This window comes from Aeromonas sp. CU5 (assembly GCF_002586745.1).
GTDB lineage: Bacteria > Pseudomonadota > Gammaproteobacteria > Enterobacterales > Aeromonadaceae > Aeromonas > Aeromonas sobria.
Genome location: NZ_CP023817.1, coordinates 115,343 through 173,013, shown reverse-complemented (window position 1 = coordinate 173,013; position 57,671 = coordinate 115,343). Strand labels below are relative to the sequence as shown.

Below are 57,671 nucleotides of genomic sequence, written 5' to 3'. Positions count from 1 at the left end.
GCACCATAACTTGACCATTCAGGCCGGTCACCGAATACACCTTGGCTGGGTTGGCACTCGAGCTATCCACTACAGTGTCGTTTGCCAGCAGACTGGTCGAACCGATCGTCTGGGCATTCAGCCCCACGGCCACACTGCCACTATCGTTGGCCGCAATCGGGTTAGTATCCAGGATATTGATGGTATACGTCACCGTCGAACCGTCGGCCTTGGTATAGGTAAACGAGTCAGTGTCAGCAACAGAGTCGGCATGATTCCGTACCGGCGCCTGGTAAACATACTTGCCATTCACCAGCGACACAGCCCCCCCAAGGCTGTCGTACCTGTAAAGGCAACACCATCGGCAACGTTCAGAACATTACCTGCAGTCCCCTCAATCACATCTTGCAGAGCAACTACAGAGTCATTGTCAATAATTATGGTGCCCGTACTGCTGTTGGCCCCCACTGTCGCATCGGCGCCACTGACACCGCTAATGGTCACAGTGAAGCTTTCAGCCCCCTCATAGATACCGTCGTCAATGGTGCCGATATTCAGCGGTACGCTGATGCTCCCCGCCGGGATTGTTACCGTAGCGACGCCACTAAAGTCACTGCCGTCTTTGGCAACCCCGCTGTAGGTGAAGGTCACCACCACCGGCTCGTCTGCTTTCTGATCAAGGCTGACTGTGAAGCCGGCCACCTCACCTTCAGTGACGCTCTCCTGGTTGGCAACAATACCAACCACCGGTGCCGCCTGGGCATCGATGATGGCTGTGTCTGCACTGCTGTTGGCCCCCACTGTCGCATCGGCGCCACTGACACCGCTAATGGTCACAGTGAAGCTTTCAGCCCCCTCATAGATACCGTCGTCAATGGTGTCGATATTCAGCGGTACGCTGATGCTCCCCGCCGGGATTGTTACCGTAGCGACGCCACTAAAGTCACTGCCGTCTTTGGCAACCCCGCTGTAGGTAAAGGTCACCACCACCGGCTCGTCTGCTTTCTGATCAAGGCTGACTGTGAAGCCGGCCACCTCACCTTCAGTGACGCTCTCCTGGTTGGCAACAATACCAACCACCGGTGCCGCCTGGGCATCGATGATGGCTGTGTCTGCACTGCTGTTGGCCCCCACTGTCGCATCGGCGCCACTGACACCGCTAATGGTCACAGTGAAGCTTTCAGCCCCCTCATAGATACCGTCGTCAATGGTGTCGATATTCAGCGGTACGCTGATGCTCCCCGCCGGGATTGTTACCGTAGCGACGCCACTAAAGTCACTGCCGTCTTTGGCAACCCCGCTGTAGGTGAAGGTCACCACCACCGGCTCGTCTGCTTTCTGATCAAGGCTGACTGTGAAGCCGGCCACCTCACCTTCAGTGACGCTCTCCTGGTTGGCAACAATACCAACCACCGGTGCCGCCTGGGCATCGATGATGGCTGTGTCTGCACTGCTGTTGGCCCCCACTGTCGCATCGGCGCCACTGACACCGCTAATGGTCACAGTGAAGCTTTCAGCCCCCTCATAGATACCGTCGTCAATGGTGCCGATATTCAGCGGTACGCTGATGCTCCCCGCCGGGATTGTTACCGTAGCGACGCCACTAAAGTCACTGCCGTCTTTGGCAACCCCGCTGTAGGTGAAGGTCACCACCACCGGCTCGTCTGCTTTCTGATCAAGGCTGACTGTGAAGCCGGCCACCTCACCTTCAGTGACGCTCTCCTGGTTGGCAACAATACCAACCACCGGTGCCGCCTGGGCATCGATGATGGCTGTGTCTGCACTGCTGTTGGCCCCCACTGTCGCATCGGCGCCACTGACACCGCTAATGGTCACAGTGAAGCTTTCAGCCCCCTCATAGATACCGTCGTCAATGGTGTCGATATTCAGCGGTACGCTGATGCTCCCCGCCGGGATTGTTACCGTAGCGACGCCACTAAAGTCACTGCCGTCTTTGGCAACCCCGCTGTAGGTGAAGGTCACCACCACCGGCTCGTCTGCTTTCTGATCAAGGCTGACTGTGAAGCCGGCCACCTCACCTTCAGTGACGCTCTCCTGGTTGGCAACAATACCAACCACCGGTGCCGCCTGGGCATCGATGATGGCTGTGTCTGCACTGCTGTTGGCCCCCACTGTCGCATCGGCGCCACTGACACCGCTAATGGTCACAGTGAAGCTTTCAGCCCCCTCATAGATACCGTCGTCAATGGTGTCGATATTCAGCGGTACGCTGATGCTCCCCGCCGGGATTGTTACCGTAGCGACGCCACTAAAGTCACTGCCGTCTTTGGCAACCCCGCTGTAGGTAAAGGTCACCACCACCGGCTCGTCTGCTTTCTGATCAAGGCTGACTGTGAAGCCGGCCACCTCACCTTCAGTGACGCTCTCCTGGTTGGCAACAATACCAACCACCGGTGCCGCCTGGGCATCGATGATGGCTGTGTCTGCACTGCTGTTGGCCCCCACTGTCGCATCGGCGCCACTGACACCGCTAATGGTCACAGTGAAGCTTTCAGCCCCCTCATAGATACCGTCGTCAATGGTGTCGATATTCAGCGGTACGCTGATGCTCCCCGCCGGGATTGTTACCGTAGCGACGCCACTAAAGTCACTGCCGTCTTTGGCAACCCCGCTGTAGGTAAAGGTCACCACCACCGGCTCGTCTGCTTTCTGATCAAGGCTGACTGTGAAGCCGGCCACCTCACCTTCAGTGACGCTCTCCTGGTTGGCAACAATACCAACCACCGGTGCCGCCTGGGCATCGATGATGGCTGTGTCTGCACTGCTGTTGGCCCCCACTGTCGCATCGGCGCCACTGACACCGCTAATGGTCACAGTGAAGCTTTCAGCCCCCTCATAGATACCGTCGTCAATGGTGTCGATATTCAGCGGTACGCTGATGCTCCCCGCCGGGATTGTTACCGTAGCGACGCCACTAAAGTCACTGCCGTCTTTGGCAACCCCGCTGTAGGTGAAGGTCACCACCACCGGCTCGTCTGCTTTCTGATCAAGGCTGACTGTGAAGCCGGCCACCTCACCTTCAGTGACGCTCTCCTGGTTGGCAACAATACCAACCACCGGTGCCGCCTGGGCATCGATGATGGCTGTGTCTGCACTGCTGTTGGCCCCCACTGTCGCATCGGCGCCACTGACACCGCTAATGGTCACAGTGAAGCTTTCAGCCCCCTCATAGATACCGTCGTCAATGGTGCCGATATTCAGCGGTACGCTGATGCTCCCCGCCGGGATTGTTACCGTAGCGACGCCACTAAAGTCACTGCCGTCTTTGGCAACCCCGCTGTAGGTGAAGGTCACCACCACCGGCTCGTCTGCTTTCTGATCAAGGCTGACTGTGAAGCCGGCCACCTCACCTTCAGTGACGCTCTCCTGGTTGGCAACAATACCAACCACCGGTGCCGCCTGGGCATCGATGATGGCTGTGTCTGCACTGCTGTTGGCCCCCACTGTCGCATCGGCGCCACTGACACCGCTAATGGTCACAGTGAAGCTTTCAGCCCCCTCATAGATACCGTCGTCAATGGTGCCGATATTCAGCGGTACGCTGATGCTCCCCGCCGGGATTGTTACCGTAGCGACGCCACTAAAGTCACTGCCGTCTTTGGCAACCCCGCTGTAGGTAAAGGTCACCACCACCGGCTCGTCTGCTTTCTGATCAAGGCTGACTGTGAAGCCGGCCACCTCACCTTCAGTGACGCTCTCCTGGTTGGCAACAATACCAACCACCGGTGCCGCCTGGGCATCGATGATGGCTGTGTCTGCACTGCTGTTGGCCCCCACTGTCGCATCGGCGCCACTGACACCGCTAATGGTCACAGTGAAGCTTTCAGCCCCCTCATAGATACCGTCGTCAATGGTGTCGATATTCAGCGGTACGCTGATGCTCCCCGCCGGGATTGTTACCGTAGCGACGCCACTAAAGTCACTGCCGTCTTTGGCAACCCCGCTGTAGGTGAAGGTCACCACCACCGGCTCGTCTGCTTTCTGATCAAGGCTGACTGTGAAGCCGGCCACCTCACCTTCAGTGACGCTCTCCTGGTTGGCAACAATACCAACCACCGGTGCCGCCTGGGCATCGATGATGGCTGTGTCTGCACTGCTGTTGGCCCCCACTGTCGCATCGGCGCCACTGACACCGCTAATGGTCACAGTGAAGCTTTCAGCCCCCTCATAGATACCGTCGTCAATGGTGCCGATATTCAGCGGTACGCTGATGCTCCCCGCCGGGATTGTTACCGTAGCGACGCCACTAAAGTCACTGCCGTCTTTGGCAACCCCGCTGTAGGTGAAGGTCACCACCACCGGCTCGTCTGCTTTCTGATCAAGGCTGACTGTGAAGCCGGCCACCTCACCTTCAGTGACGCTCTCCTGGTTGGCAACAATACCAACCACCGGTGCCGCCTGGGCATCGATGATGGCTGTGTCTGCACTGCTGTTGGCCCCCACTGTCGCATCGGCGCCACTGACACCGCTAATGGTCACAGTGAAGCTTTCAGCCCCCTCATAGATACCGTCGTCAATGGTGTCGATATTCAGCGGTACGCTGATGCTCCCCGCCGGGATTGTTACCGTAGCGACGCCACTAAAGTCACTGCCGTCTTTGGCAACCCCGCTGTAGGTGAAGGTCACCACCACCGGCTCGTCTGCTTTCTGATCAAGGCTGACTGTGAAGCCGGCCACCTCACCTTCAGTGACGCTCTCCTGGTTGGCAACAATACCAACCACCGGTGCCGCCTGGGCATCGATGATGGCTGTGTCTGCACTGCTGTTGGCCCCCACTGTCGCATCGGCGCCACTGACACCGCTAATGGTCACAGTGAAGCTTTCAGCCCCCTCATAGATACCGTCGTCAATGGTGCCGATATTCAGCGGTACGCTGATGCTCCCCGCCGGGATTGTTACCGTAGCGACGCCACTAAAGTCACTGCCGTCTTTGGCAACCCCGCTGTAGGTGAAGGTCACCACCACCGGCTCGTCTGCTTTCTGATCAAGGCTGACTGTGAAGCCGGCCACCTCACCTTCAGTGACGCTCTCCTGGTTGGCAACAATACCAACCACCGGTGCCGCCTGGGCATCGATGATGGCTGTGTCTGCACTGCTGTTGGCCCCCACTGTCGCATCGGCGCCACTGACACCGCTAATGGTCACAGTGAAGCTTTCAGCCCCCTCATAGATACCGTCGTCAATGGTGTCGATATTCAGCGGTACGCTGATGCTCCCCGCCGGGATTGTTACCGTAGCGACGCCACTAAAGTCACTGCCGTCTTTGGCAACCCCGCTGTAGGTAAAGGTCACCACCACCGGCTCGTCTGCTTTCTGATCAAGGCTGACTGTGAAGCCGGCCACCTCACCTTCAGTGACGCTCTCCTGGTTGGCAACAATACCAACCACCGGTGCCGCCTGGGCATCGATGATGGCTGTGTCTGCACTGCTGTTGGCCCCCACTGTCGCATCGGCGCCACTGACACCGCTAATGGTCACAGTGAAGCTTTCAGCCCCCTCATAGATACCGTCGTCAATGGTGTCGATATTCAGCGGTACGCTGATGCTCCCCGCCGGGATTGTTACCGTAGCGACGCCACTAAAGTCACTGCCGTCTTTGGCAACCCCGCTGTAGGTAAAGGTCACCACCACCGGCTCGTCTGCTTTCTGATCAAGGCTGACTGTGAAGCCGGCCACCTCACCTTCAGTGACGCTCTCCTGGTTGGCAACAATACCAACCACCGGTGCCGCCTGGGCATCGATGATGGCTGTGTCTGCACTGCTGTTGGCCCCCACTGTCGCATCGGCGCCACTGACACCGCTAATGGTCACAGTGAAGCTTTCAGCCCCCTCATAGATACCGTCGTCAATGGTGTCGATATTCAGCGGTACGCTGATGCTCCCCGCCGGGATTGTTACCGTAGCGACGCCACTAAAGTCACTGCCGTCTTTGGCAACCCCGCTGTAGGTGAAGGTCACCACCACCGGCTCGTCTGCTTTCTGATCAAGGCTGACTGTGAAGCCGGCCACCTCACCTTCAGTGACGCTCTCCTGGTTGGCAACAATACCAACCACCGGTGCCGCCTGGGCATCGATGATGGCTGTGTCTGCACTGCTGTTGGCCCCCACTGTCGCATCGGCGCCACTGACACCGCTAATGGTCACAGTGAAGCTTTCAGCCCCCTCATAGATACCGTCGTCAATGGTGCCGATATTCAGCGGTACGCTGATGCTCCCCGCCGGGATTGTTACCGTAGCGACGCCACTAAAGTCACTGCCGTCTTTGGCAACCCCGCTGTAGGTGAAGGTCACCACCACCGGCTCGTCTGCTTTCTGATCAAGGCTGACTGTGAAGCCGGCCACCTCACCTTCAGTGACGCTCTCCTGGTTGGCAACAATACCAACCACCGGTGCCGCCTGGGCATCGATGATGGCTGTGTCTGCACTGCTGTTGGCCCCCACTGTCGCATCGGCGCCACTGACACCGCTAATGGTCACAGTGAAGCTTTCAGCCCCCTCATAGATACCGTCGTCAATGGTGCCGATATTCAGCGGTACGCTGATGCTCCCCGCCGGGATTGTTACCGTAGCGACGCCACTAAAGTCACTGCCGTCTTTGGCAACCCCGCTGTAGGTGAAGGTCACCACCACCGGCTCGTCTGCTTTCTGATCAAGGCTGACTGTGAAGCCGGCCACCTCACCTTCAGTGACGCTCTCCTGGTTGGCAACAATACCAACCACCGGTGCCGCCTGGGCATCGATGATGGCTGTGTCTGCACTGCTGTTGGCCCCCACTGTCGCATCGGCGCCACTGACACCGCTAATGGTCACAGTGAAGCTTTCAGCCCCCTCATAGATACCGTCGTCAATGGTGCCGATATTCAGCGGTACGCTGATGCTCCCCGCCGGGATTGTTACCGTAGCGACGCCACTAAAGTCACTGCCGTCTTTGGCAACCCCGCTGTAGGTGAAGGTCACCACCACCGGCTCGTCTGCTTTCTGATCAAGGCTGACTGTGAAGCCGGCCACCTCACCTTCAGTGACGCTCTCCTGGTTGGCAACAATACCAACCACCGGTGCCGCCTGGGCATCGATGATGGCTGTGTCTGCACTGCTGTTGGCCCCCACTGTCGCATCGGCGCCACTGACACCGCTAATGGTCACAGTGAAGCTTTCAGCCCCCTCATAGATACCGTCGTCAATGGTGCCGATATTCAGCGGTACGCTGATGCTCCCCGCCGGGATTGTTACCGTAGCGACGCCACTAAAGTCACTGCCGTCTTTGGCAACCCCGCTGTAGGTGAAGGTCACCACCACCGGCTCGTCTGCTTTCTGATCAAGGCTGACTGTGAAGCCGGCCACCTCACCTTCAGTGACGCTCTCCTGGTTGGCAACAATACCAACCACCGGTGCCGCCTGGGCATCGATGATGGCTGTGTCTGCACTGCTGTTGGCCCCCACTGTCGCATCGGCGCCACTGACACCGCTAATGGTCACAGTGAAGCTTTCAGCCCCCTCATAGATACCGTCGTCAATGGTGTCGATATTCAGCGGTACGCTGATGCTCCCCGCCGGGATTGTTACCGTAGCGACGCCACTAAAGTCACTGCCGTCTTTGGCAACCCCGCTGTAGGTGAAGGTCACCACCACCGGCTCGTCTGCTTTCTGATCAAGGCTGACTGTGAAGCCGGCCACCTCACCTTCAGTGACGCTCTCCTGGTTGGCAACAATACCAACCACCGGTGCCGCCTGGGCATCGATGATGGCTGTGTCTGCACTGCTGTTGGCCCCCACTGTCGCATCGGCGCCACTGACACCGCTAATGGTCACAGTGAAGCTTTCAGCCCCCTCATAGATACCGTCGTCAATGGTGCCGATATTCAGCGGTACGCTGATGCTCCCCGCCGGGATTGTTACCGTAGCGACGCCACTAAAGTCACTGCCGTCTTTGGCAACCCCGCTGTAGGTGAAGGTCACCACCACCGGCTCGTCTGCTTTCTGATCAAGGCTGACTGTGAAGCCGGCCACCTCACCTTCAGTGACGCTCTCCTGGTTGGCAACAATACCAACCACCGGTGCCGCCTGGGCATCGATGATGGCTGTGTCTGCACTGCTGTTGGCCCCCACTGTCGCATCGGCGCCACTGACACCGCTAATGGTCACAGTGAAGCTTTCAGCCCCCTCATAGATACCGTCGTCAATGGTGTCGATATTCAGCGGTACGCTGATGCTCCCCGCCGGGATTGTTACCGTAGCGACGCCACTAAAGTCACTGCCGTCTTTGGCAACCCCGCTGTAGGTGAAGGTCACCACCACCGGCTCGTCTGCTTTCTGATCAAGGCTGACTGTGAAGCCGGCCACCTCACCTTCAGTGACGCTCTCCTGGTTGGCAACAATACCAACCACCGGTGCCGCCTGGGCATCGATGATGGCTGTGTCTGCACTGCTGTTGGCCCCCACTGTCGCATCGGCGCCACTGACACCGCTAATGGTCACAGTGAAGCTTTCAGCCCCCTCATAGATACCGTCGTCAATGGTGTCGATATTCAGCGGTACGCTGATGCTCCCCGCCGGGATTGTTACCGTAGCGACGCCACTAAAGTCACTGCCGTCTTTGGCAACCCCGCTGTAGGTGAAGGTCACCACCACCGGCTCGTCTGCTTTCTGATCAAGGCTGACTGTGAAGCCGGCCACCTCACCTTCAGTGACGCTCTCCTGGTTGGCAACAATACCAACCACCGGTGCCGCCTGGGCATCGATGATGGCTGTGTCTGCACTGCTGTTGGCCCCCACTGTCGCATCGGCGCCACTGACACCGCTAATGGTCACAGTGAAGCTTTCAGCCCCCTCATAGATACCGTCGTCAATGGTGTCGATATTCAGCGGTACGCTGATGCTCCCCGCCGGGATTGTTACCGTAGCGACGCCACTAAAGTCACTGCCGTCTTTGGCAACCCCGCTGTAGGTGAAGGTCACCACCACCGGCTCGTCTGCTTTCTGATCAAGGCTGACTGTGAAGCCGGCCACCTCACCTTCAGTGACGCTCTCCTGGTTGGCAACAATACCAACCACCGGTGCCGCCTGGGCATCGATGATGGCTGTGTCTGCACTGCTGTTGGCCCCCACTGTCGCATCGGCGCCACTGACACCGCTAATGGTCACAGTGAAGCTTTCAGCCCCCTCATAGATACCGTCGTCAATGGTGTCGATATTCAGCGGTACGCTGATGCTCCCCGCCGGGATTGTTACCGTAGCGACGCCACTAAAGTCACTGCCGTCTTTGGCAACCCCGCTGTAGGTGAAGGTCACCACCACCGGCTCGTCTGCTTTCTGATCAAGGCTGACTGTGAAGCCGGCCACCTCACCTTCAGTGACGCTCTCCTGGTTGGCAACAATACCAACCACCGGTGCCGCCTGGGCATCGATGATGGCTGTGTCTGCACTGCTGTTGGCCCCCACTGTCGCATCGGCGCCACTGACACCGCTAATGGTCACAGTGAAGCTTTCAGCCCCCTCATAGATACCGTCGTCAATGGTGTCGATATTCAGCGGTACGCTGATGCTCCCCGCCGGGATTGTTACCGTAGCGACGCCACTAAAGTCACTGCCGTCTTTGGCAACCCCGCTGTAGGTAAAGGTCACCACCACCGGCTCGTCTGCTTTCTGATCAAGGCTGACTGTGAAGCCGGCCACCTCACCTTCAGTGACGCTCTCCTGGTTGGCAACAATACCAACCACCGGTGCCGCCTGGGCATCGATGATGGCTGTGTCTGCACTGCTGTTGGCCCCCACTGTCGCATCGGCGCCACTGACACCGCTAATGGTCACAGTGAAGCTTTCAGCCCCCTCATAGATACCGTCGTCAATGGTGTCGATATTCAGCGGTACGCTGATGCTCCCCGCCGGGATTGTTACCGTAGCGACGCCACTAAAGTCACTGCCGTCTTTGGCAACCCCGCTGTAGGTAAAGGTCACCACCACCGGCTCGTCTGCTTTCTGATCAAGGCTGACTGTGAAGCCGGCCACCTCACCTTCAGTGACGCTCTCCTGGTTGGCAACAATACCAACCACCGGTGCCGCCTGGGCATCGATGATGGCTGTGTCTGCACTGCTGTTGGCCCCCACTGTCGCATCGGCGCCACTGACACCGCTAATGGTCACAGTGAAGCTTTCAGCCCCCTCATAGATACCGTCGTCAATGGTGTCGATATTCAGCGGTACGCTGATGCTCCCCGCCGGGATTGTTACCGTAGCGACGCCACTAAAGTCACTGCCGTCTTTGGCAACCCCGCTGTAGGTAAAGGTCACCACCACCGGCTCGTCTGCTTTCTGATCAAGGCTGACTGTGAAGCCGGCCACCTCACCTTCAGTGACGCTCTCCTGGTTGGCAACAATACCAACCACCGGTGCCGCCTGGGCATCGATGATGGCTGTGTCTGCACTGCTGTTGGCCCCCACTGTCGCATCGGCGCCACTGACACCGCTAATGGTCACAGTGAAGCTTTCAGCCCCCTCATAGATACCGTCGTCAATGGTGTCGATATTCAGCGGTACGCTGATGCTCCCCGCCGGGATTGTTACCGTAGCGACGCCACTAAAGTCACTGCCGTCTTTGGCAACCCCGCTGTAGGTAAAGGTCACCACCACCGGCTCGTCTGCTTTCTGATCAAGGCTGACTGTGAAGCCGGCCACCTCACCTTCAGTGACGCTCTCCTGGTTGGCAACAATACCAACCACCGGTGCCGCCTGGGCATCGATGATGGCTGTGTCTGCACTGCTGTTGGCCCCCACTGTCGCATCGGCGCCACTGACACCGCTAATGGTCACAGTGAAGCTTTCAGCCCCCTCATAGATACCGTCGTCAATGGTGTCGATATTCAGCGGTACGCTGATGCTCCCCGCCGGGATTGTTACCGTAGCGACGCCACTAAAGTCACTGCCGTCTTTGGCAACCCCGCTGTAGGTGAAGGTCACCACCACCGGCTCGTCTGCTTTCTGATCAAGGCTGACTGTGAAGCCGGCCACCTCACCTTCAGTGACGCTCTCCTGGTTGGCAACAATACCAACCACCGGTGCCGCCTGGGCATCGATGATGGCTGTGTCTGCACTGCTGTTGGCCCCCACTGTCGCATCGGCGCCACTGACACCGCTAATGGTCACAGTGAAGCTTTCAGCCCCCTCATAGATACCGTCGTCAATGGTGTCGATATTCAGCGGTACGCTGATGCTCCCCGCCGGGATTGTTACCGTAGCGACGCCACTAAAGTCACTGCCGTCTTTGGCAACCCCGCTGTAGGTGAAGGTCACCACCACCGGCTCGTCTGCTTTCTGATCAAGGCTGACTGTGAAGCCGGCCACCTCACCTTCAGTGACGCTCTCCTGGTTGGCAACAATACCAACCACCGGTGCCGCCTGGGCATCGATGATGGCTGTGTCTGCACTGCTGTTGGCCCCCACTGTCGCATCGGCGCCACTGACACCGCTAATGGTCACAGTGAAGCTTTCAGCCCCCTCATAGATACCGTCGTCAATGGTGTCGATATTCAGCGGTACGCTGATGCTCCCCGCCGGGATTGTTACCGTAGCGACGCCACTAAAGTCACTGCCGTCTTTGGCAACCCCGCTGTAGGTAAAGGTCACCACCACCGGCTCGTCTGCTTTCTGATCAAGGCTGACTGTGAAGCCGGCCACCTCACCTTCAGTGACGCTCTCCTGGTTGGCAACAATACCAACCACCGGTGCCGCCTGGGCATCGATGATGGCTGTGTCTGCAGTCGCGCTAGATAGATCTAATAATTCAAATACGTCAAAGCCTGTAAGTGTTTGTATTTTGCTTACCGATACACTGAAGTTTTCATCCCCTTCGTAAATACCATCATTAATCGTATCTATGGTGAAGGTTGCAGTCTTGCCATCAGCACCAATCACCGCCTGGATAGTCTCGGTGATGTCCTTGCCACTGGCGGTGGTGTAGCTATAGCTCAGGGTAACGATGCTGCCAACCGGCGCGGCATCGCTCAGGGTCACGGTGTAGGTCGCGGTGGTCTCGCCCTCCACCACACTGCCCGGCCCGCTCAGGGTCACGGTCACGGTGTCTTCCACCCCCGACACTTCCGGGTCCACCGGCGAGGCCGCATCCTTGATGGTGGTCTCGACACTGGCACCGGACAGATCCAGTTTTTCAAACACATTGCTGCCGTTCGGGGTCTGTACCCCGCTCACGCTCACGCTGAACTTCTCGTCACCTTCGGCAAACTTGTCATCCACCGTGGCGATGGTGAAAGTCGCGGTCTTGCCATCAGCACCGATCACCGCCTGGGTGGTCTCGGTGATGTCTTTGCCACTGGCGCTGGTGTAGGTGTAACTCAGGGTCACGATGCTACCGACCGGCGCGGCATCGCTCAGGGTCACGGTGTAGGTCGCGGTGGTCTCGCCCTCCACCACACTGCCCGGCCCGCTCAGGGTCACGGTGGTGGTGTCCACGGTGTCGCCCACCTCGGTGGTCACCGTGCTGCTGGTATCCAGTTGTTCATAGTTGCCGCCCTGGCTGCCGGTGATGCTCACCGTCAGGCTGCTGCCATCCTTGTACACATCGTCACTCGGGGCATCGACCGTCACGCTGCCGCTCAGCTCGCCCGCCTTGATGGTGATGCTGGAGCCATTGGACAGGGTCAGGACCAGGTCACTCTGTGGGGCGTTGTTGACGCTGGCACTGTAGGTGATCTGGCCCCCTTCGTTGACCTGCGCAGGAGCGCTCAGGGTCACAGTGGTGGTGTCGACAGTGTCGTTAATCTGGGTGGTCGTTGAAGGGCTGGTGATGATCTGGTTGAAACCACCGCCCTGAGTACCGGTAATCGAAACGGTGATCGTTGACGGATCGACATAAGGGCTGTCTGCCGGAGCAGCAACAGTGACTGAACCGGAACTCTGCCCGACGGGAATGGTAATCACTGCACCATTGGACAGCTGAATAACCAAGTCAGAACCAAAAACAGGTTCATCAAGTGTCGCGGTAAAGGTAATAAGCCCACCTTCATTCACCTGTGGATCTGCACTCAAGACAAGGTTGGCGGATGTAAACAGAGGATCATCTTCACCAACGGCCTCAAGCGGTGGCTCGCCAGTGGCGTTATAGGTGGTATCGAAAGTGGCTTCGGCAATGGTTGCGGAGCCGGTACGGTCGATGGTGACAAACCCGCCGTTGCCACTGGCGCCGGCGACACCACCAATACCGCCACCACCGGCGGCAGGTGCACCGCCTGCTGCAGAGGCTTCAAAGGCCTGGGTCGGGTCAGCGCCGCCCAAAATCGCCTGTTGCAAGGCATTGATCTCATCAGGAGTACCGGCTGCACCGTTTTGCGCCAGCTGGGGGGCATCCCCCTCTTCTGCGGGCTCACTTTGCTCGCTGGCCGGTTGCACATTGAATGACTGTCCGCCGCCCATAAAGCTGGCGCCATCCGGCGACATGATCACCGCCCCTTTCGGCAGCACATCACCTTCAGCCAACAGCTTCCGGCTGCCATCAGCGGCAACCAGATAAATTTGTCCTTTGAGTTGGGTTACGGTTACGCCCTGTTCCAAGGTAACGGCATTGGTAATCATGTTCTCTCCTGAATCCTGATTTGAATGCAATAAGCCACAGCCTACTGTGCATACAGATGGAGCAAATAACCAGCTCGAAAATTCGAAAGGATAGACTGATTTGAAGCTGAATCTTTCAGCCAGGCAGGAGGGTATGAAATGGCAAGGTCGGAAGGGTAAAAACCTAATTTATCAATACATTACAAAACAGTGACAGGAGCATGACAAGGCATGCTCCTGTTTAGATTAACCCTAGGCGCCAGCCCAGAGGATAATAGCCAGCAGCTGTGGCGAGATAATCCGCAGGAACATCACCAGCGGGTAGACAGTGGCGTATGAAAGTGCACTGGCACCACTGGTCGGGTGCATGGCGTTGGCAAAGGCCAGCGCGGGAGGATCAGTCATGGAGCCTGCCAGCAAGCCGCACAAGGTGAGGTAATTCATCTTGCCGTAGAGGCGTGCCAGCACACCGACCACCAGCAGCGGGATCAGGGTGATCGCTATGCCGTAGAGCATCCAGGCCGGGCCATCACCGTTGATCAGGGTATCGATAAAACCGGCCCCCGACTTGAAGCCCACCACGGCCAGAAACAGCACGATACCGATCTCCCGCAGCGCCAGGTTGGCACTGGGGGGCATGAACCAGTAGAGCTTGCCGATGCTGCCGATCCGCGACAGGATCAGCGCCACCACCAGCGGCCCCCCCGCCAGACCCAATTTGAGGGCAGCCGGGAAACCGGGCAGATAGAAGGGGATGGAGCCGAGCAGCACACCGAGGCCAATCCCGATAAATACCGGCAACATCTGCACCTGTTGCAGTTTTTGCTGCACGTTGCCGACCACATTAGTAACCGCCTCGATCGCCTCCAGGCGTCCCACCAGATTAAGGATGTCACCAAACTGCAAACTGGTCTGGCTGGTTGGCACCAACTCGATACCGGCGCGGTTAAGACGGGAGATCACCACGTCATAGCGCTGTTTGATGTCAAGATCGCGGATCTTCTTGCCCAGAACCTGCTCGTTGGTCACCACTACCCGCTCGACACGCAGATCGGTGCCCCGGGTCGAGAGCGAGGTCTCCACTTCCTCCCCCAACACCAGCAACACCTTATGCAGCGCATGGCGTTCACCCACCAGGTGGAGCAAGTCACCCAGCTCGATGCGGGAATCAGGCCGCGGCACCATCAGCTCCTCACCCCGCTTGAGGCGAGAGCAGATCACATCCGACTCATCGAGACTCGGGATCTCGCTCAACATCAAGCCGTGCATATTGGGGTTGCGCACCGCGATGTTGATGGTCTGCAAACTCTCCTTGGTTTTACCAGTCTGTTGCTCGAACTGGGCGGCTTCATCGTCGATCTTGATGCGAAAGAACACCCGAACCAGCCACATGGTGAGCAAAATGCCACAGATGCCGAATGGATAGGCGACCGCATAGCCCATCCCCATCAGGCCGGTCGAACCGGGCGCAGCGCCCAGCTCGGCCAGGATCTGCTGGCCCGCACCGAGGGATGGCGTATTGGTAACGGCACCGGAGAAGACCCCCAGAATGACCGGCAACGGCACATCGAACAGCTGATGCAATCCGGCGGCCACCACGCAGCCAAGGATAACCAGCAGGGCGGCAAAGGCATTGAGTTTGAGACCCGAACTGCGCAATGACGCGAAGAAGCCCGGCCCGACCTGAATACCGATGGTATAGACAAACAGGATCAAACCAAATTCTTGAATGAAGTGAAGGGTTTGTGCATCCAGTGCGAGATTGGAAGCACCAGCGAAATGACCCACTATGATGCCGCCGAACAGCACTCCCCCTATCCCCAGACCAACGCCATAGACTCGCCAGTTTCCCAGCCAGAGCCCTAGCACTGCCACCAGCGACAACATGCTGATGGAAAGCGCGATATCACTCATTTCGTGCATCCTTTGCGAATTGAACTGTCCCTAGCTTGTCAGCAAACGCTGACGCCAACTGTGTGATACCGCACGAATTTATCCTTTTTACGCGCTAAAAATACCAATTAAGGGCTACTCAAGCGACATAGCCATAAATGGCCATAAAGTGACAAACACTGCCGCCCAACACAAAAAGGTGCCAGATAGCGTGGTTGTAGGGGATCTGCTTGGCCACATAGAAAATGACCCCGAGGCTGTAGATCAGGCCGCCGAGTCCGAGCAGCAGCAACCCCTCCCCGGCCAGATGGATGTAGAGCTGGTAGATCACCACCAGTGACAGCCAGCCCAGCATCAGGTAGGTAAACAGCGACAACTTCTTGAAGCGGTTGATGAACACCAGCTTGAACACCACCCCGGCCAGCGCCAGGCCCCAGATCACCACCATCAACCCTTTCGCCAGCGGCGTATCGAGGGCCACCAGCAGGAAGGGGGTGTAAGTACCGGCAATCAGCAGATAGATGGCGCAGTGATCAAACACCTTGCACCAGCGTCTGGCCCGCCCTTCAGCCATGCTGTGATAGAGGGTCGATGCCAGATAGAGCAGCACCAGACTACCGCCATAGAGGCTGTAACTCACCAGCGCCTGCGTGCCCTGCCCCCAGCCCTTGATGAGCAACAGCACCAGGCCGATACCCCCCAGCAACAATCCCAATCCGTGGCTGAGCCGGTTGGCTAACTCTTCACGGGGAGAATAATCTGTCACGCCACTCATATCGTTTACTCCAGCTTTAATGGGCTCACTCTACCCAGCACCATTTCAGAGTACAAGTGTTCGCTTAAAAAATGGGGTGGCTGCCACCTGCCAACCTTTGGTGTATGCTCTGCCGCCGATGCCCGAGACAAGTGGCATAGACACCTACCCGGTGACCTGGTCTGGAGAACCTGATGAAGTTGACTGAGCTGTTTACACAACCGGATGCCGCCTTTGGCGACGCAATGAGCGCTATGCTGGCACATTTTCACCACTCGGATGACAGTCAGGCCCCCTACCAGCACGACCAGTTCACCCACCAGCTCGATCAATCCCGCATGCCTGCGGTCGGCCTCTCCATCGAGCACTATCTGGCACGGCTGGCCACCCTGGTGCCCGGTGCCTCTCACCTCACCTCGCCACGCTACATGGGCCATATGACAGCGCCACTGCCAGCCTATACCGCCGAGCTGTCGCGTCTGCTGGTGATGCTGAACCAGAATCCGATGAAGATGGAGTCCTCCCGCCTGCTCAGCTTTCTGGAGCGGGAGGTGCTGGCCAAGCTGCACCGCCTCATCTATGGCAAGGACGATGCCTTCTACGGCGAGCAGATGCATGCCAAGGATGCCGCCCTCGGCGTAATGACCAGCGGTGGCACCATCGCCAACGTCACGGCGCTGTGGCTGGCCCGCAACCGCGCCTGCGGCGACAATCTGTTCGCCCTCTATGAGCAGGGCTATCGCGGCGCCGTCATTCTGGGCTCCCGGCTGATGCACTACTCCTTCGACAAGGGGATGGATCTGCTGGGACTGGGCGCCCGCAGCGTCTGGCGCCTTGAGACCGACGAGCAGAACCGGCTCAGTCTGGCTGCGCTGGAGCAGGCGCTGCTCCAGTGCAAAGAACAGAAGCTCAAAGTGCTGGCGCTGGTTGGCGTGGCGGGCAGCACCGACTTTGGCTCCATCGATCAGCTGCCGGAGCTGGCGGCCATCGCCGAGCGCGAGCAGATCCATTTTCATGTGGACGCCGCCTGGGGCGGCCCGACCCTCTTCTCCCCCCGCTATCAAAACTTGCTGGCAGGGATCGAGCGGGCCGATACCGTCACGCTGGATGGTCACAAGCAACTGCTGGTGCCGCTCGGTACCGGCATGCTGCTCTGCCGCCAGCCCGACCTGATGATGGCGGTCAAGCGCGAAGCCCCCTACGCTATTCGCGCCACCTCGTTCGATCAGGGGCGCTTCACGCTGGAGGGTACCCGCCCGGCCAACGCCCTTTATCTGGATGCCGCCTTCCAGCTGTTTGGCCAGCAGGGTTACGCCCACCTCATCGAGGCCAACTACGACCGCGCCCGACTGATGGCCGAGCTCATCGAAAGCGACCCCGCCTTCGAGTTGATGTCGGCACCGGTGATGAACCTGCTCTCCTACCGCTGCATCCCGCCCCACCTGCAGGGCAAACCGCTGGACGAAGCGGCCAATGCACAGATCAACGACTTCAACGTGACCCTGCAAAAAGCCCAGCGGGCCGAGGGGCACAGCTTTGTCTCCCGCACCCAGCGCGCCGTGGTGCGCTACGGCGCCCAGCCGCTCACCCTGCTGCGGGCTGTGCTGCTCAACCCGCTTATCGAAGAGCACCACATCCGCGAGCTGCTGGCGGATCAAAAACGGCTGGGCGAGCCCCTTGCCCGCCAGCTATTTGGCTAGCGCCGCGCCAGGGAACTGGACGTAAATTGGGCGGTCTTATTCATTTGCCGTTGTTTACCTTGCAGGTAAACTGGACAAAATTTTGCGGTCTATTTCTGAGGGCTATGCGCCAAACATGAAGCAATTTATTGAATTTATTCCACTTATCGTTTTCTTCGCGGTCTATAAATTTTACGACATCTATATGGCCACTGGCGCACTGGTGGTGGTGACCGGTCTACAACTTCTCTACAGCTGGGTGCGCTATCGCAAGGTCGAGAAGATGCAGCTGTTCACCTTCATCTTGGTCGGCTTCTTCGGCGGCCTCACCGTGTTCTTCCACGATGACACCTTCATCAAGTGGAAAGTGACCATCATCAATGTGCTGTTCGCGCTGGGCCTGCTGATCAGCCGCTATGGCTTTGGCAAGAACCTGATCAAACAGATGCTGGCCAAAGAGCTGCAAGCCCCCGATGCAGTCTGGGACAAGGTCAACCTCGGCTGGGTCGGCTTCTTTACCGTCTGTGGCCTGCTCAACCTCTACGTGGCATTTAGCCTGCCGCAAGAGATGTGGGTCAACTTCAAGGTGTTTGGCTTGCTGGGGATGACGCTGGTCTTTACCCTGCTCAGTGGCGTCTATCTCTACCGCCACATCCCCGCCGAGCAAAAGAACGAGCTGAAAAAATAACCCTCATCAGAAAAGGATCCTCTCATGTGGTATCTCATCTACTCCGAAGATGTCCCCAATAGCCTGCCACTGCGCAAGCAGGTTCGTCCTGCCCACTTGGCCCGGCTGCAAGCGCTGCAGGATGAAGGTCGCCTGCTGACCGCAGGCCCCAACCCGGCTATCGAGGCCGAGGATCCCGCCGATGCGGGCTTTACCGGCAGCACCGTCATCGCCGAATTTGCCTCGCAGGCGGAAGCCAAAACCTGGGCCGATGCCGACCCTTATGTGACCGCCGGTGTTTACGCCAAGGTCACCATCAAGCCGTTCAAGAAAGTCTTTTAAGACTGCGTCAGATGCAAAGAGGCCGGAGTGGGTGTGCAACCCGCTCCGGCCTCTTTTTATTGGGCGATGCTCAGCGCACCAGCAAGGTCACGCCCTGGCAACAAACCAGGGGTTGAGGATGTCGGGCTTGTTGTAGGCAAGGGGTGAGCCATCGAGTTGGGTGACGCAGCCACCCGCCCCCTCCAGCACAGCCTGCGCCGCGCCGGTATCCCACTCACAGGTCGGCGCAAGGCGCGGATAGAGCTCGGCGCCCCCCTCGGCGATGATGCAGAATTTGAGGGAGCTGCCCATGGAGACCAACTCAATCTCGCCCCGCCCCATATCACCAAAACGGGCCAGATAATCGAGAGTCTCCTGCGACAGGTGGTTACGACTGCCCACTACCCGCCACGCCTCTCCTTCCCGATGAGGCTGGGTCTGGATGGACTCTCGCTTGCCATCGGCAATGCGCCAGGCCCCGAGCCCCTTGCCGCCATACCAGAGCTGGTCCAGCACCGGCGCATAGACCAGTCCCCAACGCGGTGCCCCCTCTTCAATCAGCGCGATATTGACGGTGAACTCACCATTGCGAGAGACAAACTCCTTGGTGCCATCGAGTGGGTCCACCAGCCAGTAGCGTGACCAGCCGTGACGGGCCGCCATCACCTCGGGGCCCGACTCCTCTGACAATACGGGGATGTCTGGGGTCAGTCGCGCCAACCCCTGCACAATCACCTCATGAGCCCCCTTGTCGGCAGCGGTGAGCGGACTCTCGTCGCTCTTGTACTCCACCGCAAAGGGCTCGCTATAGATCGCCATGATGGCCGCCCCCGCCGCACGCGCGACAGGTTCAAGGTCGGTGATATCGGGGTGGTACAGGGGGTGCTCCATAACAATCTCGTCCAGCTCACAGGGCCAACCAGTGTAACCCTTTTGACATCAACTGCTTATAGCCGATTGTGCTGGGTTATTACAGCGCGGTGGCCGCCAGCCCATTGCCCACGCTTGCACAGGCCCAAAAATAACAAGGGACGCCGTGGCGTCCCTTGTTATTTCTAGCAGCCGGTCTCAGGCCGCGGCCTGTCTAGCGGATCAGATCCCCTGACGGGCTTCCTGCATCAGCAGGCGCATGTCGCTCACCGCCTTGGCCAGACCGTCGAAGGCGGCGCGGCCGATGATGGCGTGGCCAATGTTGAGCTCATAGAGCTCGGGGATGGCGGCGATGGCCTTGACGTTGTGGTAGTGCAGGCCGTGACCGGCATTGACCTTCAAGCCTTTGCCAGCGGCATAGGAGGCTCCCGCGGCGATGCGCTTGAACTCGGCGTTGCGCTCGGCATCAGTGGTGGCGTCAGCGTAACGGCCGGTGTGGATCTCGATAAAGGGTGCGCCGCTTTCGGCAGCCGCATCGATCTGGAGGGGATCGGCATCGATAAAGAGCGATACCTGGGCACCCACGGCAGAGAGACGGGCAACGGCGTCAGTCACCTTGGCCAGCTGGCCAGCCACATCCAGGCCGCCCTCGGTGGTCACTTCGGTGCGCTTCTCCGGCACCAGACAGACGAAGTGGGGCTTGATGCGGCAGGCGATGCCGATCATCTCTTCGGTGACCGCCATCTCCAGGTTCATTCTGGTCTGGATAGTCTGGCGCAGGATCTCCACGTCGCGGTCGGTGATGTGGCGGCGATCTTCACGCAAATGCACAGTGATGCCATCGGCACCAGCCTGCTCGGCCACGAAGGCGGCCTGTACCGGATCCGGATACTGGGTGCCACGGGCGTTGCGCAGGGTGGCGATATGGTCGATGTTCACACCCAGATAGATTTCACTCATTGAGAACTCCTTGAAACTCTTCATCTGTTGACTGCGCGGCTACCGCGCGAATATCCGTATATCAGCTCGTAGGTTCGATTAGCGCAGCCTAATCGGACGTAGGTAAGATTCTTACCGTGTCGGGTAACGCCGCAGAGCGGTTAACCCAAGCTATTGCGGCGTTTTAAAAACAGCTCCCGGCTCTTTAGCTGGCGCTTGCCCAGATAGGGTTGCAGCGCCAGTCGGCTGAAACGTTTGGCCGCCTGCAGCAAGGGCGGAGTATCGAAACGCCCCTCGGCAAAGGCCAGCAGGTGGGCACCGAGAAACAGGGTACGGGGATCCGGCGCCCGCTCGCAAGCGACAAAGCCCAATTCACGCTCGAAGCCATAGAGCAGGGTCGGCTCGATGGGCGACTCATCGTCCGCCGTGTATTCGAAATCCACCGCATAGCCCAGCGCCTGCAGCAGCAGAAACTCGAAGCGGCGCAGCGGCAGTTCCGGGGTCTCGCCATCGGCCAGCGCCATGATGGCACGGGCATAGGCATCGAACACTTCGGGGAACGGGGTGTGCGCTTCCAGCAGGTAATAGACCAGCTCGTTGAGATAGAGGCCGTAGAAGAGGCGGTCGCCACCGAGTCGCAGGGAGTGATCCGGGCATTCGACCTGGGTGAGGTTCTTGAGATCCCCCTTGCCGCGCCAGGCGATGGTGAGCAGGGTAAAGGGTTGCAGCAGCCCCTTGAGGGGGGAGCGTGGCCCGCGAGAACCGCGAGCCACCAGGGTAAATCGGCCACTATCCTGGGTGAATACTTCGACCAGCTGGCTGGTCTCCCGATAGGGCCGACTGTGGATGACGAAAGCCGGGCTCAGCAATCCATCAACGCCACTTAATCGTCACCGTAGCCGAGACTCCGCAGGGCGCGCTCGTCATCAGCCCAGCCAGACTTGACCTTGACCCACAGCTCGAGGTGCACCTTGTTCTGGAACAGCCGTTCCATGTCGAGGCGCGCTTCGGTACCTATGGTCTTGATCTTCTCGCCCTTGTTACCGATGACCATCTTCTTCTGGCCATCGCGCTCCACCAGGATCAGGCCGTGGATGTGGTAGAGGCCGTTCTCTTCCACCTTGAAGCGTTCGATCTCCACCGTCACCGAGTAGGGCAGCTCCTCACCGGTGAAACGCATCAGCTTCTCACGGATGATTTCGGAGGCCATGAAGCGTGACGAACGGTCGGTCACGTAATCTTCCGGGAAGAAGTGGTTGTTTTCCGGCAGTAGATCCTTGGCCCACTCTCGGATCTTCTCCACGTTGGTGCCCTTCTCGGCACTGATGGGCAGGATGTGGGAGAAATTCATCTGCTGACCCAGCCACTCGAGGTGGGGCAGCAAGTCTTCTTTCTCTTTGACGTTGTCGACCTTGTTGACCGCCAGCACCACGGGACAAGGCAAGTGGCGCAACTTGCCAAGCACCATCTCGTCATCCTTGGTCCAGTGGGTACCGTCAACCATGAATACCACCATGGCCACATCTCCCAGCGAACTGGTGGCGGCACGGTTCATCAAACGGTTGATGGCCCGCTTCTCTTCGATATGCAGACCCGGAGTATCAACAAAGATGGTCTGATAGTTCTCGTCGGTATCGATCCCCAAAATCCGGTGACGGGTGGTCTGGGGTTTTTTCGAAGTAATGCTGACCTTCTGGCCAAGCAGCTTGTTGAGCAGGGTGGACTTGCCCACGTTAGGGCGGCCCACGATGGCGACAAAGCCGCAGTAGGTAGTATCTGTCATGACAGTTGTTCCAAAGCTTGTGGTGTTAAAAGACAGCGCCTTTTTGAATCAGACGTACCTGTCATGACAATTTGTCCAGCGCTTGCTGCGCCGCGGCCTGCTCGGCCTTGCGGCGGCTGGTGCCAACCCCTTTGAGCGGACCATCCAGACCTTCCACGTCACACTGGACGGTGAACTCCTGGTTGTGGGCCTCACCCTTGACGTTAGTCACTGTGTAGGTCGGCAGGGATTTGCGGGTTCCCTGCAAAATTTCTTGCAGACGGGTCTTGGGATCTTTCTGCTCGATACCTGGCTTGATCTCGTCCAGACGGCTGGCGTACCAGCTCAGCAGCAGTGTCCGCACCACCTCAAGATCCGTATCCAGATAGACGGCGCCGATCACCGCCTCGACCGTGTCGGCCAGAATGGATTCACGGCGAAAACCACCGCTCTTGAGTTCACCTGGCCCGAGGATCAGATGATCCCCGAGGTCAAACTCCCGGCCCAGTTCGGCCAGGGTTTTTTCACGTACCAGAGTGGCACGCATGCGGCTGAGATCCCCTTCTGCCGCTTGCGGGAAGCGGTGGAACAGCGCATCAGCAATCACCAGGCTCAAAATGGAGTCACCCAGAAATTCCAGTCGCTCGTTGTGACGAGAACCGGCGCTGCGATGTGTCAATGCGCGGGTCAGCAACTCTTGATCCTGAAAGACATGCCCGAGACGGGACTGCAGTCTGTTCATCTTGATATTCATTTACTTGATTCCGCCAATGCGGTTGAAGCGCACCCCTGTCGGTACCCAACTTGGCAGCAGGGAGCCTTCTTCGCGCTCAAATTCAAAACTTATCCAGATAGCGACCGCCTTGCCGACCAGATTCTGCTCGGGCACAAAGCCCCAGAAACGGCTGTCGGTGCTGTTGTCACGGTTATCGCCCATCACGAAGTACTGCCCTTCCGGTACCACCCACTCATCAGGATAAGTGCCGGGCTGGCGATAGTAACGACCAACCAGATCCGGCATCAGCGGGTTGCGCAGGGTCTCGTGAGAAACATCACCCAACTGCTCGGTATAGCGGTCAAGGGGGATCCCCATCTGGGTAAATTCGCCTCTTTGTTCAAACTTGATGTCGAGCTTGGTAAAGCCCGGGCACGTTTTCCCTTCCTGCTCCTCGCCACCTGCTTCAGCACAGCGCGGCCGGATCATCAGCTCTTTGTTTCGATAGATGATCCGATCACCCGGCATGCCAACCACCCGCTTGATGTAGTCAACGCGCGGCTCAAGGGGATACTTGAACACCACCACATCGCCACGCACCGGCTCGCCAGTTTCGAGGAATTTGGTGTTGGTCACCGGATCCCGCAGGCCATAGGCAAACTTTTCCACCAGGATAAAGTCGCCCACCAGCAAGGTGGGCATCATGGAACCTGACGGGATCTGGAACGGTTCAAAGATGAACGAACGCAGGATCAGCACAAAAGTGATCACCGGGAAGATCCCGGCGGTCTGCTCAATCCAGACCGGCACGGGGGCAACCTTGGCCAGCGTTCTCTCATCCAGATGAGCGCCACCATGGGCACGGGCCACGGCAATCTTGGCGGCTCGCTGTTTGGACCAGATCATCTTGTCCAGACACCAGATAAAACCGGTGATCACACAGACCACCACCAGGATCAGGGAAAACGTGCTTGCCATCTATTTTTAGTCCTTTCCGACATGGAGAATCGCGAGGAAGGCTTCCTGTGGCACGTCTACACGGCCAACAGACTTCATCCGCTTCTTACCTTCTTTCTGCTTGTTCAGCAGTTTCTTCTTCCGGCTCACGTCACCACCGTAGCATTTGGCGGTTACGTCCTTACGCAGTGCCTTGACGGTGCTGCGCGCGATGATCTGGTTGCCGATGGATGCCTGAATGGCGATATCAAACATCTGACGGGGGATCAGCTCACGCATCTTCTCAACCACCTGGCGACCGCGATACTGAGCGTTCTCCTTGTGGGTGATGATGGCCAGCGCGTCAACCCGCTCACCGTTGATCATGATGTCCAGACGAACCATCTCGGAGGTTTCGAAACGCTTGAAGCCATAATCCAGCGAGGCGTAGCCACGGCTGGTGGATTTCAGGCGGTCGAAGAAGTCGAGCACCACTTCTGCCATCGGGATTTCATAGGTCAATGCAACCTGATTGCCGTGGTAGACCATGTTGGTCTGCACGCCCCGCTTCTCGATACAGAGGGTAATGACGTTACCCATGTACTCTTGCGGCAGCAGGATGTTGCACTCGGCGATCGGCTCACGCATCTCTTTGATGTTGTTAACCGGCGGCATCGCTGACGGGCTATCGATGTGGATAGTCTCGCCATTATTCAACTCAATCTGGTAAACCACGGTCGGCGCAGTGGTGATCAGATCCAGATCGTATTCCCGCTCCAGACGCTCCTGGATGATCTCCATGTGCAGCATACCGAGGAAGCCGCAACGGAAGCCAAAGCCCAGCGCTGTGGAGCTCTCCGGCTCGAAGAACAGGGAGGCATCGTTCAGGGAGAGCTTGTCGAGGGCGTCACGGAACGACTCGTAGTCATCGCTGGAGATGGGGAACAGACCGGCATAAACCTGCGGCTTGACCTTCTTGAAACCCGCCAGTGGCTTGTCTGCACCGTTCTTGGCTTGCGTCAGGGTATCGCCCACCGGCGCGCCATGGATGTCTTTGATACCACAGACAACCCAACCTACCTCGCCACAACCCAGTCCTTGAGTATCCACCTGCTTGGGGGTGAAAATACCGATACGATCGACACCCCATACCTGGCCGGTAGTCATCACTTTGATCTTGTCGTTCTTCTTGAGCGAGCCGTTCTTGACCCGCACCAGAGACACAACCCCCAGATAGGAGTCGAACCAGGAGTCGATGATCAGTGCCTGCAGCGGGGCATCCGGATCACCTTCCGGTGGCGGGATACGCGCAACGATCTCTTCCAGCACCAGGTCAACACCGAGACCGGTTTTGGCAGAACAACGCACCGCATCGATCGCATCGATACCGACGATATCTTCGATCTCTTCCGCAACCCGCTCCGGCTCGGCCGCAGGCAAGTCAATCTTGTTCAGCACCGGCACCACTTCCAACGCCATTTCCATGGCGGTGTAGCAGTTGGCCAGAGTCTGTGCCTCAACCCCCTGACCGGCATCCACCACCAGCAGCGCCCCTTCACAGGCCGCCAGCGAGCGGGAGACTTCGTAGGAGAAATCTACGTGGCCCGGGGTGTCGATAAAGTTCAGCTGATAGGTGTTACCGTCTTGTGCCTGGTAGTTCAGGGTCACACTCTGTGCTTTGATGGTAATGCCGCGCTCGCGCTCCAGGTCCATGGAGTCAAGCACCTGAGCCTGCATCTCGCGGGAGGACAAGCCACCGCAAGTCTGGATCAGACGGTCCGACAGGGTCGATTTACCGTGGTCGATGTGCGCAATAATCGAAAAGTTACGAATGTGTTTCATCGAGCAAGAGTCACTCAAAATTAGTTAAGGTCAGTTATGGAGGCGCGATTTTACTGGATAACCCGGCTGACGGCCATTCTTTAGTCGCCAGCACCCGTGAAATAGCGCGTGTTCGGTCAGGAGAGGATATGGACAGGAACCACCACGCCAAGCATCTGCGGGCCGTAGCAGCCCTGATCGAGGCGGTTGGAAAAGTAACGAACCAGTAAAAAACCCAGTCCGCCCCCCAACAGGCAGCAGAGAATGGTAACTCCCTCCCCGCCCTGGAGCAGCGGTGCCAACCAGAGCTGCCCCAACAGGGCGCCAGCCAGCATGCAAAACAGCGGCAAGACGTAGACCAGGGCGGCACCACGCAGCAGGCTCTGCTGCGGGATACCCAGCCGAATTTGCTGGCCGACCCCTACCTCGGTGGTCATTTTGACCCGCAAACGTTGTGCCTTGAGAGGAAATGCCTTGGCCACTGTGCCAGTGCCGCAGTTGGACTGTTGCTGGCAACCACTGCAGGCAGAGCGCCGCTCGCACTCTACCCAGACATGGTCTCCCTCGATGGCCACCACGGTCGCCAACTCTTCACTCATCTCATTCACGGCAAGACCTCGGGTTCAACAAAGGGATCTGAAAAAGCATAAAGATACCTGAAGAAAACACGCCGCGCTCGGCAAGCCGGATGTTCCAGTCATCGCCCATCAGGGGATTGCTTCGTTACGGGCCAGCGGCTGGACCGACTCGGCAATTCGCTTGGCGGTCTCGGCTGGTACTTCACCCACAACTGTGATCTCGACCCCCACCTCGTTGACATAGCTCACCAGAGAGGTTGCGCCCTGGCGGATCAGCTGCTGACGCACCGCCTGCTTAGGGTCAACCCGGGAGACATAGACCGACAAATCCACCAGCCCGTCGGATAGCATCATGTAATCCACCGGCATACTGGTGGTCACCAGCTGATGGCGGTCTTGCGACAGGATCTTGAAGCCATCTGGCAGCCAGGAAATCTGCCAGTTCAGGGCTTGCTGGGGGGCAGGATAGGCATCTTCCAGCGCTAAGGCGGCAGGCTGTTTGCTCTTGGCCAGGGTCACCAACCAGGGGGCGGGTTTGCTCTGCAACGCCAGCTCAACCCCCAACACCTGCTCCACCAGATTGCCTTCCCGCTCCACCATGTCGACCCGCAGCAACAGATTGCTCTGCTCATCAATCCACAGCACAAAGCCGTACTTGTCTGCCTCTTTGGGCACCAGTCTGACCACCTGCGCCACCACACCGGCAACGCGACTACGGCCAGCCAGCACCGGATCATAACTCTCCAGCACCCGCGCGATGGGCATCTTCACCAGAGTCGACCAGACACCGGGAAAACGGGCATCTTTCAGGGTGTAAGGCTCGTGGCTGTTCTCAAAAAAGGTGTATTCATCCTGACGTTGCAGATATTCGATCGCCTTGCCATCGAGGTAACTGAGATGGGCGACTTCCTGGCCATCGATCACCGCATGGCTGATGCGGATCGGTTCAAGACGCCCCTGACGGGCCTTGACCATGGATAACTCAAAGTTTTGCTGCTGCACGGCACTCTGCATCTGCTGCAACAAGGCCTCGGCCGACTTATCGTCGGCCGAGGCCTTGGCACTGATCAGCAAGAGAGAGGCCAGCAAAATACGGCTGGACTGGCGCACGATTTGATCCCTGACAATACGTTATTGTTGAATCTGTCTGTCTTGCAACAGGCGTTGCTGCAACTGGTGGTCACGCAGGAAGGCATTGACGCGCTCCCGCTGATCCTGCATCTGCTGCTCGGTCAGCCCTTGCTGACGGGCACGAGTGCCATCCTGTTGCGGATAGTGAACGCTCACAGGGGAGGCACTACCACCAACAGGAATAGTATTCAGGACCGGATTGGTTGGTAGACCATCTTGCCCCTGATACTGCTGCACCCCGAAGATAACGGCGGCGGCAACGGAGGCAGCAATGGCATATTGGCCCAGCTGCTGACCGACCCGGCGGAACAGCGGTATCACATTGGAATCTGTCTTGACCGGCGCAACGACCGGTTGCAGCACAGGCGTAACCTCAACCGGCTTGGGTGCCAGTATGGTAGGCTCATCTTCCAGCGCAGCCATGATGCTGGCGCTGAGATCCAGTTGCAGATTGACCGACAGGTCACCCCGCATGGCATTGCCTATCAGGTGGTAACGACCCCAGGTATCTTGCAAGTCGGAATCCATCTCCAACTCGTTCAACACCTCGGCATCACTCAGTTCACCATCCATCAGGGCAGAGATTTGCTCTTTATTTGCCATAAGTTAACCCGTCTTTCCCCAGTTAATTCTCGATCAGAGGTTTCAGCTTTTTATCGATTGCGTCCCTCGCCCGGAAGATACGGGATCTGACCGTACCCACAGGGCAATCCATGATTTCGGCAATCTCTTCATAGCTCAACCCTTCCAACTCACGAAGGGTGATCGCTGTCCTCAGGTCTTCCGGCAACGCCTCGATAGCGGCAAACACTGTGCGCTGGATCTCGTCGGTCAGCGCCAGGTTTTCAGGGGTAGCCACCTCTTGCAAGGCTTCACCACCACCATAAGACTCTGCGTCGTCAGCCTCCACATCACTGCTGGGCGGCCTGCGCCCCTGGGAGGTCAGATAATTCTTCGCCGTGTTCACGGCAATACGGTACAACCAGGTGTAAAAAGCACTTTCGCCACGGAATGTCGGCAATGCCCGGTAGGCTTTTATAAAGGCCTCTTGCGCCACGTCGGGCACATCACCGGGATTATTGACATACCTGGCCACCAGGTTGACCACCTTATGCTGGTATTTTTTTACCAACAGGTTGAATGCTGCTTTATCGCCGCGCTGGACCCGTTCAACCAGCTGTTCGTCCAGTAGATTCTGGTCGCTCATCAGAGCCGTAAAACCCCCATCAGGTTATCGTTCTTCTTTTCCGGCCCTTCCTAAGCGCACAAGTTCAGACAGGGAGAATCAGAGAAAGTTCGCTTCAATTGAAAAAAATGTGATGCAGGCTGCATCCTCGCCCTCGCTTGGGCTACCATGGTGCCAGTTCTTAATCCAGGCCAATGATACTTATGAAAGCAAGTGTTGAATACCTTTGCGATGTACTGATCATTGGCAGCGGTGCCGCTGGTCTGTCCCTCGCGTTGCGATTGGCAGACCACGCCAAAATCCTGGTTCTGAGCAAGGGGCCCATCAGTGAGGGGGCCACTTTCTATGCGCAAGGAGGCATCGCTGCCGTTTTCGACGAAACCGACAGCATCGAATCCCATGTGAGCGACACGCTCAACGCCGGGGCAGGGTTGTGTGATCCGGCCGTGGTGGAGTTCACCGCTCGCCACGCCCGCGAATCCATCCAGTGGCTGATCCAGCAGGGAGTTCCCTTCGATCAAGAGCAGGACGCCGATGGGGAATCCCACTATCACCTGACCCGCGAAGGGGGTCACAGCCATCGCCGCATCTTCCACGCGGCCGACGCCACCGGCAAGGCGGTGCAGCTCACCCTGATCGATCAGGTCCGTGCTCACCCCAATATCCAGCTGATGGAGCGCTTCAACGCTGTCGATCTCATCACCACCCGCAAGCTCAATCTGCCGGGCAACAAGGTGCTGGGTGCCTACGTCTGGAACCGCAACGCCGAGCAGGTCGAAGTCATCCGCGCCCGTTTCGTGGCGCTGGCCACAGGTGGCGCTTCCAAGGTCTACCAATACACCTCCAACCCGGATGTGAGCTCTGGCGATGGCATCGCCATGGCATGGCGGGCCGGTTGCCGGGTGGCGAACCTGGAGTTCAACCAGTTCCACCCCACCAGCCTGTTTCACCCCGATGACCCCAACTTCCTGCTGACCGAAGCGCTGCGCGGGGAAGGCGCCTATCTGCGCCGCCCCGACGGCAGCCGCTTTATGCCGGAGTTTGACGAGCGGGCCGAGCTGGCGCCGCGGGATATCGTCGCCCGCGCCATCGACCACGAGATGAAGCGGCTCGGCGCCGACTGCATGTATCTGGACATCAGCCACAAACCGGCCGATTTCATCATCAAGCACTTCCCGACCATCCATGAACGCTGCCTCGCGGTCGGCATCGATATCACCAAGGAGCCGATGCCTATCGTGCCAGCCGCCCACTATACCTGTGGCGGCGTGATGATCGACAACAACGGCCAGACCGATATTCCCGGCCTCTACGCCATCGGCGAAGTGACCTATACCGGTCTGCACGGCGCCAACCGCATGGCCTCCAACTCTCTGCTGGAATGCGTGGTCTATGCCCATCAGGCAGGAGCCGACATTCTGGCCAAGCTGCCAATGAGCGTGGAGCCGCCGCGCCTGCCGGTGTGGGACGAGAGCAAGGTGGACGATTCCGACGAACTGGTGGTTATCCAGCACAACTGGCACGAGCTGCGGTTGATGATGTGGGACTACGTGGGGATAGTGCGCACCAACAAGCGGCTGGCCCGCGCCAAGCGCCGCATCGACCTGCTCAAGCAGGAGGTGCAGGAGTACTACGCCAATTTCCGCGTCTCCAACAACCTGCTGGAGCTGCGCAACCTGCTGCAGGTGGCCGAGCTTATCGTCAACTGCGCCCTGCAGCGCAAGGAGTCCCGCGGCCTCCACTACAACCTGGATCATCCGGATATGCTGCCGGATTCCAAACCGACCGTGCTGACCCCGGATCGGGATTAAACCCTCTTCCATCGCACAGTTTGTGCAGTAAACCAGACCCCGCTTCGGTGGGGTCTTTTTGATACTGCGATTCTGTGGCAGCACGCAGCAGATAACCGATACATCGCGCAACATTTATTCAACATAACAACCAGATAACTTCGCTTGACTCCCTGCTAAACAGTTCGTGCCATACTGACAATTGATGCAAGTGATAAATCAATCAATGCCGAGGTCATCATGGATGGGAAGCCTTTCAACGCCGCCACCGAGGCAATCTTGACCCAGCTGTCAGATCACACCGTCCTGACACAGCTGATGGATAACGCCCCTCTGGGCATCGGCGTCTTTGACCGCGAATTTCGCTACCGTAAAGTCAATCAGGTACTGGCCGACATCAACGGCAAGAGCATCGAGGAGCATCAGGGCAAGCACCTCAGAGAGGTGGTCCCCAAGCTGGCACCGACGCTGGAGCCCATGTTTCAGCAGATCATGCGCAGCGGCATTCCCTATGTGGATATCGCCATCACCGGTCAAACGGCGGCGTACGACAGCAGCTCCCGCCGCTTTCAGGCCACCTACAGCCCGATGCGTGATGAGAAGGGGGAGCTGAACGGCATCCTCGCCATCGTGCGGGACATCACCGAGCAGTACGAAACCGAACAACGGCTGCAGCTGGCAATGCGAGCAGCCCAAATCGGTGTGTGGGAGTGGCACGTGGCGGAGGACAGATTGCTGTTCGACGGCCAGATTGAGCCCCTGCTTGGCATCGAGGCCAACCAGTTCCATGGCGGACTGCAAGCGTTCGTCGACTGCTTTGAACCGGGATCAGGCAGCCAGCTCAAGGCCGCCCTGCAAAGCCATGACCCCATCCATCTCACCCTGAGCTACCTCACCGCTCTCAAAGAGCGGCACTGGGTCGACATTCATGCCGACCATGTCCCCGCCACAGAGTCGGTCGGCCACCGGGTCATGGGGGTTATTCACAATGCCACCGCCCGCCGTCGTCAGGAGGAGCGACTCCATCAGGCCAACGTGGTATTCGATACCACGGCCGAGGGGATCATCATCCTCGACAGCGAGCACCATATTCTGTCGGTCAACCCGGCCTTCACCATGCTGACCCAATACAATGCCGAGGAGGTGATAGGGCGCACCCCGGATATCATCATGCACCCCAGGCGCTACACCGACCTCGACTATCCCTGGTATCACCTGCGCCCCGGCAACAACGCCTGGCATGGCGAGATGGTTTGCCTGCGCAAGGATGGCAGCTACTTCTCCTCCTGGCAGCAGATCAGCGCTGTCTATGACAACTTCAACAACACCACTCACTATGTGATCGCCCTCTCTGACATCAGCGCCATTCGCAAGGTGGAGGCCGAGCTGAATCACCTTGCCTATCACGATCCCCTGACCGAGCTGGGCAATCGCCATCTGTTGCAGGAGCGGTTGGCCCTTGAGCTGAAAACCGCGCAGCTCAATCACAAACGATTGGGGCTGCTCTTTATCGATCTGGATGGCTTCAAGCTGATCAACGACAGTCTGGGCCACGGAGTCGGCGATGAGCTGCTCAAGCACTTGGCAGAGCGGATCCGCGGCTGCCTGCAGCACAATGATCTGGCGACTCGCCTGGGTGGCGACGAGTTTCTGGTGCTGATCCCCTATCTGGAGGAACCTGACGAGCTGGCGACCCTCGCTAATACCCTGCTCACCGTGTTGCGTGAACCGGTTGAGCTGGCCCATGAACTGGTGGCTATCTCGGCGAGCATAGGTATCGCCATCTATCCGGATCATGCAGATAGCCCGGAAACCCTGGTCAGCGCCGCCGACAGCGCCATGTATGAGGCGAAAAATCAGGGGCGCAACGGCTTCCAGTTCTATAACCCCGGCATGGCGGCACAGGCTCGCGAGCGGATGCAGATTGAGCAGGGACTGCTCAAGGCCCTTGAGCTCGAACAGCTCTGCATCTTCTATCAACCCATGACCAATCTGGCCAACGGCCACCTGAGCGGGCTGGAAGCCCTGCTGCGCTGGCAGCATCCGAGTGAGGGGATGATAGCGCCGACCCGCTTTATTCCAGTGGCGGAGGAGTGCGGCCTGATCGAGAAGATTGGCGAGTGGGTGATGCGCAATGCCTGCGAGCAGGGGCAAAACTGGCTGACCGCCGGACTGCCGGTGCCCCGTTTGTCGGTCAATGTGTCGGTGCGGGAGATGCGCTCCCCCGGCTACGTTGAGCGGGTCGCCGCCATCTTGGACGAGACCGGATTTCCGCCAGAGCGGCTGGAGATCGAGGTGACAGAGAGCATTATCCAGCGGGTCGAACAGAGTCTGGATCTCTTTACCCGCCTGAAAAGTCTCGGCGTTCAGATTGCCATCGATGACTTTGGCACCGGCTTCTCGTCACTTAGTCTGCTCAAGACCCTGCCGATTGATCGCATCAAGATCGACCGGGCCTTTGTGCAGGCATTGCCGGAAGACAAGAACAGTCGGGAGCTCTGTCGCACCATCATCAATCTGGCCGACAGTCTGGATATTGAGGTCACCGCCGAGGGGATTGAAACCCGGGCACAGCATGCCTTCTTGCAGTCTCTCAACTGCGGCGAAGGACAGGGTTATCTGTTCAGCAAACCACTGCATGTCGAACATATGGGGGATCGCCTGCATCAGCGCTATGTCTCATAGCGGCAGGCAATCATCATCACCAGCCGGGAGGCATCCGCCTCATGGCTGCCAAGCGGATTACCACTCAATCTGCAAGCGGGATTCCCAACCATCATCACGGTCATTGAGCATTCGCGTCAGCGGTGATTCGCCAGCATAACGGGGGGCAGGCTCGCTGAAGGTGAGTCTGGTGCCGGGCTCTTTGCCCTGCCATGCATGACCAAGCTGATCGGCCACCCGATCCCGCAGCGCGGGTGAGGCCTCCTGATGGGTGATCGCAAACTCTTTCACAGGTTCGCCAGCCGGCACTGGCGCATCAAACTGCCAGAGGGATGCACAGAGCAGCAGAGAAAACATCATGACCTCCAATTAATCAATACGCCCCCTTTTACCCGCTCACTGATTAATTGTCACTCTTTGCCCTGTAACCAACTGTTGCCGCCTATCCAAAAGTCTAATTGCCCCCATCAACCAAAGGTATAAGTTGTTACTTAATCATTAAGGGAATGTATGCAAAGGAGTGAGCAATGAGCGAGAGCAAGGTCTACCCGGTAAAGCCCCATATCAGCAACAACGCCCTGCTCGACAAGGGCGACTATGCCGCCATGTATCAGGCCTCCATCGAGGATCCCGATACCTTTTGGGGCGAACAGGGAAAAATTCTCGACTGGATCAAGCCCTACAGCAAGGTTAAAAACACCTCCTACGATCCGGGCCATGTCTCTATCAAATGGTTTGAAGATGGCCAGCTCAACGTCTCGGCCAACTGTCTCGATCGCCATCTCGCCGAACGGGGCGACAAAGTCGCCATCATCTGGGAAGGGGACAACCCGGCCGAAGATCGCAAACTCACTTACCGCGAGCTGCACAGCGAAGTGTGCAAGTTCGCCAACGTCTTGAAAGCACAAGGGGTTCACCGCGGCGACGTGGTCTGCCTCTATATGCCCATGGTGCCCGAAGCCGCCATTGCCATGCTGGCCTGTACCCGTATCGGCGCGGTACACAGCATAGTCTTCGGCGGTTTTTCGCCGGAAGCACTGGCTGGCCGCATCATCGACTCCGGCTCTCGCATCGTGATCACCGCCGACGAGGGGCTGCGGGGCGGCCGTCCGGTGCCACTGAAGAAAAACGTAGATGAAGCGCTCACCAACCCAGATACCCAGGTCAACAAGGTGATCGTGCTCAAGCGCACAGGTGGCAATGTCGCCTGGCACAACCACCGCGACATCTGGTGGCATGAAGCGACCGCTGCCGTCAGCAGCGACTGCCCGCCCGAAGCGATGAACGCCGAAGATCCGCTTTTTATCCTCTACACCTCCGGCTCCACCGGCAAACCCAAAGGGGTGCTGCACACCACCGGCGGCTATCTGGTCTACGCCACCCTCACCTTCAAATATGTGTTCGACTACCACGAGCAGGATATCTACTGGTGTACCGCCGACGTGGGTTGGGTTACCGGTCATTCCTATCTGGTCTATGGCCCGCTGGCCAACGGCGCTACCACCATCATGTTCGAAGGGGTGCCCAACTACCCGGCCACCAACCGTATGAGTCAGGTGGTAGACAAGCACCAGGTCACCATTCTCTATACCGCCCCCACCGCCATCCGCGCCCTGATGGCCAAAGGCAACGAAGCGGTCACCGGCACGTCGCGCCAGAGCCTGCGCATCATGGGATCGGTGGGCGAGCCCATCAACCCGGAAGCCTGGGAGTGGTACTACCGCACCATTGGTGACGAGCGCTGCCCCATCGTCGATACCTGGTGGCAGACCGAAACCGGCGGCATCCTGATTACCCCGCTGCCCGGCGTGACCGACCTGAAACCGGGTTCAGCCACCAAACCCTTCTTCGGGGTGCAACCGGCGCTGGTGGACAACATGGGCGAACCGCTGGAAGGGGCCACCGAGGGCAACCTGGTGATCACCGACTCCTGGCCGGGCCAAATGCGCACCGTGTTCGGCGATCACGAGCGCTTTGAGCAGACTTACTTTTCTACCTTCCCCGGCCGCTATTTCACTGGCGACGGCGCCCGTCGCGACGCCGATGGCGACTACTGGATCACCGGTCGGGTGGATGATGTACTGAACGTCTCCGGCCACCGCATGGGGACCGCCGAAATCGAATCGGCGCTGGTCTCCCATCCCAAGATCGCCGAAGCGGCGGTGGTGGGGGTGCCTCACGAGATCAAGGGTCAGGGGATCTATGCCTATGTCACCCTGATCTCCGGTGAAGAGCCGAGCCGCGAGCTACACAAAGAGGTAAAAGAGTGGGTGCGCAAAGAGATTGGTGCCATCGCTACCCCGGATGTGATCCACTGGGCCGAGGGGCTGCCGAAGACCCGCTCCGGCAAGATCATGCGCCGTATCCTGCGCAAGATTGCTACCGGAGAGACCGACAGTCTGGGGGATATCTCCACTCTGGCGGATCCGGGCGTCGTGGACAAACTCATTCGCGAGAAGTCGGAAGCGGCCTGATCCTGCTTCCTTTGCAACTGAGTAAAGCCGGCATTGTGCCGGCTTTACTCTTTTCAGGAAGCCGCAAAGGCAAACGCTGTCGTGGATATGCAGAGCAAGCAGAATTGGGCAATAAACAGGCAGATGTAGAGATTAGACCAGTAAAATGCTGCTAATTTTCACGAAATCAATATAATTGCGAAATCTGTGTGCCAGGGCACACCGATTTGCGCAGAAAATGGCTAGATTTCTGGTAGTCCACAAGATAGCTGATAGATCGCAGCATTATCATCGAGGATGTACTCAATATGTCGCAAAATCACCGAATTCTCCTGCTCAACGGGCCAAATCTGAATCTGCTGGGCAAACGGGAACCGGGCATCTACGGCAGCAAGACGCTCGATGAGATCGTCGCCGATCTGAAGCTAAACGCCAGCGAACTCGGTGTCACTCTGGAACATCTGCAATCCAACGCCGAACATGAGTTGGTCAGCCGCATCCATCAGGCCATGGGCCAGGTGGATTTTATCATTATCAATCCAGCCGCCTTCACCCACACCAGCGTCGCCATCCGCGATGCGCTGCTGGGAGTTGCCATCCCTTTTATCGAGGTTCACCTGTCAAACGTCCATGCCAGGGAGCCGTTCCGTCATCACTCTTATCTGTCTGATGTCGCAAAAGGGGTCATTTGTGGTCTGGGGGCCGATGGCTACCAATTCGCTTTAACCGCGGCCGTGCACCATCTGCGCGCGGCTTGTTAATCACTGATCAGATAAAGAAGAAAGAGAATGCTAATGGATATCCGCAAAATCAAGAAGCTGATTGAACTGGTTGAAGAGTCCGGCATTGCCGAACTGGAGATCTCCGAAGGTGAAGAGTCCGTTCGCATCAGCCGCAACTTCTCCGGTCAGGTGACCACCGCCATGCCGCAGATGATGATGCAGCAAGCCGCTCCGGTTGCCGCCGCACCTGTTGCTGCCGCCGCACCGGCCGCTGATGCCGCCCCGAGCGGTCACCTGATGCGCTCGCCAATGGTTGGTTCCTTCTACCGCTCCTCCAGCCCGGAAGCCAAGCCATTCGCGGAAGTGGGCCAACAGGTCAACGTCGGTGATACCCTGTGCATCATCGAAGCCATGAAAATGATGAACCAAATCGAGTCTGACAAGGCCGGTGTGATCAAAGCGATCCTGGTTGAAAATGGTCAGGCCGTCGAATTTGACGAGCCGCTGTTCATTATCGAATAAGGGAAATTGCCACCCATGTTGGACAAAGTAGTCATCGCCAACCGCGGTGAAATTGCCCTGCGGATCCTGCGTGCTTGTAAAGAGCTCGGGATCAAGACAGTGGCCGTTCACTCCACCGCCGACCGGGAGCTCAAACATGTGCTGCTGGCCGACGAATCCATCTGTATCGGCAAACCGGCCAGTACCGACTCCTACCTCAATGTTCCGGCGATCATCGCCGCCGCCGAGGTAACCGGTGCCGTGGCCATCCACCCGGGTTACGGCTTCCTCTCCGAGAACGCCGATTTCGCCGAAGTGGTCGAAAAATCCGGTTTTGTCTTCATCGGCCCCCGTGCCGAGACCATTCGCCTGATGGGTGACAAGGTTTCTGCCATCGAAGCGATGAAGAAGGCGGGTGTACCCTGCGTACCAGGCTCTGACGGCCCGGTTGACAGCGATGCCAAGCACAATGCTGCCGTTGCCAAACGCATCGGCTATCCGGTGATCATCAAAGCCGCCGGTGGTGGTGGTGGTCGCGGCATGCGCGTAGTGCGCAACGAAGCCGAGCTGGCTGCGGCCATCGCTCTGACCAAATCCGAAGCAGGCCAGTTCTTCAAGAACGACATGGTCTACATGGAGAAGTACCTGGAAAACCCGCGCCACATCGAAATTCAGGTGTTGGCAGATGGCCAGGGCAATGCCCTCTATCTGGGCGAGCGTGACTGCTCCATGCAGCGTCGCCACCAGAAAGTGGTGGAAGAAGCACCTGCGCCGGGTATCACTGCCGAAATGCGCAAGTTCATCGGTGAGCGTTGCGTACGTGCCTGTGTCGAGATCGGCTACCGCGGTGCGGGTACTTTCGAGTTCCTGTACGAAAACGGCGAGTTCTATTTCATTGAAATGAACACCCGTATTCAGGTTGAGCATCCGGTTACCGAGATGGTCACCGGTATCGACCTCATCAAGGAGCAACTGCGCATCGCTGCCGGTCAGCCCCTGTCGATCACCCAGCAGGATATCCGCATTCATGGCCATGCCATCGAGTGCCGGATCAACGCCGAAGATCCGGCCACCTTCATGCCCTCTCCGGGTCTGGTACAGCGCTTCCACGCGCCGGGTGGTCTGGGTGTGCGTTGGGATTCCCATATCTATGCCGGTTACAAGGTACCGCCTTACTACGATTCGATGATCGGCAAGCTGATATGCTACGGCGAGAATCGTGACATTGCCATCGCCCGCATGCGTCATGCGCTGGACGAACTGGTAGTGGAAGGGATCAAGACCAACGTACCGCTGCAAAAAGAGATCATGAAAGACGAAAACTTCCAGCACGGTGGCACCAATATCCACTACCTGCACAAGAAGTTAGGTCTGTAAGGATCGCTGATAGAGACCCGATGACATTGCACGGTGGCAGTACCAACGCCCACTACTGCACAATAAGTTGGGTCTGTAAGGATCTAGCGCAGAACAATGACTTCCGATAGAAGTCAGCTCCGCAAGGAGCCTCTGCTGAAAAAGGGCCATGGCGACATGGCCCTTTTTTGTTATCCTTGCGCCCCTCAAATTCGTCGGAGGCCAAGGTGAACCGTTTTGCTCTCGCCCGCCGGGAAGCCGCTTTCTGCCTGCTGCTGACCCTGCTCTACTTCTTTGCCTGGTATGGCACCGCCTATTTTACCCCCCTCCAACTGGAGTTATGGGGGCTGCCACTGTGGTTCCTGCTCAGCTGCATGGTGATGCCGTTGCTGTTCATCGTACTGTGCGCCCTGATGGTGAACCGGCTGTTTGTGGAGATCCCTCTCGATACCCTGCCCCACCAAAACGAGGTGTCATCCCATGAATCTTGAGCTGATGCTGCCGCTGATTATCTATCTGGTGCTGGTGCTGGGAGTGGGCTTTTGGGCCAGCCGTCATCGGGCGGAAGGCAACTTCGTACAGGAGTACTTCATCGGCAACCGCAGCATGGGCGGGCTGGTACTGGCAATGACCCTGGTGGCCACTTACACCTCGGCCTCCTCCTTTATCGGCGGGCCGGGTGCGGCTTACAAAATCGGTCTGGGCTGGGTGTTGCTGGCGATGATCCAGCTGCCCACCGTCTGGCTCACCCTGGGAGTGCTGGGTAAAAAGTTCGCCATCATCGCCCGCCGGGTCAATGCGGTGACCATCAACGACATGCTGTGGGCCCGTTACCAGAGCAAGGCGGTGGTGATCCTCGGCTCCGTCACCATCATTCTGGCCTTTATCGCGACTATGGTGGTGCAGTTTATCGGCGGTGCCCGCCTGCTGGAGACCGCCACTGGCCTCTCCTACCACCACGGGCTGATGCTGTTTGCCAGCTGCGTGCTGCTCTACACCATCATCGGCGGTTTTCGGGCGGTGGTGATGACCGATGCCCTGCAGGGGATCATCATGCTGATTGGCACCGGTGCCCTGCTGGCAGGGATCCTGATTGCAGGGGATGGATTGCCCAATCTTATCCATCAGCTAAAAGAGATCGATCCCAAGCTGGTCAGCCCGCAAGGGGCCGATGACATGCTGACTCAGCCCTTTATGCTGAGCTTCTGGATCCTGGTCTGTATCGGCGTGGTGGGGTTGCCCCACTCGGCGCTGCGCTGCTTTGGTTATCGCGACAGCAAGGCGCTCCATCGTGGCATGTTGATCGGCACTGTGGTGAGCGCCCTGCTGATGTTCGGCATGCATCTGGCCGGTGCGCTGGGCCGTGCCATCCTGCCGGGTATGGACAGCCCGGACAAGATCATGCCCTCCCTGATGATGGAAGTGCTGCCCCCCTGGCTGGCCGGAGTCTTTCTGGCGGCGCCGATGGCGGCCATCATGTCCACCATCGATTCCCAGCTGATCCAGGCTTCCGCCACTCTGGTGAAGGATCTCTACCTCAACTACCTCAATCCGAAGCAAGAAAAGCTTGAGGTGCGCATCCCTCGCCTCTCCCTGCTCTGCACCCTGATCCTCGGCACTCTGGTGCTGCTGGCGGCGCTGCAACCGCCCGACATGATCATCTGGCTCAACCTGCTCGCCTTCGGCGGTCTGCAGGCAGTGTTCCTCTGGCCGCTGGTGCTTGGCCTCTACTGGTCGCGGGCCAACGGCCCGGGCGCGCTGGCCAGCATGGTTAGCGGCATCGTCAGCTATGGCATCTTGAGCCAGTGGGGGATCAAGCTGGCGGGCCTGCATGCCATAGTGCCGAGTCTGGGCTTGGGATTGGGTGTCTTTATCGTGGTAAGCCTGCTGACGGCACCGCCATCGCGGGAAGTGCAGGAACTTTTCGAGCAGAAATAACAAAAAGATAAATTAAGGGTTCCAATACTATCCCCAAAGAGGTGTTTTACGGGTAAACTGTGCGCCAAGTCACAAAAAGTTGCCGCTGTATGCCCGTAAAAGCCACTCGACACATAGTTACCCAAGCCCTGCAGCGGCTCGGTTATGCCCTGCTGCTGCCCGTCTCCATCCTGCCGATGGCGGCGCTGATCTACCGGCTTGGGCAACCCGACGTACTCGATTTGGCGGTGCTCTCCCTCACCGGTCAGGCGATCTTCAGCCAGATGCCGCTTATCTATGCGGTGGCGATCGCCTTTGGCCTGAGTCGGCAGGAGCTGGGCGGACAGACACTGGCGGGTGCGGTCAACTTCCTGCTGCTCAGCACCGCCTTCAATACCCTGGCCCCCAACCTGCACGCCGACATGATCTGCGGCCTGCTGGCGGGGCTCACCACCGCCATCATCTATCCCTGGGTACACCAGCAAACTCTGCCCCGCTGGCTGCACATCGCCAAGGGGGAGTTTCCCAGCCTGCTGATCTCGGCGCTGGCCTGCTTGCTGATCGCCATTCCCCTCTCGCTGCTGTGGCCGCCACTGGAGCGCGGGCTGACCCTGCTCACCTCCGAGCTGCTCACCACGCCGTTTGGCGCCTTCTGCTACGGCACCCTCAACCGCTTGTTGATCCCGCTCGGACTGCATCAGGTATTGGGTAGCGTCATTGGCCTTGGCGAGAGCAACCTGCAGGCACTGGCAGCCGCCCAACCGCTCCATGAAGGGTATGTGGCCGGTCTCTACCCCATCATCATGTTCGGCCTGCCCGGCGCCTGTTTTGCCATCTGGCTGCACCGCCAACGGATGCAGCGGTTGCCACAGGGTGGACTGCTGCTCACCCTGGCGCTCACCTCGGCACTGCTGGGCATCACCGAGCCCATCGAGTTTCTGTTCGCCTTCACCGCCCCTTGGCTGTTTCTCGCTCACGCCTTGCTAACCGGATTGTCGTTGGCGGTCTGCAGTGGGTTGGGGATCAAGGTCGGCAGCTACTTCTCCGCCGGTCTGCTCGATCTGGTGTTGAGCTATCAGTACGGTGAGCGCAGCTTCTGGCTGATTCCGGTCGGCATCCTGTTCTTCGTCGCCTACACCTTGCTGTTCTATCAGCTGCTGGAGCGCGCCCCCCTCAGCATGCCGAGTAAACCCATTGCCAAAGAGCATCCACGGCTGGCGAACGTGGCCCCCTCTGATCCGCAGATGCTGGCGATCCAGTATCTCAAGGTGCTGGGCGGGATGGACAACCTGCAAGCAATGAGTGTCTGTCTGACTCGCCTCAGCCTGCGGGTGCGCGATATTTCGCTGGTGGATCAATCCCGCCTGCTGGGGCTGGGTTGCCTCTCCTGGATCGAGCTCAACGACCACCAGCTGGTGCTGGTACTGGGTCCCAGCGCCAGTCTGATCGAAGGGCAGATCCGCATGCTGGCGGAGCGCCAGTCAGTGCCCCTCGGCCTCAAACCCAATCAGGAGTCGGCCAGCGAAAGCTGCTGGTAACTCAGGCGAACGGCAGCCGCTCGGCCACAAAATCCATCAGGGTACGCAGCGCAGGGGCCAGATGCTCCCGACTGGGATAGATCAAGTAAAACGGGTTGGCCGGGATCGGGTAATCCGGCAACACCTTCTGCAGCCGCCCCGCCGCCAAATCCCCTTCACATACATGGTGGGGCAACAGGGCAATTCCCCCTTCATAGAGCGCCATCTCCCGCAGCGCCAACAAGCTGTTGCTGACACAAGCCCCCTGCGGCCGCCAGCCCCCCTCCTGCAATGGCCACACCGGCATGGCCGAGTGCACCAGACAGGCATAACGGCCCAGCTCGCTCAGCTGTTGCGGCATGCCGTGGGCCGCCAGATAGGCGGGCGCTGCCACCAGATGGCGCGCCACCTGACCGATGCGCCGACAGATGAGGCTGGAGTCTTTTAGCGGTGCCGCCCGCAGCGCCAGATCGTAACCCTCCCCCACCAGATCCTCCTGCTCATCGCTCAGGGTGAGCTCCAGCACCACCTCGGGATAGAGGGCGCGAAACTCGGCGAGGATCTTGCCAAGCAGCAAGGTACCGGTCGCTTCGGGGGCGGTGATCCGCACCCGCCCAGCCGGGGCCGAGCGCAGCCGCGCCATCGCCAGATTGGCGCTACGGGCCAGTGTCAGCAGTCCCTGACAGTGCTCCACATAGAGCTCCCCTTGCGGCGTCAGGCTCAACCTGCGGGTGGTGCGCTGCAACAGCCGCACCCCGAGCTGGGATTCGAGCCGCGAGATCTTCTGGCTCACCGACGACTTGGGCATGCCGAGCAGCTCGGCGGCCCGAGTAAAGCTCCCCTGCTCCACCACGGTGGCGAACAGTCCCATCAACTCCAGATCGACATTGTTCATATATTCAAACAGTCTTTACCGATTACCCATCTTAATCTTGATAATTAACCAGACTAGAGTGAGTGGCAATCCCGAACACAGCGATTTGAAAGGAATAACCATGAAAGCCATTGCCCTGACTCACTACCTGCCAAGCGACCACCCCGACTGCTTTATCGCCGCCAACCTGCCCGACCCCACCCCGGGCCCGCGGGATCTGCTGGTGCGGATCACCGCCACCTCCGTCAATCCGGTGGATACCAAGGTGCGCTCCCCCAAGGCCAAAATTGAAAGCTCGCCCCGAGTGCTGGGCTGGGATGCGGTGGGGGAAGTGATTGCCACCGGCAACGAAGTCACTCTGTTCAAGGCGGGCGACCGGGTCTGGTATGCCGGTGACATCAGCCGCCCCGGCAGCAACAGCGCCCTGCAACTGGTGGATGAGCGCATCGCCGCGATCGCCCCCACCACCTTGAGCGATGTGGAGGCCGCCGCCCTGCCGCTGACCGCCATCACCGCCTGGGAGAGCCTGTTCGAGCGCTTCGCCCTCACCCGCGAGAGTCGTGGCAAACTGCTGATCATCGGCGGCGCCGGTGGCGTGGGCTCCATCGCCATCCAGCTGGCTCGCCAGCTCACCGGTATGGAGGTGATTGCTACCGCCTCCCGCCCCGAGAGCCGCGAGTGGTGCCTTGAGATGGGCGCCCATCAGGTAGTGAACCACCACAAGTTGCAGGCCGATCTGACCGCCCTTGGCATCACTCAGGTCGATGCCATCTTCTGCACCAACGCCACTGCCGAGCACTGGGCCACCATGGCGGGGCTGATCCGCCCGTTCGGCCATATCTGTACCATCGCCGAATCGAGCGAGCCGTGGGATCTCTCCCTGCTCAAGAGCAAGAGCGTCACCTTCAGCCAGGAGTTCATGTTCACCCGCTCCCTGTTCCAGACCCCGGACATGATCGAGCAGCACCACCTGCTCGGTCGGGTGGCGGCACTGGTCGATGAAGGGGTATTGCAGACCACTCTGACCAGCACCATACCCTCGCTGACCCCGGTTACGCTGGCTCAGGCCCATGCCGAGGTGGAAGCGGGCCGCATGGTAGGCAAGCTGGTGATCGACATGAACGGCTTTGCGAACTAAGCCCTCAAACGCACCATGATGGGATAAGTTCACCAAGGAGATGCCCCAAACGGGCACAGCAACCGGCACTCATGCCAGCCAGTGGCAGGCCAACGTCCAACAATTCAGCCAAAAAAGAGGCCATTTCGCGAGAAATGGCCTGAATACCTGAACATTGGGGTAACAATCACACACATATCCTTATGCAGGACAATCTAGTCTTTGCATCTGGCGTGCCAACAGCAGCATGAATGCGCCAAAACGGCGCCAGCCCGTCCTTGAGCAAGGTGTCGACCTTGCTCTTTTTTTGTCTGGCAGACTTTTTACCAGGCAAACAAGTGCAGATAAAAAAATGCCACCCGAGGGTGGCAGTGAAAGATGACGGAACTTGAGCAAAGCGTTCAGCGAAAACCGGTCGTCTTCGCCTCCATAGAGCAATACAGGAACCGTGCCAATCCGGCAAAAGCCCCCATATCCCCCCACTTCATGGGCAAACCACGACAGCACTGCCCCATGATGGTAGAATCTCGCGGTTTCACATTTATGAAGAGTCGACGCCATGCCCTGGATACAAATTCGAATCAACGCCACTGCCAAGACCGCAGACAAGGTGAGCAACATGCTGCTGGGGCGTGGAGCCCAGGCTGTGACCTTTATGGATGCCCAGGATGTCCCTGTCTATGAGCCGCTGCCCGGTGAAACGCCGCTCTGGGGTGAGACCGAAGTAATGGGTCTGTTCGATGCCGAAACCGATCCAGCCCCCACCATCGCCTTCTTCCAGCAAATCTTCGGTGAAGACGTCGGCTATAAGGTCGAGCAGCTGGAAGACAAAGACTGGGTGCGCGAGTGGATGGATCACTTCCACCCCATGCAGTTTGGCGAGCGCCTGTGGATCTGCCCGAGCTGGCGCGATGTGCCGAACCCCGATGCGGTCAACGTCATGCTGGATCCGGGTCTGGCCTTCGGTACCGGTACCCACCCCACCACAGCCCTCTGCCTGCAGTGGCTGGACGGGCTGGATCTGACCGGTAAAACCGTGGTCGACTTTGGCTGTGGCTCCGGCATTCTCGGCATCGCCGCCCTGAAACTGGGCGCTGCCCGCGTCATCGGCATCGACATCGACCCGCAAGCCATCCAGGCCAGCCGCGACAACGCCGAGCGTAACGGTGTTGCGGGCCAGATTGAACTCTACCTGCCTGCCGACCAACCGCAAGATGTCGAAGCAGACGTGGTGGTCGCCAACATCCTGGCTGGCCCGCTGCGCGAACTGGCACCACTCATTGCTGGTCACGGCAAAGCGGGCAGCCTGATGGCCCTCTCCGGCGTACTGGAGAGCCAGGCACCGGAGCTGGAAACCATCTATGGCCAGTGGTTCGACATGGACCCGACCGCCGTCAAGGAGGAGTGGTGCCGCCTCTCCGGCCGCAAGCACGGCTAAGCGCGGGCCGCTACGAGAGCAGCAAGCAATTACCGCTATCAAACAAGAGCACCTGAGGGTGCTCTTGTTGTTTCTCCCCTTGCGCACTCTGGGGGACGGTTCACGCTTATCTGGCCAATGAGGGCTTAACATCGTTCTTCCACATCATTGAGGCCCTGCCATGAGCGAATACCAGAAGATGATCAGCAGCCAACCTTACAACTGCATGGCGCCCGAGCTGATGCTGCTGCGTCGGGAGGCGGCACGGCGCTATCGCCGTTTCAATCAGGCGGAAGAGGAAGCAGAGCAGCGGGCACTGCTGGCGGATCTGGTTGGCGAGCTGGCAGAGAATGCCTTTATCTGCCCGCCCCTCTACTGCACCTATGGTCGCCACATCCAGCTTGGCAAGGACTCCTACATCAATATGGGGGCGACCCTGCTGGACAATGCCCCCATCCGCATCGGCGCCAACGTGATGATTGGGCCAAACGTGCAGATCTATACCGCAGCCCATGCACTGGAGGCCGATGAACGGATTCTGGGAGCTGAGACGGCGCTGCCGGTCACCATTGAAGACAAGGTCTGGATTGGGGGCGGCGCCATCTTGCTGCCCGGCGTCACCATAGGTCGGGAGGCGATCGTCGGGGCCGGTGCTGTCGTTACCAGAGATGTACCGCCTGGGGTCAGAGTAGCGGGTAATCCGGCCCGGATCCTGCCCGCCAAAAACAGGGCATAAGGTGCCCAACCGGGCTGCATGCCAATACCGCCATCAGGTCACCTACTGCCCTGACACCCCATAAAAAAATAAAGCCCAATGTCACGAAGACGTTGGGCTGTTAAAAGGTGCTACGGAATTGCGACTCTCATCGCAGAAAAATTAGAAGGGATACCCTTCTAAACTGGCGAGGGAGATATTAACGAATGCGCAAACGTTTTACGTAGTGAAATACAACAGGATTGCGAGGTACATCGCACTATTTAAATAATTACCTGCTACGGCGCGCGAAGCCCGTTTGACCCATTTATTTTCCCCAACCACTCTGGTTACTATTCACGGTTAAACAGCAAAGCCCCGATTTCTCGAGGCTTTGCTTTTCTCAACCAAACGTGACCGACGAGTCAGAAACGGCGGACAAACACATCGAGCGGCAGTTCGCGCAGTTTGCGCGCTTCCAGCATGGGGGTGCCGAGGTAGAGGAAGCCCACCAGCTGATCCTCTGCAGCTAATCCCAATCCCTTGTTGATCTGCTCATCGAAGATAAACCAGCCGGATCGCCAGATACCGTTGAAGCCCTGCGCCTGCGCCGCCATCTGCATTGCCATCAGGGCGCAACCGGCAGAGAGCTCCTGCTCCAGCTTCGGCACCTTAGGGTGATCCTGATAACGGGTTGCCACCGCTACCACCAAGGGGGCGCGCAGCGGCGCTTCACTGCACTTCTTGACGCTATCGTCATCCTCGCCACGGGCGCGAGCTGCCTCGGCCAGCAGGTTACCCAACCGTTCACGACCCTCCCCTTCAAACAGAATGAACTGCCAAGGAGTCAGGGTGCCGTGATCCGGCGCGCGCAGACCCGCCTTGAGGATATTGTCGAGCACCTCACCGCTCGGGGCGGGATCGGCGAGACGGCCACAGGAGTGGCGGTTGAGCAACAGGGTGAGGGCATCCATGGGCAATTCCTTCTCTGGGGCAATGATGGCGCTACCTTAGCACAGCACCGAATGAAGAAAACCCCTGAGGCTCAGGGGTTTATCGCACTATAAAGGGCAAGAAGGCACCGCTAGCTAGATGACGGCAGCCAGCTCGGCCCCTTGCCGGATGGCGCGCTTGGCATCCAGCTCGGCCGCCACGTCGGCGCCGCCGATGATATGCACCGGCTTGCCCGCCGCCTGCAACCCGGCTTGCAGCTCCTTGAGGGGCTCTTGCCCGGCGCAGATGATCACCTGATCCACCGGCAGACACTGTTTGGTCTCGCCCACCTGAATGTGCAAGCCCTCGTCATCGATCCCCAGATATTGCACCCCGGAGAGCATCTGCACCTTGCGGTTTTTGAGCACGGTACGGTGGATCCAGCCGGTGGTCTTGCCAAGGCCGTCACCCACCTTGCTCTCCTTGCGCTGAAGCAGCCAGACCTGGCGCTCGGGGGCGTCGATCTCGGGGACGATCAGGCCGCCACGCTGGTCGAGTTGCTTGTCGATGCCCCACTCCTTGAGCCAGTGATCACGATGGCCGTTGGCATCCATCTCCACCTTCTTCTCCACAAGGAATTCGGCTACATCGAAGCCGATGCCGCCGGCACCGATCACCGCCACCTTCTGGCCGACCGGTTTGTGATCCCGCAATACATCGAGGTAGTTCATCACCTTGGGATGCTCAATTCCCGGAATATTTGGAGAGCGCGGGCGGATACCGGTGGCGAGGATCACCTCGTCAAAACCGCCGCCGAGCAGGCTCTCGGCGCTCTGGCGCTGGCCGAGATAGAGCTCGACGCCGCACTTCTCCAGCCGTTTGGCGAAATAGCGCAGGGTCTCATGAAACTCCTCCTTGCCGGGGATCTGCTTGGCGAAATTAAACTGGCCGCCAATTTCGCTGGCCTGATCGAACAGGCTCACCTGATGACCGCGCTCGGCAGCGTAGCAGGCAAACGCCAGCCCGGCCGGGCCCGCCCCCACCACCGCCAGCTTCTTGGGCTGGGGCACGCGACCAAACGTCAATTCGGTCTCGAAACAGGCGCGGGGATTAACCAGACAGGAGGCGCGCTTCTGCTTGAACACATGATCAAGGCAGGCCTGGTTGCAGGCGATGCAGGTGTTGATCTCGTCCGCCCGGTTCTCGGCCGCCTTGATGACAAACTCGGGATCCGCCAGGAAGGGGCGCGCCATGGAGACCATGTCCGCCTCGCCGCCTGCCAGAATCCGCTCGGCCACCTCCGGAGTGTTGATCCGGTTGGTGGTGATGAGTGGCACCTTGAGGTGCTTTTTCAGCTCGGCGGTCACCCAGCTGAAGGCACCACGCGGCACGCTGGTGGCGATGGTGGGAATACGCGCCTCGTGCCAGCCGATGCCGGTATTGATCAGCGTCACCCCCACCGCTTCCAGCGCTTTGCCAAGGGCAATCACCTCTTCCAGGGTCGAGCCCTGCTCCACCAGATCCAGCATGGAGAGGCGGAAGATGATGATGAAGTCGGTGCCGACCCGCTCGCGGATGGCGCGAACAATCTCCACCGGGAAGCGCATCCGGTTTTCGCTGCTGCCGCCCCAGCCATCGGTGCGCTTGTTGGTGCGCTCACAGATGAACTGGTTGATGAGATAGCCTTCCGAGCCCATCACCTCGACGCCGTCATAACCGGCCGCCTTTGCCAGCGCAGCGGTTGCGGCGAAGTCGCGAATGGTGCCGCGGATCTGCCGCTCACTCATGGCGCGCGGCTTGAACGGGGAGATGGGGGCCTTGAGGGCGCTCGGTGCCAAGCTGAACGGATGGTAGGCATAACGACCGGCATGGAGGATCTGCAGCGCTATCTTGCCCCCCTCCTGATGCACGGCGCGGGTCACCTTCTTGTGCTTGCTCACCTGCCAGGGGAAGCTCAGCTGCGAACCGTGAGGCACCAGCCGCCCGCGCAGGTTGGGGGCAATGCCGCCGGTGACGATCAGGCCAACGCCACCGCGGGCCCGCTCGGCGTAGAAGGCGGCCAGCTTGTCAAAACCGCCCTTCTCCTCTTCGAGACCGGTGTGCATGGAGCCCATCAACACACGGTTGCGCAGCTGGGTAAAACCGAGGTCAAGGGGGGTCAGCAAAGTAGGGTAAAGACTCACGAGGCCTCCAGTTAATTTTTTGTTATCAAACTGAAGCTAGAGTAAAGAATCGAAAATCCTTTTTCAAACAAATGTTTGGACAATTTTTCAGCGAACAGCCGTGCCCTGAACGAAGATAGCCGGGATCCGCCAGTCGGAAATGGCAATTTCGCCCGCAACTGGTTAATAATGACCCTTCTCTACCCATTAACAGGGCGATAACGCGACTATGTCTATTTTCAAAGGTCTGGGTTGGTTGTTCCGCAGCCTGTGGCGCCTGCTCAATTTCACCCGGCTGATGCTGGTCAATCTGCTGTTTCTCATCGTAGTGCTGGTCATCGTCTTCAGCGTCAGCCAGAAAGAGGCACCAGAGGCCCCCATCGAAGGAGCGCTGACCCTCAATCTCAACGGCGTGCTGGTGGAGCAACGCTCCCAGACCGATCCCACCGTACAGCTGCTGCGCCAGATGGACAGCAGCGACGAGCAGCCGAGCGAGATCGTCCTCTCCGACCTGCTGTGGGCCATCAAGAGCGCCAAGGATGACGAGCGCATCAAGGCGCTGGTGATCAAGCCGCAAGGATTGCAGGGCGCCAGCTTGTCCAAACTGCAGGAGGTGGCGAGTGCCATCGACTCCTTCCGGGAGAGCGGCAAACCGGTGATCGCCATGGCCGACTTCTACACTCAGGGCCAATACTTGCTGGCGGCCCACGCCGATCACGTGCTGCTCAACCAGAGCGGCGCCGTGGTGATCGAGGGGCTTGGGGTCTACCAGACCTACTTCAAGTCGGCGCTGGAGAAGCTCAATATCACCCCGCACGTGTTCAAGGTCGGCACCTACAAATCCTTCGTCGAACCCTATACCCGCGACGAGATGTCCCCCGAGAGCAAAGAAGCGAACCAGCGCTGGCTGGATCAGCTGTGGCAATCCTATGTGGCTGACGTAGCCGAGCAGCGGGAGATCGAACCCGATGCGGTCGCGCCGGGCAAGGATCGCTTCCTCGAGCTGCTGCGCAAAGCCGGTGGCAATGCCGCCAACTACGCCCTCGACAACGGGCTGGTGGATCAGCTGGCCACCCGCGACGAGATGACCCAGGCGGTCATTAAAGAGGTGGGTGAAGCGGACGACCACGGCTGGAAAGGGGTCGGCCTGAAAGAGTATCTGGCTGCCATTCCGGAACAATATCCCCAGAGCGGCAAGGATGAGGTGGGTCTGGTGGTCGCAAGCGGCGCCATCATGGATGGCGTCCAGCCTGCCGGTACCATAGGCGGTGATAGCCTCTCCGACCTGCTGGCCGATGCCCGCCGCGATGACAAGGTCAAAGCCGTGGTCCTGCGGGTCGACAGCCCCGGCGGCAGCGCCTTCGCCGCCGAGCAGATCCGCGCCGAGCTGCTGGCCCTGAAACAGGCAGGCAAGCCGGTAGTGGTCTCCATGGGCAGCTATGCCGCCTCCGGTGGCTACTGGATCTCCGCCGATGCGGACAAGATCTTCGCCTCCCCCACCACCCTCACCGGCTCCATCGGCGTATTCGGCATGTTCGCCACCATCGACAAGGCGTTGGCCCAGTTCGGGGTGCATACCGACGGCGTCGGCACCACAGATTACGTCGGCGTCGGCCCAACCCGCGCCCTGCCGGATCACGTCGGTCAGGCCATCCAGCTGAGCGTGGAAGATACCTACCAGCGCTTCATCGGTCTGGTCAGCAAGGGCCGCGGCCTGAGCCCGCAAGAGGCCGAAAAAGCGGCCGAAGGTCGTGTCTGGACTGGTGAAGATGCCAAGGCCCTGGGTCTGGTGGACGAGTTCGGCAATCTGGATGACGCCATCAAGGCCGCAGCCGAACTGGCCAACCTCAAAGAGTGGCAAGTGACCCCCATCGAGCAGGAGGAGTCCACCAGAGACAGGTTCCTGCGTCAGCTGTTCGACAGCAGTGCCAGCGTGCTGGCTCCGCAGTTGCAAAGCTGGCTGCCTGCCGGGCTTGGCAAGGCTCTGCTGGAGATGAATCGCAGCCTGGATCCGCTGACCCGCTTCAACGACCCGCAAGGCACTTACGCCTTCTGCCCAGTCTGTGTGCAGTAACGCAGTCCTGATAAAGGGCTGAATCGAGCCAAGAAAAACGGCGACCAGATGGTCGCCGTTTTCTTTATCCTGCCAGTGCACTCGGCACTGCCAACTAGCTCAATCAGGGATTGAGGCGGGTCGGCATACCGGTACGCTGTTCCAGCACCTGCTTGACCACGTTGGAGTCAGACTCGACATGGGCGATAAAGCGGGTAGTAGCCTGGGTCATCGGAAGCGGCACAGAGGCAGTGGAGTTGAACTCCTCCTCGTTGCGCGACAGCGGCTCATGCACTTCCATGTAGCGACCACCATCCGGCTCGACCGAGGTCTTGACCGGCTGGTTGACGAACTGGACACGAGTACCGACCGGCACGTTGTCGAACAGATACTTGATGTCATCGGCACGCAGACGGACGCAACCGCTGCTCACTCGCAGGCCAATGCCGAAGGTGGCGTTGGTGCCGTGGATTGCGTAAAGGTTGCCGATGTAGAGGGCGTGCAGACCCATGGGGTTATCCGGGCCAGCTGGCCATACTGCTGGCAGGGTCTTGCCCTGAGCGGCATAGCGGCGACGGATGTTCTCGGTCGGGGTCCAGGTCGGGTTGGCGCGCTTGCGCTCTACCTTGGTGATCCAGTTCTCCGGGGTGTTTACCCCCAGCTGGCCGATGCCGATGGGCAGCACTTCCACCACATTTTTCCCTTTCGGGTAGTAGTAGAGACGCATCTCGGCGACGTTGATGACGATCCCTTCGCGGGGTGCGTTGGGCAGGATCAGCTGGTGGGGGATGATCAGGGTGCTACCCGCCTTCGGCAGATAGGGATCAACGCCCGGGTTGGCTTCCATGATGTTGGTCAGACCCAGCTGGAAGTCAGCAGCGATCTGCTCCAGCGGACGGTTGTCCGCAGGCACCACGTATTGCTGGTTTTCACCGATCAGGCGGCTATTGGCCGCAGGCAGGTGGTACTCGACGGCGGCAGCCTGCTGGCTGACCAGCGCAAAAGTGCATAAAAGGGCCGAAGCGGCAGTGCGAAGGGGATTCATAAAATTCCTGTGTGGTTTCCTGTACCAAATGGGCCGTGGGCCGTCTCATCCTCGGTCTGCCGGTGGCGGGTAAACCTGCACCACTGCGCCAATAACCGAGCGCGCATTCTTTCCTGAGTCGGCCAAAATTTCAACTTCGATATGTTGCTTTTCTTGTTAAAAGTGGCCGTTTGCGGTGTGACTCTTATCAACAGGGCAAAAGCTACCCTAGCCAGTCGCCGCTGAGAGAAAGATGAACAGCACCAATCTACTGCCAACGGGCCACCCGCGCCCCCGTCAACCACAGCGCTGCGCCACCTGGTGTCACGGTGGAAGCAGAGGCCAGAACGGCTGTCACACCCAAGCAGATAAGCCAATGTCGACGGTAGCGCCTTATTGGCGTGAAAAAGGGTGAAACAGCGCATCGACCACCAGCTGGTGCTTGCTGCCATCGACATAAAAAAACCGCTCCGAAGAGCGGTTAATGGAGCCACCAGGCAACCATAAAAGGGACTACAGGTGTTGTCATTGGAATTACTGGACGGTCGCCTCCCCTGCGCCACTCTGCTCCTTGAGGAAGCTGATCCAGGGGGATGCCCGACCACTGACGTTGCCATTCTGAGCCGCCTGGGTGAAGGCGTTGAGGGCCTCCTTCGGCTTCTGTTGCTCAAAATAGGCGACCCCGGTCAGGAACTTGAGATCCGCACGCTGTTCACCATTGGCATTGGCCGCCGGTTTGGTGGCTAGCGCCACCAGATCCTGATAGCGCTTGCTCTGAATCATCATGCGCGCCATTTTCAGCTGCAATTCGGCGTTCGGAGCCAGCAGATAGGACTTGGCCAACGTGTCGATGGCTGGATCCAACTCTTTGGCCTGATGCCAGTAGTTGGCGAGGGTCTTGTAGTTGCTGGCGCTCTGCTCAATCACCCCATCCTTCATCCCCTTCTCCATCACCCGTGCCGCGCGATGGGGAATGCCGGTGAAGGCGAGGTAGTTGGCCAGCCGCTGCAGCTCGGCGGCCTCGGTCAACATGCCGAGGTTGTAGGCCGACTCCAGCGCTGCCAGCGCCTTGCCATCGTTACCCGCCTGCATATGCATGGCCGAGAGCTGGGTCCAGTACTTCTTCTTCTCCGGGAACATATTGACCAGGGTGGTCAACACCTCGGTCGCCGGTTTGTACTGTTTCAGCTCGTAGTGAGCGCCCATCTTCAGCAGATACCAGGACTCCGGCGCTTTACCTGCCGAGAGCTTGATCGCCTGATCCACCGCAGGGATCGCGTCACGGTACTGCTTGAGCTGCACGTGGGCGTTGGCCAGGGTGATATAGGCATGGGAGTTGGGCTTGTCATCCTTGCCCTGGTTGGCAAACCACTCCTTCATGGTCTTGATCGACCCCTGGTAATTGCCCTCAGCCATATAGAGCTGGGCCAGGTTGTAGCGCACCTGCTGGGCCACCGGTGGCGGCAGGCCGCCTGTCGCGATGGCATCGGCAAAGTACTTGGTCGCCTGACCGTATTTCTCCTGCTGGGCGGCCACGAAACCGAGAGTCTGCAATATGACCCCCTTGTCGTAGACCCGCTCGCCCGCACCGGAGAGTGCATCTTGCAACTTGGCATTGGCCTCGCCGTATTTCTTCTCGGTGATCAGCGCCTGCGCCTTGTTGACCGCCCGATAAGCCCGATCCGACAGGGCCGGCTGCTCGGCGGCCCAACTGGCGGTGCTGAGCAGCACCGCCATGGCGACCGGGGCGAGGATCATCTTGTGTAACTTGTTCATCGCCACCTTCCTTAGTTGACCGCAAACTCGATTTCTTGCTGCATCCGGCTCGCTTGCGGCTTGCCATCCACCATGGACGGCTTGAACGTCCACTTGGCGATGGTTTTGCGCGCCTCTTTGCCGAGGTCATAGCTGCGCGGCTCTTCCTTGACGATCCGCACGTTGCTGACGGTACCACGCTCGGTGACGGTGAACTCCACCAGCACCTTGCCGGAGGCCAGACCCGCCAGAGCCGCCTTGCGGGGCATCATGGGCTCGAAGGTTGCCAGCGGAATGGCGCCGTTGTTGCCACCCACTCCGCCACCACCACCGCCGGTGCTGTAGGCACCGAGGGCGTTGCCACCACCGATATTGACCGGGATGTCGAGCTTGGGCATGTCCATGGGAGAGCTCTCCATCTGCGGCCGATCCGTGCTGGCCACCTCCATCTCTGGAGGGGGCGGCGGACGGTTCGGCGGCGGCGGTTTCGGCAGCTCCCGTTGCTTCTCTTGCAGGGTCTCCTGGGGCTTGATGCGAATGAAATCGGTCATGGCGACGTCATCCTTCTCAACCAGCTCCCGATGATCCGGTGTGATCAGCTTGTTCATTCCCAAAAACAGAAAGAACACCACCACACAGGAGACCACCAACGATATCAGGTATCTCATAGGTCTCTCTCCAGCATCAGCTGCTCTTGCTGGCAGCGATGGAGATGTTCTGGACACCGGCCATGCGGATCTGATCCATGACCTGCACCACCAGACCAGAACGGGATTCGGTATCGGCCTGGATCACCACGGCGCTCTCCGGATTTTCGGCCCGCAGCCGCTCGATGTTGGCACGAACCGCCCCTACTTCCACGATGCGCTTGTCGACCCAGACCTGACCGTTTTCGCGTACCGCGACCATGATATTGCCCTTCTTCACCGTCTCGGCCGTGCTGGCACTGGGACGGTTGATCTCGACACCGGACTCCTTGACGAAGGAGGTGGTGACGATGAAGAAGATCAGCATGATGAACACTATGTCCAGCATGGGGGTCAAATCGATAGCCGCCTCGTCAGCACCGCTGTCGCTGTAACGTTTTCTCATAGCAGAAACTCCTTGCTTGTTCTGTGCCCCCGGCAGGCCATGCCTCGCCGGGGGTATGCATCCTGCATCAACCGTGTTTCAGGTTGTCTTCCAGCTTTTGCACCGCCAGTTTGGCTTTGTGATCGAGCTGGTTGACAAAAAACAGGCCGGAAAGGGCGGCAATCATGCCCGCCATGGTCGGTACCGTTGCCTTGGAGATCCCCGATGCCATCGCTCGCGGCGAACCGGTGCCGGTGATGGCCAGGGTGTCAAACACCTGCACCATCCCCACCACGGTGCCGAGCAGCCCCATCAGTGGACAAAGGGCGATCAGCACCTTGATGACCGGCATCCCCTTGTCCACCGCCATGGCGACCCGTGAGACCAGCTCGCGTCGGATCTGTTTGGCAGACCAGGAGAGATGATCGCTGCGGGCCAGCCAGGTGGCCTTGGTCTGCTTCACCTGCTTGGGGTAGACAGCCATGAAGTAGATCCAGCGCTCCAGCAACAGGGCCCACATCATCAGGGTCAGGAAAAACAGGGCGACCAGCACGTCGCCCCCCAATCCCAGAAACCGGCGGACCGACTCGACTTCTTCAATCAACCAGAACCACATGGGTGACTCCTTACGCTGCAGCTTTGGAGGCGTGCAGACGTTCCTGATAACGGGCAACGAAACCGGCACTCTGCTCTTCCAGCACCTGGATCAGACGACGGCTCTGGGTCTGCACAATGGTGTAGAGGAACAGCATGGGCACCGCGACAACCAGACCCTGCATGGTGGTCACCAGCGCCTCGGAGATACCGCCCGCCATCAGCTTGGGATCGCCGGTACCGAACAGGGTGATGGCCTGGAAGGTGGCAATCATCCCCACTACAGTACCCAGCAGGCCCAGCAGCGGTGCGACCGAGGCGATCAGCTTGATGATGCTGATGCCCTTCTCGAACTTGGGCACGTTGCGCAGGATAATCTCGTCGAGCTTGGACTCCAGATCCTCGATGTTGTCCCCGCGATGGCTCTGGTAAGCCCCCAGCATGTCACCAATGGGGTTGCCCTTGATGATCTGATCGGATTTCAGCTGCTTGCGCATGGACGAGCCGATCAGCGACAGGCGGATACCGCAGAAGATGGCCAGCAGGGTACCGAGCACACCGAGCACCATGATGACGTAACCGACTTCACCACCCTGATCGACCCGCTCCTTGAAGGTCGGAGACTGCACCAGCAGGGAGAGGATCACGCCGCGAGACGGGTCGATGAAGATGGGTTTGACCCCGTCACCACCCTGTTCAAACTCGGCGATCGGCTCCAGCACCCCCTTGTCCGGTTGACGAGAGAGCTGCTCGAACTTGCCGGTCTCCGGCACGAAGGTAAGGTACTTGCCTTCAGAGACGGTGTTGAACTCACCGATCTGGGTGACGGTCTTCTCGGCCTGGTTGCCCTCGCCATAAACCACGGTCGCCGGGATCTGGCTCACTTTGCCACCGTCCACCATGCGGCCGAGGGTGGTAGTCCAGAACGCTTCCAGATCGTCGCTTGAGGGGAGTTCTTTACTCTCGGCCAAACGGGTCAGCAGGGCGGATTGCTCCGGATGCTCGACCCGGCGGGCGGAGGCGTTGAAGATCCCCTTGAACTCACCGGCGAACTGACGCAGCACCCCGAACATCTCCCCCATGTTGCCGGAACGCTGGCGCAGGGTTTCAGTCAATTCGGTCAGCTGCTTGTCGTTGGCATCGAAGGTCGCCTTGAGCTGTTCGCCCTTGGCTGTTTCGGCAGCCAACTCGGCCTTGGCTTTCGCCAGTAGCGCCCCTTGCTCGTTCTTGTCAGCCAGGAAACGGGCTTCCCGCTCCTTGTTGAGTTGGGATTCGCTCAGGCTGGAGGCCTTGACCTGATTGAGCAGCGCATTGAGATCTACCGGTTTTTCGGCGGCGGTCACCGGCAGGGTGACCAGGGTTGCTCCCGCAATCAGGGAGGCAATAGCAAGTTTGATTCCTTTCATGATGCTTTCTCCGCAGTTTGAACCGGCAGCTTGATCAGCGCAGGAGGCGCCTGCTTCTTGGCAATGCGAAGGCCCTGTTCAACCGCACTGCGATACTCCTGGGGCAACTCTTCCCACTGACGGGTCTTCTTGTTCCATATGCCGGTCTCATTGCCATCCGGGGACTGATAGAGCAGCGCGATGCGGCCGACGCGCAGGAACTCGTAGGTCTTTTCGCTGCCATCCTTATCCAGGCTCGCCTTGTAGGACTCGATGGTGCGGCTGAAGCCCTCCTCGATCTGGTAAGCCTCCAGGATCTTGCGGTACTTCTCGGAGATGGTGACATCGGCGCTGTTCATCAGGTCGGTCAGGGCCGCTACGCGGTCCTCCCGCTCGACCTTCTGGAACGGCAGATCCAGTGACACAAACTGCTCGAGGGAGTCGATCATCTTGAGCATCAAGGGCACCACTTCAGTGCTGGTCTGATCAATCTGGGCGATCTGCTTTTGCATCGACGCCAGCTCGGTGGTCTGAGACTCGACCATCTTGCCCACCTGCTCGTTGTAGGTGCGCAGACTGTCGACCTGACGCAGGGCAGCCTTGTACTGGGCCAACGCAGATTCGGCAGAGTCGGCATAGCTGTCGATCTTCTGCTGGGAAACTTTGGATGCATTATTGGTGGCGGTTTGAGCGTCCACGGCCTGACCGGCGGTGGCAGCACTCAGATTGAAGCTGGTCAACAAGGCGGCCGAAACCAGGCTGCCAAGAAGCGCTTTCTTCATTGTAATGGTCCTTGTCTTCATAGGATTACCCTATCTCCGTAACTTCCTTGGACGTTGGGCACAGCCGACCCGACCGGG

General features: G+C 58.9%; 42 protein-coding genes (1 of these 42 cut by a window edge). 16 read left to right on the top strand and 26 right to left on the bottom strand.

Features of this window, described 5'->3' with window-relative positions:
- The 4 genes from CK911_RS00755 to CK911_RS00740 form a co-directional block, all read right to left on the bottom strand.
- Positions 1-193 carry the start of a VWA domain-containing protein gene (locus CK911_RS00755; RefSeq protein ID WP_157774501.1) on the bottom strand. The gene continues 4,148 nt to the left of window position 1, outside the view, so the window shows 193 of its 4,341 coding nt (coding positions 1-193); its start codon is at positions 191-193; the stop codon falls past the left edge of the window.
- A 95-nt stretch (positions 194-288) separates the two neighbouring features.
- Entirely contained in the window at positions 289-13,581 is a 13,293-nt protein-coding gene (locus CK911_RS00750; protein WP_098968653.1) for a Calx-beta domain-containing protein, read from the bottom strand.
- A gap of 231 nt (positions 13,582-13,812) precedes the next feature.
- Positions 13,813-15,474: a putative transporter gene (locus CK911_RS00745; RefSeq protein ID WP_042020909.1), complete on the bottom strand. Its 1,662-nt coding sequence runs from the start codon at positions 15,472-15,474 to the stop codon at positions 13,813-13,815.
- 118 nt (positions 15,475-15,592) lie between these two features.
- The gene (locus tag CK911_RS00740; protein WP_042020911.1) at positions 15,593-16,228 is read right to left on the bottom strand and encodes a hemolysin III family protein; all 636 of its coding nucleotides are present in this window, start codon (positions 16,226-16,228) and stop codon (positions 15,593-15,595) included.
- A gap of 173 nt (positions 16,229-16,401) precedes the next feature.
- Here CK911_RS00740 and CK911_RS00735 point away from each other — a divergent pair, with 173 nt between their 5' ends.
- From CK911_RS00735 to CK911_RS00725, 3 genes are all read left to right on the top strand, one after another.
- Complete coding sequence (locus CK911_RS00735; RefSeq protein WP_098968652.1) at positions 16,402-17,907, top strand: pyridoxal-dependent decarboxylase; 1,506 nt, start codon at positions 16,402-16,404, stop codon at positions 17,905-17,907.
- Between the two features lie 115 nt (positions 17,908-18,022).
- A complete protein-coding gene (locus tag CK911_RS00730; RefSeq protein WP_098968651.1) occupies positions 18,023-18,574 on the top strand; it encodes a septation protein A in 552 nt (183 codons plus the stop codon).
- A 24-nt stretch (positions 18,575-18,598) separates the two neighbouring features.
- On the top strand, positions 18,599-18,895 hold the full coding sequence (locus CK911_RS00725; protein WP_098968650.1) for a YciI family protein: 297 nt from the start codon (positions 18,599-18,601) through the stop codon (positions 18,893-18,895).
- Positions 18,896-18,982: 87 nt separating this feature from the next.
- On the opposite strand, the gene cysQ is transcribed toward CK911_RS00725, so the two are convergent.
- The 11 genes from cysQ to rpoE form a co-directional block, all read right to left on the bottom strand.
- A complete protein-coding gene (gene cysQ / locus CK911_RS00720; RefSeq protein ID WP_172954080.1) occupies positions 18,983-19,753 on the bottom strand; it encodes a 3'(2'),5'-bisphosphate nucleotidase CysQ in 771 nt (256 codons plus the stop codon).
- Positions 19,754-19,966: 213 nt separating this feature from the next.
- The gene (gene pdxJ, locus CK911_RS00715; RefSeq protein WP_098968648.1) at positions 19,967-20,704 is read right to left on the bottom strand and encodes a pyridoxine 5'-phosphate synthase; all 738 of its coding nucleotides are present in this window, start codon (positions 20,702-20,704) and stop codon (positions 19,967-19,969) included.
- A 140-nt stretch (positions 20,705-20,844) separates the two neighbouring features.
- Positions 20,845-21,552, bottom strand: coding sequence for a DNA repair protein RecO (recO, locus tag CK911_RS00710; protein ID WP_033136291.1), 708 nt, complete (start codon positions 21,550-21,552; stop codon positions 20,845-20,847).
- A 14-nt stretch (positions 21,553-21,566) separates the two neighbouring features.
- On the bottom strand, positions 21,567-22,466 hold the full coding sequence (gene era / locus CK911_RS00705; protein WP_042020933.1) for a GTPase Era: 900 nt from the start codon (positions 22,464-22,466) through the stop codon (positions 21,567-21,569).
- Between the two features lie 61 nt (positions 22,467-22,527).
- Complete coding sequence (rnc, locus tag CK911_RS00700) at positions 22,528-23,199, bottom strand: ribonuclease III (RefSeq protein ID WP_042020934.1); 672 nt, start codon at positions 23,197-23,199, stop codon at positions 22,528-22,530.
- On the bottom strand, positions 23,200-24,138 hold the full coding sequence (gene lepB, locus CK911_RS00695; protein ID WP_098968647.1) for a signal peptidase I: 939 nt from the start codon (positions 24,136-24,138) through the stop codon (positions 23,200-23,202).
- A gap of 6 nt (positions 24,139-24,144) precedes the next feature.
- Positions 24,145-25,938 carry a translation elongation factor 4 gene (gene lepA, locus CK911_RS00690; protein ID WP_098968646.1) on the bottom strand — a complete coding sequence of 598 codons (1,794 nt, stop codon included), beginning with the start codon at positions 25,936-25,938 and terminating at the stop codon, positions 24,145-24,147.
- 116 nt (positions 25,939-26,054) lie between these two features.
- On the bottom strand, positions 26,055-26,516 hold the full coding sequence (locus CK911_RS00685; protein WP_098968645.1) for a SoxR reducing system RseC family protein: 462 nt from the start codon (positions 26,514-26,516) through the stop codon (positions 26,055-26,057).
- 108 nt (positions 26,517-26,624) lie between these two features.
- On the bottom strand, positions 26,625-27,605 hold the full coding sequence (locus tag CK911_RS00680) for a MucB/RseB C-terminal domain-containing protein (protein WP_098968644.1): 981 nt from the start codon (positions 27,603-27,605) through the stop codon (positions 26,625-26,627).
- Between the two features lie 21 nt (positions 27,606-27,626).
- Positions 27,627-28,229, bottom strand: coding sequence for a sigma-E factor negative regulatory protein (locus CK911_RS00675; protein ID WP_098968643.1), 603 nt, complete (start codon positions 28,227-28,229; stop codon positions 27,627-27,629).
- A 22-nt stretch (positions 28,230-28,251) separates the two neighbouring features.
- On the bottom strand, positions 28,252-28,833 hold the full coding sequence (gene rpoE, locus CK911_RS00670; protein WP_042020941.1) for an RNA polymerase sigma factor RpoE: 582 nt from the start codon (positions 28,831-28,833) through the stop codon (positions 28,252-28,254).
- A gap of 182 nt (positions 28,834-29,015) precedes the next feature.
- Here rpoE and nadB point away from each other — a divergent pair, with 182 nt between their 5' ends.
- Both nadB and CK911_RS00660 read left to right on the top strand, forming a co-directional pair.
- Positions 29,016-30,623 carry an L-aspartate oxidase gene (nadB, locus tag CK911_RS00665; protein ID WP_098968642.1) on the top strand — a complete coding sequence of 536 codons (1,608 nt, stop codon included), beginning with the start codon at positions 29,016-29,018 and terminating at the stop codon, positions 30,621-30,623.
- A gap of 219 nt (positions 30,624-30,842) precedes the next feature.
- Positions 30,843-33,287: an EAL domain-containing protein gene (locus CK911_RS00660; protein ID WP_098968641.1), complete on the top strand. Its 2,445-nt coding sequence runs from the start codon at positions 30,843-30,845 to the stop codon at positions 33,285-33,287.
- Between the two features lie 57 nt (positions 33,288-33,344).
- On the opposite strand, the gene CK911_RS00655 is transcribed toward CK911_RS00660, so the two are convergent.
- Complete coding sequence (locus CK911_RS00655) at positions 33,345-33,626, bottom strand: hypothetical protein (RefSeq protein ID WP_253860358.1); 282 nt, start codon at positions 33,624-33,626, stop codon at positions 33,345-33,347.
- A 167-nt stretch (positions 33,627-33,793) separates the two neighbouring features.
- Between CK911_RS00655 and acs the strand changes: the two genes are divergently transcribed.
- The 7 genes from acs to CK911_RS00620 all read left to right on the top strand — a co-directional run bounded on the left by acs (position 33,794) and on the right by CK911_RS00620 (position 41,753).
- Positions 33,794-35,740 (top strand): acetate--CoA ligase, encoded by a 1,947-nt coding sequence (gene acs / locus CK911_RS00650; RefSeq protein ID WP_042020947.1) that lies wholly within the window; start codon positions 33,794-33,796, stop codon positions 35,738-35,740.
- Positions 35,741-36,027: 287 nt separating this feature from the next.
- Positions 36,028-36,480, top strand: coding sequence for a type II 3-dehydroquinate dehydratase (aroQ, locus tag CK911_RS00645; protein ID WP_042020948.1), 453 nt, complete (start codon positions 36,028-36,030; stop codon positions 36,478-36,480).
- A gap of 33 nt (positions 36,481-36,513) precedes the next feature.
- The gene (gene accB, locus CK911_RS00640) at positions 36,514-36,963 is read left to right on the top strand and encodes an acetyl-CoA carboxylase biotin carboxyl carrier protein (protein ID WP_042020950.1); all 450 of its coding nucleotides are present in this window, start codon (positions 36,514-36,516) and stop codon (positions 36,961-36,963) included.
- Between the two features lie 15 nt (positions 36,964-36,978).
- Positions 36,979-38,319, top strand: coding sequence for an acetyl-CoA carboxylase biotin carboxylase subunit (gene accC, locus CK911_RS00635; RefSeq protein ID WP_042020951.1), 1,341 nt, complete (start codon positions 36,979-36,981; stop codon positions 38,317-38,319).
- Between the two features lie 206 nt (positions 38,320-38,525).
- Positions 38,526-38,789, top strand: a complete 264-nt coding sequence (locus tag CK911_RS00630) for a YhdT family protein (RefSeq protein WP_098968639.1) — start codon at positions 38,526-38,528, stop codon at positions 38,787-38,789.
- Complete coding sequence (panF, locus tag CK911_RS00625) at positions 38,779-40,236, top strand: sodium/pantothenate symporter (protein ID WP_098968638.1); 1,458 nt, start codon at positions 38,779-38,781, stop codon at positions 40,234-40,236. The genes CK911_RS00630 and panF overlap by 11 nt, the downstream gene beginning before the upstream one ends.
- 89 nt (positions 40,237-40,325) lie before the next feature.
- Positions 40,326-41,753, top strand: a complete 1,428-nt coding sequence (locus tag CK911_RS00620; protein WP_098968637.1) for a PTS transporter subunit EIIC — start codon at positions 40,326-40,328, stop codon at positions 41,751-41,753.
- Position 41,754: 1 nt separating this feature from the next.
- On the opposite strand, the gene CK911_RS00615 is transcribed toward CK911_RS00620, so the two are convergent.
- Positions 41,755-42,627, bottom strand: a complete 873-nt coding sequence (locus tag CK911_RS00615; RefSeq protein WP_162512007.1) for a LysR family transcriptional regulator — start codon at positions 42,625-42,627, stop codon at positions 41,755-41,757.
- Positions 42,628-42,727: 100 nt separating this feature from the next.
- Here CK911_RS00615 and CK911_RS00610 point away from each other — a divergent pair, with 100 nt between their 5' ends.
- From CK911_RS00610 to CK911_RS00600, 3 genes are all read left to right on the top strand, one after another.
- Positions 42,728-43,744 carry a zinc-binding alcohol dehydrogenase family protein gene (locus CK911_RS00610; protein ID WP_098968636.1) on the top strand — a complete coding sequence of 339 codons (1,017 nt, stop codon included), beginning with the start codon at positions 42,728-42,730 and terminating at the stop codon, positions 43,742-43,744.
- 538 nt (positions 43,745-44,282) lie between these two features.
- On the top strand, positions 44,283-45,161 hold the full coding sequence (gene prmA, locus CK911_RS00605; RefSeq protein ID WP_042866670.1) for a 50S ribosomal protein L11 methyltransferase: 879 nt from the start codon (positions 44,283-44,285) through the stop codon (positions 45,159-45,161).
- 160 nt (positions 45,162-45,321) lie between these two features.
- A complete protein-coding gene (locus tag CK911_RS00600; RefSeq protein ID WP_098968635.1) occupies positions 45,322-45,876 on the top strand; it encodes a sugar O-acetyltransferase in 555 nt (184 codons plus the stop codon).
- Positions 45,877-46,259: 383 nt separating this feature from the next.
- Here CK911_RS00600 and CK911_RS00595 read toward each other — a convergent pair whose 3' ends face one another.
- Together CK911_RS00595 and CK911_RS00590 are read right to left on the bottom strand one after the other, a co-directional pair.
- Positions 46,260-46,808 carry an NAD(P)H nitroreductase gene (locus CK911_RS00595; RefSeq protein WP_098968634.1) on the bottom strand — a complete coding sequence of 183 codons (549 nt, stop codon included), beginning with the start codon at positions 46,806-46,808 and terminating at the stop codon, positions 46,260-46,262.
- Positions 46,809-46,922: 114 nt separating this feature from the next.
- The gene (locus tag CK911_RS00590; protein ID WP_098968633.1) at positions 46,923-48,950 is read right to left on the bottom strand and encodes an NADPH-dependent 2,4-dienoyl-CoA reductase; all 2,028 of its coding nucleotides are present in this window, start codon (positions 48,948-48,950) and stop codon (positions 46,923-46,925) included.
- 208 nt (positions 48,951-49,158) lie between these two features.
- On the opposite strand from CK911_RS00590, the gene sppA reads away from it, so the two are divergent.
- The gene (sppA, locus tag CK911_RS00585) at positions 49,159-51,003 is read left to right on the top strand and encodes a signal peptide peptidase SppA (protein WP_098968632.1); all 1,845 of its coding nucleotides are present in this window, start codon (positions 49,159-49,161) and stop codon (positions 51,001-51,003) included.
- A gap of 103 nt (positions 51,004-51,106) precedes the next feature.
- On the opposite strand, the gene CK911_RS00580 is transcribed toward sppA, so the two are convergent.
- From CK911_RS00580 to CK911_RS00550, 7 genes are all read right to left on the bottom strand, one after another.
- Positions 51,107-52,027: a L,D-transpeptidase family protein gene (locus CK911_RS00580; protein ID WP_042018088.1), complete on the bottom strand. Its 921-nt coding sequence runs from the start codon at positions 52,025-52,027 to the stop codon at positions 51,107-51,109.
- Positions 52,028-52,540: 513 nt separating this feature from the next.
- Entirely contained in the window at positions 52,541-53,782 is a 1,242-nt protein-coding gene (locus tag CK911_RS00575; protein WP_098968631.1) for a lipopolysaccharide assembly protein LapB, read from the bottom strand.
- A gap of 11 nt (positions 53,783-53,793) precedes the next feature.
- Positions 53,794-54,429 (bottom strand): energy transducer TonB, encoded by a 636-nt coding sequence (locus CK911_RS00570; RefSeq protein ID WP_042018090.1) that lies wholly within the window; start codon positions 54,427-54,429, stop codon positions 53,794-53,796.
- 16 nt (positions 54,430-54,445) lie between these two features.
- Positions 54,446-54,853: a biopolymer transporter ExbD gene (locus CK911_RS00565; RefSeq protein WP_033137735.1), complete on the bottom strand. Its 408-nt coding sequence runs from the start codon at positions 54,851-54,853 to the stop codon at positions 54,446-54,448.
- Positions 54,854-54,920: 67 nt separating this feature from the next.
- A complete protein-coding gene (locus tag CK911_RS00560) occupies positions 54,921-55,448 on the bottom strand; it encodes a MotA/TolQ/ExbB proton channel family protein (RefSeq protein WP_042018091.1) in 528 nt (175 codons plus the stop codon).
- A 10-nt stretch (positions 55,449-55,458) separates the two neighbouring features.
- Positions 55,459-56,832, bottom strand: coding sequence for a MotA/TolQ/ExbB proton channel family protein (locus CK911_RS00555; protein ID WP_098968630.1), 1,374 nt, complete (start codon positions 56,830-56,832; stop codon positions 55,459-55,461).
- Positions 56,829-57,593, bottom strand: coding sequence for a DUF3450 domain-containing protein (locus CK911_RS00550; protein WP_098968629.1), 765 nt, complete (start codon positions 57,591-57,593; stop codon positions 56,829-56,831). The genes CK911_RS00555 and CK911_RS00550 overlap by 4 nt, the downstream gene beginning before the upstream one ends.
- Positions 57,594-57,671: the final 78 nt, after the last annotated feature.

Coding starts and splice junctions, on each gene's coding strand:
- CK911_RS00750 (WP_098968653.1), bottom strand. CDS start 13,581: ATGATTACCAATGCCGTTACCTTGGAACAGGGCGTAACCGTAACCCAA.
- CK911_RS00745 (WP_042020909.1), bottom strand. CDS start 15,474: ATGAGTGATATCGCGCTTTCCATCAGCATGTTGTCGCTGGTGGCAGTG.
- CK911_RS00740 (WP_042020911.1), bottom strand. CDS start 16,228: ATGAGTGGCGTGACAGATTATTCTCCCCGTGAAGAGTTAGCCAACCGG.
- CK911_RS00735 (WP_098968652.1), top strand. CDS start 16,402: ATGAAGTTGACTGAGCTGTTTACACAACCGGATGCCGCCTTTGGCGAC.
- CK911_RS00730 (WP_098968651.1), top strand. CDS start 18,023: ATGAAGCAATTTATTGAATTTATTCCACTTATCGTTTTCTTCGCGGTC.
- CK911_RS00725 (WP_098968650.1), top strand. CDS start 18,599: ATGTGGTATCTCATCTACTCCGAAGATGTCCCCAATAGCCTGCCACTG.
- pdxJ (WP_098968648.1), bottom strand. CDS start 20,704: ATGAGTGAAATCTATCTGGGTGTGAACATCGACCATATCGCCACCCTG.
- era (WP_042020933.1), bottom strand. CDS start 22,466: ATGACAGATACTACCTACTGCGGCTTTGTCGCCATCGTGGGCCGCCCT.
- rnc (WP_042020934.1), bottom strand. CDS start 23,199: ATGAATATCAAGATGAACAGACTGCAGTCCCGTCTCGGGCATGTCTTT.
- lepB (WP_098968647.1), bottom strand. CDS start 24,138: ATGGCAAGCACGTTTTCCCTGATCCTGGTGGTGGTCTGTGTGATCACC.
- lepA (WP_098968646.1), bottom strand. CDS start 25,938: ATGAAACACATTCGTAACTTTTCGATTATTGCGCACATCGACCACGGT.
- CK911_RS00685 (WP_098968645.1), bottom strand. CDS start 26,516: ATGAGTGAAGAGTTGGCGACCGTGGTGGCCATCGAGGGAGACCATGTC.
- CK911_RS00675 (WP_098968643.1), bottom strand. CDS start 28,229: ATGGCAAATAAAGAGCAAATCTCTGCCCTGATGGATGGTGAACTGAGT.
- rpoE (WP_042020941.1), bottom strand. CDS start 28,833: ATGAGCGACCAGAATCTACTGGACGAACAGCTGGTTGAACGGGTCCAG.
- nadB (WP_098968642.1), top strand. CDS start 29,016: ATGAAAGCAAGTGTTGAATACCTTTGCGATGTACTGATCATTGGCAGC.
- CK911_RS00660 (WP_098968641.1), top strand. CDS start 30,843: ATGGATGGGAAGCCTTTCAACGCCGCCACCGAGGCAATCTTGACCCAG.
- CK911_RS00655 (WP_253860358.1), bottom strand. CDS start 33,626: ATGATGTTTTCTCTGCTGCTCTGTGCATCCCTCTGGCAGTTTGATGCG.
- acs (WP_042020947.1), top strand. CDS start 33,794: ATGAGCGAGAGCAAGGTCTACCCGGTAAAGCCCCATATCAGCAACAAC.
- aroQ (WP_042020948.1), top strand. CDS start 36,028: ATGTCGCAAAATCACCGAATTCTCCTGCTCAACGGGCCAAATCTGAAT.
- accB (WP_042020950.1), top strand. CDS start 36,514: ATGGATATCCGCAAAATCAAGAAGCTGATTGAACTGGTTGAAGAGTCC.
- accC (WP_042020951.1), top strand. CDS start 36,979: ATGTTGGACAAAGTAGTCATCGCCAACCGCGGTGAAATTGCCCTGCGG.
- panF (WP_098968638.1), top strand. CDS start 38,779: ATGAATCTTGAGCTGATGCTGCCGCTGATTATCTATCTGGTGCTGGTG.
- CK911_RS00620 (WP_098968637.1), top strand. CDS start 40,326: ATGCCCGTAAAAGCCACTCGACACATAGTTACCCAAGCCCTGCAGCGG.
- CK911_RS00615 (WP_162512007.1), bottom strand. CDS start 42,627: ATGAACAATGTCGATCTGGAGTTGATGGGACTGTTCGCCACCGTGGTG.
- CK911_RS00610 (WP_098968636.1), top strand. CDS start 42,728: ATGAAAGCCATTGCCCTGACTCACTACCTGCCAAGCGACCACCCCGAC.
- prmA (WP_042866670.1), top strand. CDS start 44,283: ATGCCCTGGATACAAATTCGAATCAACGCCACTGCCAAGACCGCAGAC.
- CK911_RS00600 (WP_098968635.1), top strand. CDS start 45,322: ATGAGCGAATACCAGAAGATGATCAGCAGCCAACCTTACAACTGCATG.
- CK911_RS00595 (WP_098968634.1), bottom strand. CDS start 46,808: ATGGATGCCCTCACCCTGTTGCTCAACCGCCACTCCTGTGGCCGTCTC.
- sppA (WP_098968632.1), top strand. CDS start 49,159: ATGTCTATTTTCAAAGGTCTGGGTTGGTTGTTCCGCAGCCTGTGGCGC.
- CK911_RS00580 (WP_042018088.1), bottom strand. CDS start 52,027: ATGAATCCCCTTCGCACTGCCGCTTCGGCCCTTTTATGCACTTTTGCG.
- CK911_RS00575 (WP_098968631.1), bottom strand. CDS start 53,782: ATGAACAAGTTACACAAGATGATCCTCGCCCCGGTCGCCATGGCGGTG.
- CK911_RS00570 (WP_042018090.1), bottom strand. CDS start 54,429: ATGAGATACCTGATATCGTTGGTGGTCTCCTGTGTGGTGGTGTTCTTT.
- CK911_RS00565 (WP_033137735.1), bottom strand. CDS start 54,853: ATGAGAAAACGTTACAGCGACAGCGGTGCTGACGAGGCGGCTATCGAT.
- CK911_RS00560 (WP_042018091.1), bottom strand. CDS start 55,448: ATGTGGTTCTGGTTGATTGAAGAAGTCGAGTCGGTCCGCCGGTTTCTG.
- CK911_RS00555 (WP_098968630.1), bottom strand. CDS start 56,832: ATGAAAGGAATCAAACTTGCTATTGCCTCCCTGATTGCGGGAGCAACC.
- CK911_RS00550 (WP_098968629.1), bottom strand. CDS start 57,593: ATGAAGAAAGCGCTTCTTGGCAGCCTGGTTTCGGCCGCCTTGTTGACC.